The 57,671-nt window shown below is 38.2% G+C and carries 57 protein-coding genes (1 of these 57 running past the window's edge); 25 read left to right on the top strand and 32 right to left on the bottom strand.

Translation table 11 applies throughout. The features are described 5' to 3' along the window. On the bottom strand, nt 1-1,572 hold the 5' portion of the coding sequence (gene ahpF / locus B0169_RS18060; protein WP_077288308.1) for an alkyl hydroperoxide reductase subunit F. The gene continues 30 nt to the left of window position 1, outside the view; the window shows 1,572 of its 1,602 coding nt (coding positions 1-1,572); the start codon lies at nt 1,570-1,572; the stop codon falls past the left edge of the window. Nucleotides 1,573-1,671: 99 nt separating this feature from the next. Further along, nucleotides 1,672-2,241 carry an alkyl hydroperoxide reductase subunit C gene (gene ahpC, locus B0169_RS18055; protein WP_077288307.1) on the bottom strand — a complete coding sequence of 190 codons (570 nt, stop codon included), beginning with the start codon at nt 2,239-2,241 and terminating at the stop codon, nt 1,672-1,674. 258 nt (nt 2,242-2,499) lie between these two features. On the opposite strand from ahpC, the gene B0169_RS18050 reads away from it, so the two are divergent. Further along, nucleotides 2,500-2,721: a hypothetical protein gene (locus B0169_RS18050; protein WP_143323596.1), complete on the top strand. Its 222-nt coding sequence runs from the start codon at nt 2,500-2,502 to the stop codon at nt 2,719-2,721. A gap of 55 nt (nt 2,722-2,776) precedes the next feature. Here the strand turns inward: B0169_RS18050 and B0169_RS18045 are convergent, their stop codons facing one another. The 4 genes from B0169_RS18045 to B0169_RS18030 all read right to left on the bottom strand — a co-directional run bounded on the left by B0169_RS18045 (nt 2,777) and on the right by B0169_RS18030 (nt 9,460). Further along, a complete protein-coding gene (locus B0169_RS18045) occupies nt 2,777-3,529 on the bottom strand; it encodes a substrate-binding periplasmic protein (RefSeq protein ID WP_158077127.1) in 753 nt (250 codons plus the stop codon). Nucleotides 3,530-3,659: 130 nt separating this feature from the next. Further along, entirely contained in the window at nt 3,660-5,225 is a 1,566-nt protein-coding gene (locus B0169_RS18040) for an N-acyl-D-amino-acid deacylase family protein (protein WP_077288304.1), read from the bottom strand. 7 nt (nt 5,226-5,232) lie between these two features. After that, on the bottom strand, nt 5,233-6,417 hold the full coding sequence (locus B0169_RS18035) for a M14 family metallopeptidase (protein WP_077288303.1): 1,185 nt from the start codon (nt 6,415-6,417) through the stop codon (nt 5,233-5,235). Between the two features lie 91 nt (nt 6,418-6,508). After that, the gene (locus tag B0169_RS18030; RefSeq protein WP_077288302.1) at nt 6,509-9,460 is read right to left on the bottom strand and encodes a TonB-dependent receptor domain-containing protein; all 2,952 of its coding nucleotides are present in this window, start codon (nt 9,458-9,460) and stop codon (nt 6,509-6,511) included. Between the two features lie 373 nt (nt 9,461-9,833). Here B0169_RS18030 and gltS point away from each other — a divergent pair, with 373 nt between their 5' ends. From gltS to dgcA, 4 genes are all read left to right on the top strand, one after another. Continuing rightward, nucleotides 9,834-11,048: a sodium/glutamate symporter gene (gene gltS / locus B0169_RS18025; protein ID WP_077288301.1), complete on the top strand. Its 1,215-nt coding sequence runs from the start codon at nt 9,834-9,836 to the stop codon at nt 11,046-11,048. A gap of 39 nt (nt 11,049-11,087) precedes the next feature. Beyond that, complete coding sequence (locus B0169_RS18020; RefSeq protein ID WP_077288300.1) at nt 11,088-11,972, top strand: LysR family transcriptional regulator; 885 nt, start codon at nt 11,088-11,090, stop codon at nt 11,970-11,972. A 122-nt stretch (nt 11,973-12,094) separates the two neighbouring features. Then, nucleotides 12,095-13,093 (top strand): N-acetyltransferase DgcN, encoded by a 999-nt coding sequence (dgcN, locus tag B0169_RS18015; RefSeq protein ID WP_077288299.1) that lies wholly within the window; start codon nt 12,095-12,097, stop codon nt 13,091-13,093. A gap of 62 nt (nt 13,094-13,155) precedes the next feature. Beyond that, nucleotides 13,156-14,169: an N-acetyl-D-Glu racemase DgcA gene (dgcA, locus tag B0169_RS18010; protein WP_077288315.1), complete on the top strand. Its 1,014-nt coding sequence runs from the start codon at nt 13,156-13,158 to the stop codon at nt 14,167-14,169. A 177-nt stretch (nt 14,170-14,346) separates the two neighbouring features. On the opposite strand, the gene B0169_RS18005 is transcribed toward dgcA, so the two are convergent. The 4 genes from B0169_RS18005 to B0169_RS17990 all read right to left on the bottom strand — a co-directional run bounded on the left by B0169_RS18005 (nt 14,347) and on the right by B0169_RS17990 (nt 19,014). After that, entirely contained in the window at nt 14,347-14,811 is a 465-nt protein-coding gene (locus B0169_RS18005; protein WP_077288298.1) for an arginine repressor, read from the bottom strand. Between the two features lie 53 nt (nt 14,812-14,864). Then, nucleotides 14,865-16,937 (bottom strand): CapA family protein, encoded by a 2,073-nt coding sequence (locus B0169_RS18000; RefSeq protein WP_077288297.1) that lies wholly within the window; start codon nt 16,935-16,937, stop codon nt 14,865-14,867. 494 nt (nt 16,938-17,431) lie between these two features. Then, a complete protein-coding gene (locus B0169_RS17995) occupies nt 17,432-18,166 on the bottom strand; it encodes a PEP-CTERM sorting domain-containing protein (RefSeq protein ID WP_077288296.1) in 735 nt (244 codons plus the stop codon). A 425-nt stretch (nt 18,167-18,591) separates the two neighbouring features. After that, the gene (locus B0169_RS17990; protein WP_077288295.1) at nt 18,592-19,014 is read right to left on the bottom strand and encodes a hypothetical protein; all 423 of its coding nucleotides are present in this window, start codon (nt 19,012-19,014) and stop codon (nt 18,592-18,594) included. A gap of 692 nt (nt 19,015-19,706) precedes the next feature. On the opposite strand from B0169_RS17990, the gene B0169_RS17985 reads away from it, so the two are divergent. From B0169_RS17985 to B0169_RS17975, 3 genes are all read left to right on the top strand, one after another. Next, complete coding sequence (locus tag B0169_RS17985) at nt 19,707-20,528, top strand: PepSY domain-containing protein (protein WP_412842152.1); 822 nt, start codon at nt 19,707-19,709, stop codon at nt 20,526-20,528. Further along, nucleotides 20,525-21,250 (top strand): PepSY domain-containing protein, encoded by a 726-nt coding sequence (locus tag B0169_RS17980; protein WP_235838632.1) that lies wholly within the window; start codon nt 20,525-20,527, stop codon nt 21,248-21,250. Before B0169_RS17985 ends, B0169_RS17980 begins: the two co-directional genes overlap by 4 nt. A 146-nt stretch (nt 21,251-21,396) precedes the next feature. After that, nucleotides 21,397-21,822, top strand: a complete 426-nt coding sequence (locus tag B0169_RS17975; RefSeq protein ID WP_077288294.1) for a CBS domain-containing protein — start codon at nt 21,397-21,399, stop codon at nt 21,820-21,822. 82 nt (nt 21,823-21,904) lie between these two features. Here B0169_RS17975 and B0169_RS17970 read toward each other — a convergent pair whose 3' ends face one another. From B0169_RS17970 to B0169_RS17960, 3 genes are read right to left on the bottom strand one after another with little or no spacing between them, the layout of a single operon-like run. After that, a complete protein-coding gene (locus B0169_RS17970) occupies nt 21,905-22,615 on the bottom strand; it encodes an energy transducer TonB (protein WP_077288293.1) in 711 nt (236 codons plus the stop codon). Then, entirely contained in the window at nt 22,612-23,178 is a 567-nt protein-coding gene (locus B0169_RS17965; protein ID WP_143323594.1) for a sigma-70 family RNA polymerase sigma factor, read from the bottom strand. The genes B0169_RS17970 and B0169_RS17965 overlap by 4 nt, the downstream gene beginning before the upstream one ends. Before the next feature lie 9 nt (nt 23,179-23,187). Next, a complete protein-coding gene (locus B0169_RS17960) occupies nt 23,188-23,796 on the bottom strand; it encodes a TonB family protein (protein WP_235838631.1) in 609 nt (202 codons plus the stop codon). Between the two features lie 275 nt (nt 23,797-24,071). On the opposite strand from B0169_RS17960, the gene B0169_RS17955 reads away from it, so the two are divergent. Continuing rightward, nucleotides 24,072-24,971, top strand: a complete 900-nt coding sequence (locus tag B0169_RS17955; protein WP_077288290.1) for an endonuclease/exonuclease/phosphatase family protein — start codon at nt 24,072-24,074, stop codon at nt 24,969-24,971. A gap of 67 nt (nt 24,972-25,038) precedes the next feature. Here B0169_RS17955 and B0169_RS17950 read toward each other — a convergent pair whose 3' ends face one another. Together B0169_RS17950 and B0169_RS17945 are read right to left on the bottom strand one after the other, a co-directional pair. Beyond that, nucleotides 25,039-25,839: a DUF2145 domain-containing protein gene (locus B0169_RS17950; protein ID WP_077288289.1), complete on the bottom strand. Its 801-nt coding sequence runs from the start codon at nt 25,837-25,839 to the stop codon at nt 25,039-25,041. 1 nt (nt 25,840) lies between these two features. Next, nucleotides 25,841-26,173, bottom strand: coding sequence for a hypothetical protein (locus B0169_RS17945; protein WP_077288288.1), 333 nt, complete (start codon nt 26,171-26,173; stop codon nt 25,841-25,843). A 116-nt stretch (nt 26,174-26,289) separates the two neighbouring features. Here B0169_RS17945 and B0169_RS17940 point away from each other — a divergent pair, with 116 nt between their 5' ends. From B0169_RS17940 to B0169_RS17925, 4 genes are all read left to right on the top strand, one after another. Beyond that, a complete protein-coding gene (locus B0169_RS17940) occupies nt 26,290-27,024 on the top strand; it encodes a helix-turn-helix domain-containing protein (RefSeq protein WP_077288287.1) in 735 nt (244 codons plus the stop codon). Nucleotides 27,025-27,085: 61 nt separating this feature from the next. Next, on the top strand, nt 27,086-28,645 hold the full coding sequence (locus B0169_RS17935) for a phospholipase D family protein (protein ID WP_077288286.1): 1,560 nt from the start codon (nt 27,086-27,088) through the stop codon (nt 28,643-28,645). Nucleotides 28,646-28,662: 17 nt separating this feature from the next. Continuing rightward, the gene (locus tag B0169_RS17930; RefSeq protein WP_077288285.1) at nt 28,663-29,316 is read left to right on the top strand and encodes an esterase/lipase family protein; all 654 of its coding nucleotides are present in this window, start codon (nt 28,663-28,665) and stop codon (nt 29,314-29,316) included. Nucleotides 29,317-29,507: 191 nt separating this feature from the next. Next, the gene (locus B0169_RS17925; RefSeq protein WP_077288284.1) at nt 29,508-29,849 is read left to right on the top strand and encodes a hypothetical protein; all 342 of its coding nucleotides are present in this window, start codon (nt 29,508-29,510) and stop codon (nt 29,847-29,849) included. On the opposite strand, the gene B0169_RS17920 is transcribed toward B0169_RS17925, so the two are convergent. Next, entirely contained in the window at nt 29,850-30,308 is a 459-nt protein-coding gene (locus tag B0169_RS17920) for a c-type cytochrome biogenesis protein CcmI/CycH (protein WP_077288283.1), read from the bottom strand. Between the two features lie 143 nt (nt 30,309-30,451). Beyond that, the gene (locus B0169_RS17915) at nt 30,452-31,354 is read right to left on the bottom strand and encodes an AraC family transcriptional regulator (RefSeq protein ID WP_077288282.1); all 903 of its coding nucleotides are present in this window, start codon (nt 31,352-31,354) and stop codon (nt 30,452-30,454) included. A 158-nt stretch (nt 31,355-31,512) separates the two neighbouring features. Between B0169_RS17915 and B0169_RS17910 the strand changes: the two genes are divergently transcribed. Then, the gene (locus B0169_RS17910; RefSeq protein ID WP_077288281.1) at nt 31,513-32,661 is read left to right on the top strand and encodes an iron-containing alcohol dehydrogenase; all 1,149 of its coding nucleotides are present in this window, start codon (nt 31,513-31,515) and stop codon (nt 32,659-32,661) included. Nucleotides 32,662-32,742: 81 nt separating this feature from the next. On the opposite strand, the gene B0169_RS17905 is transcribed toward B0169_RS17910, so the two are convergent. Together B0169_RS17905 and B0169_RS17900 are read right to left on the bottom strand one after the other, a co-directional pair. Next, nucleotides 32,743-33,267, bottom strand: a complete 525-nt coding sequence (locus B0169_RS17905; protein WP_077288280.1) for a hypothetical protein — start codon at nt 33,265-33,267, stop codon at nt 32,743-32,745. Between the two features lie 172 nt (nt 33,268-33,439). Beyond that, nucleotides 33,440-34,495, bottom strand: a complete 1,056-nt coding sequence (locus B0169_RS17900) for a CNNM domain-containing protein (RefSeq protein ID WP_077288279.1) — start codon at nt 34,493-34,495, stop codon at nt 33,440-33,442. A gap of 205 nt (nt 34,496-34,700) precedes the next feature. Here B0169_RS17900 and B0169_RS17895 point away from each other — a divergent pair, with 205 nt between their 5' ends. The 3 genes from B0169_RS17895 to B0169_RS19315 all read left to right on the top strand — a co-directional run bounded on the left by B0169_RS17895 (nt 34,701) and on the right by B0169_RS19315 (nt 35,969). Beyond that, the gene (locus B0169_RS17895) at nt 34,701-34,949 is read left to right on the top strand and encodes a helix-turn-helix transcriptional regulator (RefSeq protein WP_077288278.1); all 249 of its coding nucleotides are present in this window, start codon (nt 34,701-34,703) and stop codon (nt 34,947-34,949) included. A gap of 3 nt (nt 34,950-34,952) precedes the next feature. Next, on the top strand, nt 34,953-35,681 hold the full coding sequence (locus B0169_RS17890; RefSeq protein WP_077288277.1) for a hypothetical protein: 729 nt from the start codon (nt 34,953-34,955) through the stop codon (nt 35,679-35,681). A gap of 144 nt (nt 35,682-35,825) precedes the next feature. Next, entirely contained in the window at nt 35,826-35,969 is a 144-nt protein-coding gene (locus tag B0169_RS19315) for a hypothetical protein (RefSeq protein WP_158077126.1), read from the top strand. Nucleotides 35,970-36,149: 180 nt separating this feature from the next. Here B0169_RS19315 and B0169_RS17885 read toward each other — a convergent pair whose 3' ends face one another. Continuing rightward, the gene (locus tag B0169_RS17885) at nt 36,150-36,440 is read right to left on the bottom strand and encodes a putative quinol monooxygenase (RefSeq protein ID WP_077288276.1); all 291 of its coding nucleotides are present in this window, start codon (nt 36,438-36,440) and stop codon (nt 36,150-36,152) included. Nucleotides 36,441-36,490: 50 nt separating this feature from the next. After that, nucleotides 36,491-37,531 carry a zinc-binding alcohol dehydrogenase family protein gene (locus B0169_RS17880; RefSeq protein WP_077288275.1) on the bottom strand — a complete coding sequence of 347 codons (1,041 nt, stop codon included), beginning with the start codon at nt 37,529-37,531 and terminating at the stop codon, nt 36,491-36,493. A gap of 119 nt (nt 37,532-37,650) precedes the next feature. On the opposite strand from B0169_RS17880, the gene B0169_RS17875 reads away from it, so the two are divergent. Next, on the top strand, nt 37,651-38,586 hold the full coding sequence (locus B0169_RS17875; RefSeq protein WP_077288274.1) for a LysR family transcriptional regulator: 936 nt from the start codon (nt 37,651-37,653) through the stop codon (nt 38,584-38,586). A 70-nt stretch (nt 38,587-38,656) separates the two neighbouring features. On the opposite strand, the gene B0169_RS17870 is transcribed toward B0169_RS17875, so the two are convergent. Next, entirely contained in the window at nt 38,657-39,028 is a 372-nt protein-coding gene (locus B0169_RS17870; protein WP_077288273.1) for a hypothetical protein, read from the bottom strand. Nucleotides 39,029-39,332: 304 nt separating this feature from the next. Between B0169_RS17870 and B0169_RS17865 the strand changes: the two genes are divergently transcribed. After that, the gene (locus B0169_RS17865) at nt 39,333-40,583 is read left to right on the top strand and encodes an alpha/beta hydrolase (RefSeq protein ID WP_077288272.1); all 1,251 of its coding nucleotides are present in this window, start codon (nt 39,333-39,335) and stop codon (nt 40,581-40,583) included. 214 nt (nt 40,584-40,797) lie between these two features. On the opposite strand, the gene B0169_RS17860 is transcribed toward B0169_RS17865, so the two are convergent. Next, nucleotides 40,798-42,012 carry a TMEM143 family protein gene (locus B0169_RS17860; protein ID WP_077288312.1) on the bottom strand — a complete coding sequence of 405 codons (1,215 nt, stop codon included), beginning with the start codon at nt 42,010-42,012 and terminating at the stop codon, nt 40,798-40,800. Between the two features lie 189 nt (nt 42,013-42,201). Here B0169_RS17860 and B0169_RS17855 point away from each other — a divergent pair, with 189 nt between their 5' ends. Then, complete coding sequence (locus tag B0169_RS17855) at nt 42,202-42,807, top strand: DUF1294 domain-containing protein (RefSeq protein WP_077288271.1); 606 nt, start codon at nt 42,202-42,204, stop codon at nt 42,805-42,807. A 91-nt stretch (nt 42,808-42,898) separates the two neighbouring features. Here B0169_RS17855 and B0169_RS19590 read toward each other — a convergent pair whose 3' ends face one another. Then, entirely contained in the window at nt 42,899-43,669 is a 771-nt protein-coding gene (locus B0169_RS19590) for a PEP-CTERM sorting domain-containing protein (protein WP_235838630.1), read from the bottom strand. A gap of 552 nt (nt 43,670-44,221) precedes the next feature. Here B0169_RS19590 and B0169_RS19585 point away from each other — a divergent pair. After that, a complete protein-coding gene (locus B0169_RS19585; protein WP_235838629.1) occupies nt 44,222-45,136 on the top strand; it encodes a hypothetical protein in 915 nt (304 codons plus the stop codon). A 54-nt stretch (nt 45,137-45,190) separates the two neighbouring features. On the opposite strand, the gene B0169_RS17840 is transcribed toward B0169_RS19585, so the two are convergent. Then, nucleotides 45,191-45,973 (bottom strand): phytanoyl-CoA dioxygenase family protein, encoded by a 783-nt coding sequence (locus B0169_RS17840; RefSeq protein WP_077288269.1) that lies wholly within the window; start codon nt 45,971-45,973, stop codon nt 45,191-45,193. Nucleotides 45,974-46,056: 83 nt separating this feature from the next. Beyond that, nucleotides 46,057-46,506: a transcriptional regulator OhrR gene (ohrR, locus tag B0169_RS17835; protein ID WP_077288268.1), complete on the bottom strand. Its 450-nt coding sequence runs from the start codon at nt 46,504-46,506 to the stop codon at nt 46,057-46,059. A gap of 152 nt (nt 46,507-46,658) precedes the next feature. Here ohrR and ohr point away from each other — a divergent pair, with 152 nt between their 5' ends. Further along, entirely contained in the window at nt 46,659-47,081 is a 423-nt protein-coding gene (gene ohr / locus B0169_RS17830; protein WP_077288267.1) for an organic hydroperoxide reductase Ohr, read from the top strand. Nucleotides 47,082-47,378: 297 nt separating this feature from the next. Here the strand turns inward: ohr and B0169_RS17825 are convergent, their stop codons facing one another. Both B0169_RS17825 and B0169_RS17820 read right to left on the bottom strand, forming a co-directional pair. Then, complete coding sequence (locus B0169_RS17825; RefSeq protein WP_158077125.1) at nt 47,379-48,506, bottom strand: PepSY-associated TM helix domain-containing protein; 1,128 nt, start codon at nt 48,504-48,506, stop codon at nt 47,379-47,381. A gap of 5 nt (nt 48,507-48,511) precedes the next feature. Continuing rightward, the gene (locus B0169_RS17820; protein WP_077288265.1) at nt 48,512-50,590 is read right to left on the bottom strand and encodes a TonB-dependent receptor; all 2,079 of its coding nucleotides are present in this window, start codon (nt 50,588-50,590) and stop codon (nt 48,512-48,514) included. Nucleotides 50,591-50,738: 148 nt separating this feature from the next. Between B0169_RS17820 and B0169_RS17815 the strand changes: the two genes are divergently transcribed. After that, nucleotides 50,739-51,617 carry a helix-turn-helix domain-containing protein gene (locus B0169_RS17815; RefSeq protein WP_077288264.1) on the top strand — a complete coding sequence of 293 codons (879 nt, stop codon included), beginning with the start codon at nt 50,739-50,741 and terminating at the stop codon, nt 51,615-51,617. A gap of 577 nt (nt 51,618-52,194) precedes the next feature. Beyond that, a complete protein-coding gene (locus B0169_RS17810; protein ID WP_077288263.1) occupies nt 52,195-53,151 on the top strand; it encodes a tetratricopeptide repeat protein in 957 nt (318 codons plus the stop codon). 17 nt (nt 53,152-53,168) lie between these two features. Here the strand turns inward: B0169_RS17810 and B0169_RS17805 are convergent, their stop codons facing one another. Continuing rightward, nucleotides 53,169-53,447 carry a hypothetical protein gene (locus tag B0169_RS17805; RefSeq protein ID WP_077288262.1) on the bottom strand — a complete coding sequence of 93 codons (279 nt, stop codon included), beginning with the start codon at nt 53,445-53,447 and terminating at the stop codon, nt 53,169-53,171. Between the two features lie 163 nt (nt 53,448-53,610). Between B0169_RS17805 and B0169_RS19310 the strand changes: the two genes are divergently transcribed. After that, complete coding sequence (locus B0169_RS19310; protein WP_077288261.1) at nt 53,611-53,928, top strand: hypothetical protein; 318 nt, start codon at nt 53,611-53,613, stop codon at nt 53,926-53,928. A gap of 27 nt (nt 53,929-53,955) precedes the next feature. Here B0169_RS19310 and B0169_RS17795 read toward each other — a convergent pair whose 3' ends face one another. The 3 genes from B0169_RS17795 to B0169_RS17785 form a co-directional block, all read right to left on the bottom strand. Continuing rightward, nucleotides 53,956-54,468: a phage regulatory CII family protein gene (locus tag B0169_RS17795; protein WP_077288260.1), complete on the bottom strand. Its 513-nt coding sequence runs from the start codon at nt 54,466-54,468 to the stop codon at nt 53,956-53,958. A gap of 254 nt (nt 54,469-54,722) precedes the next feature. Then, a complete protein-coding gene (locus tag B0169_RS17790) occupies nt 54,723-55,076 on the bottom strand; it encodes a hypothetical protein (protein WP_077288259.1) in 354 nt (117 codons plus the stop codon). Between the two features lie 170 nt (nt 55,077-55,246). Beyond that, nucleotides 55,247-57,316 carry an extracellular solute-binding protein gene (locus B0169_RS17785; protein ID WP_077288258.1) on the bottom strand — a complete coding sequence of 690 codons (2,070 nt, stop codon included), beginning with the start codon at nt 57,314-57,316 and terminating at the stop codon, nt 55,247-55,249. Between the last annotated feature and the right edge of the window lie 355 nt (nt 57,317-57,671).

Raw genomic sequence — 57,671 nt, 5'->3', positions numbered from 1 at the left:
ATTTTCTAATGGGTTTGGCGTTCTTATCAAGTAGTCAAAAGCCCCTAAAGCCGCTGTTGCCCCACTACCCATAGCGATAATAATTTGCTTATAAGGTGTATCTGTTACGTCGCCTGCAGCATAAACACCGGCCATATTAGTTTCACCTTTTTGATTAACCATAACTTCACCACGCTCGGTTAAATCAATAGTACCTTGTAAAAATTGTGAATTAGGTACTAAGCCAATCTGGACGAATATGCCGGCAAGTTCGATACTTTCTTGCTTATCTGTCGCACGATTAAGATAGTTAAGCCCTGTTACATGCTTACCATTACCTAATACTTCGGTAGTTTGTGCATTAACGATAATTTTAACATTAGATAAAGAGCGCGCTTTATTTTGCAATACTGCATCAGCACGCAATACTGAATCAAACTCCAAAACAGTTACATGTTCAACAATACCCGCTAAGTCAATAGCAGCTTCAATACCTGAGTTACCACCACCAATAACGGCGACAGACTTTCCTTTAAATAAAGGCCCGTCACAATGAGGGCAATAAGCAACACCTTTACCGCGATATTCTTGCTCACCTGTTACGTTCATTTCTCTCCATCGTGCACCGGTGGCAATAATGGTTGAACGTGTTTGTAAGGTAGCGCCATTCTCTAACTCGACAGTGATTAAGCCACCTTCAACGTCACTTTCAATGATATTTTTTACTCGTTGATTATTCATAATATCAACATCATAGTCATTAACATGGTTTTCTAAACTGGCTACCAATTTGGGGCCCTCGGTAGCGCTAACTGAAATAAAGTTTTCAATCGCCATCGTATCTTGTACTTGGCCGCCAAATCGGTCTGCAACAATACCGGTACGAATACCTTTACGTGCACTATATATAGCTGATGCTGCACCAGCTGGACCGCCACCTATCACCAATAAGTCAAAAGCTTCTTTATTGTTAATGGCTTTTGCTTGTCTTGCACCCGCATTAGTATCTACTTTATTTAAGATCTCGGTTACTGTCATGCGACCTTGACCAAAAGCTTTACCATTTAGGTAAACCGCAGGTACAGATAAAATATCACGCTGATAAACTTCTTCTTGGAATAATGCGCCATCAACCATCACGTGTTTAATTTGTGGGTTGATTGCTGCCATCATGTTAAGCGCTTGCACTACGTCAGGACAGTTTTGACAACTTAGCGAGATATAGGTTTCAAAGCTATATTCGCCCTCTAGTGCTGCTACTTGCTCAATAACGGCTTTATCAAGTTTAATTGGGTGGCCACCACTATGTAATAGCGCTAACACTAATGAGGTGAATTCATGCCCCATCGGCACACCTGCAAAGCGCATTTCGCCACCCGTTTTTACCGACTTTACTAGCATTGACGGCACACGTTCGTTGCTTGCATCTGCCGCAACTACCGTTACTAAAGGTGACATTTGAGCGATCTCTGCCACTAATGCTTCTAACTCTTTTGATTTAACGTCATCACCTAAAAATACTGACAATTCAACTGCCGAGGTTAAATTTTGTAAATAGGTCGTTAGTTGTTGCTTTAAATTCGTATCTAACATGGTTTATTCCTTGGAATTGATTGTATTGGAGAATTTCTAGTACTGCTTGGAAAATACCGCGACATTATTTATTAATATCGCGGCAAGTTAAGGCTCAGTTTAGATTTTGCCAACTAAGTCTAGTGATGGCGTTAACGTTTCTGCACCTGGCTGCCATGCAGCTGGACATACTTCACCATCGTGGTCAGCTACATATTGTGCAGCTTGGATTTTACGTACTAATTCTTTTGCTGAACGGCCAATGCCTAGGTCATGTATCTCAGCAATTTTGATTTCGCCTTCAGGATTAACAACAAATGTTCCACGAAGTGCTAGGCCGTCATCTTCAATCATGACACCAAAATTACGCGTAATTTGTCCTGTTGGGTCGCCAATCATCGGGTAGTTAATTTTACCAATCGTATCTGAGCTAGCGTGCCATGCTTTGTGAGTGAAGTGTGTATCAGTTGATACTGAGTAAACTTCAACACCCATTTCTTGTAATTGAGCGTAATGGTCAGCCATGTCACCTAATTCAGTAGGACATACAAAAGTAAAATCCGCTGGGTAGAAAAAGAATACCGCCCACTTACCAGCAATATCTGCTTCTGATACTTCGACAAATTCGCCATTACTAAATGCTGTTGCGTTAAACGGTTGAATAGTTGAGTTGATAATTGATTTGTACATGTCTATCTCCACTTGTTTGTTTAAAAATATGAGTACTTATTAAGTTGGGATAATGATACGACAAGATTTAAAATAGAAACAATCGTTTGAATTTATCATTGCAATAGGAAATAACTATCGTAAATTAATAATGGGAATAGAAACTAGCATGTTGTTTTCTGATGAACACTTGCTTGACGAGCGTTGTGCTATAACTTTGCTTTATATCTTGGCAAAGTTTTACTCCTGTTCAAGCAGCAACACGAAGTAGAAAATGTAATGAGCAATACTGTTACTATTATCACTGACTGGGCGAGCGACATGAATATTTCACAAAGACAAAAAAATCAACAAGTAAATGAAAATGAATTGGGCTATATTACAATGGAAAGTGGGAGTCATAACGACAAAAGCGACGTGGTTGCCACAGAAGTATTACTCAAAAAAGTGCTCACTTTGTTGGATGACAGCAGCCCGAACTACATCCTAGGTTATAACTAATATAACAGCTTGATTAGCTAGATTATTAACAAAGTAACCACATCAGACCTAACCGCTATTTATTTAATGATTTTTCATATACTTCAGCATAATGATTAAGCCGAATGGTAAGTAAGTCTTTATTCTTAATTGCTTTTGCAATAATTTGCTGAAGTTCATGCTGACGCTTTACCAATACAGAATGGCTTGATATAGCAAGATAATGACGTGCTTCAATATTGGGTTGGTAAGGCGTTTGCACGATATTATTGTCGATATCCGCTTTTGCTAACAAAGGTAGTGTGCTTTGCTCATAATGAATAAAGGCATCAATACGGCCACGCAATAACAATTCAATATTTTGCATCACACCGGAGGCTTTAAATTTATCGATCGTTTTATCTTCATCGAACACTTTAAAGTACTTGGCATAACGATTCACACCAATGTGCTTTCCAGATAGGTCTTGATAACTTTTAATTTTATTTTGGTCTTTCTTTAAGGTAAAAAGGCGATATGAAAGTTGCTCATAGTGCGGCATGATATAAATAAATTCATCTTGTCGTGCTTCCGTTTTTTGAATACCGACAATTAAATCTAATTCACCACTTTTAATTTGTGCAATTCGCCGCGCAAATGGCATCGTTGATAACTCAAGAGTGACATTAAGTTTATCAGCAAAATATTGTAAATATTTACTGTGTAAGCCTGTTCTAAACTCTTCTGCGACAGCAGCCCTAATAACAGGTTTTATCGCTTCATTACCATAACTGTACTGACATAAAAATAGAGTGATGAAAACAATAAAACGTTTAATTAGCTTATCCACAATAACTCATTAACTTATCCGCCCTAGCTTAATAAGTTAACGACTATAACTCATTAGCTAGAACACAACAGCTTAATAAATAAACAATCAGTTCAAAAGCGACGACTTTTTTATGTGGATAAGATATGTACTAGTGAACAAATTTACCAGCGAGCTTTTCTTGATAGCGGCTACCCTTGATAACGTGCTGGCCATTAATCCATACTTGTTCAACGCCTGACGAGTATTTATTCCAGTTAGAAAAGTCAGCGTTCGCCGAAAACTCATCCGTATCAAAGACAATAATATCTGCAATATTACCTAGTTTAAGTTCGCCACGATCTTTAAACCCCAAAATCTTTGCTGTGCTACTTGAACTTTGCTTAATAAATTCGCCCAAAGTGAGTAAAGACTTTTTTTGTACATATTGCTGATATTTCTGTGGGAAGCTAGCATATTTACGTGGATGACCATTAGTGCCATCTGAAGACGTGACCACCCAAGGTTGAACCATAAAATTTTCAACGTCAGCATCAGACATATTAAATGATGCAACGCGAACTTCGCCTTCTTGCACCAATTGTATTGCGGCAGTAACAGGATCTATTGCCCTTTTCTTGGCAACTTGCGCTAATGTTAACCCCACTAATTCAGTATCTTCAAAGGCTGTGATCAGCAATGAGGTTGGTCCGCCTCGACGACGTATGTTTTCTTTAATTTCACGGGTAAGTTTTTCGGTTAAATTGCGATCATTCAAGCGTTGGTGAAAAGCCTGTTTTGAATCAGCCATTACCCACTTAGGCATAACCGCACTGTGTAGCTTAGTGCCTGAAGCAAGCCATGGATATTGATCAGCTGAAATACTAATTCCTTTTGCTTTTGCGTGTTCAATCTTTGCAATCGCGAGGCTGCTTTGCCCCCAAACATCAACACCTAACGCTTTAATATGAGCTAGGTGTAGATGAATATTAGCCGCATCCGCAATATTAATAGCTTCTTCTAATGCGGCAATAAAGCCGATATTAAAAGTGCTTTCATCACGCAAGTGTGTGTCATAAATACCCTGGTATTTACTCGCTACTTTGGCAAGCGTAACAACTTCTTCGGTATTCGCAAAACTTCCTGGTACATAATATAGCCCGGTTGATAAGCCCAACGCGCCTGCCTCCATAGCCTGAGTAAGTAACTGTGACATTTCAGCGAGCTCCTCAGCATTAGCAAAACGCTGTGCCCGCCCCATCACTTGTTCTCGTACACTGCCATGCCCAACTAATAAAGCCACGTTAGTACCTATGCCATTGGCTTCAAGTTCAGCAGCTGTTTTTGCAATATCAACAGGGCCTTCGCCGTCATTGCCATTAACAACGGTAGTAACCCCTTGCGTTAGGTAATTTAAATTATGATTTTTATCTTGGCTATAAAGCTCTTCTAATGTGTGAGTGTGAGGATCGATAAAACCAGGGCTAACCACTTTACCACTTACATCAACAATATTTTTTGCTGTAACTTGGTGCTTTCCTGAAGAATAGAGGCCACAAATATGATTACCACAAATAGCGACATCAACTGCTTGTGGCTGAATATTATCGCCAGTATAAACTTGACCGTTAATGAGCAAAGTATCAACCTGTTGCGCTTTATCGCCAAGGCAACCTGTCATGAGAAATACACTACTCACTAATACTGCAGTATAAAAAATTTTAGCCTTATTTTTCATTAAGTTGTTACTCTTTATTATGGTCAACGTTTGCTAGCAAGGTTTGCATCAATAATATCGATGCATTAGTGGCAATAATGTCTATGTTATCACGATTGGTTTCGTCTCCCATTTCATAGGTTATCGCATGAACTTGATAGTTATCAGCAAAGTATTGCTTTGAAACTCCGTTGTTAGGGCGATTACCTGGCTTTTGTATAACATCAAAATTTGGCATTGCTTTATCTAATGCGCCAAGCCAATGTTTAACAAAATAGCGATCTTCTACACCATAATCAGTTGGCATAGTATAAAAAACATCATGCTGTGTTGAATGAAAATCAACAGCAAACTTAATTTTTGCACCGCTGGCCACTAACTGCTGTAAATACTGGTGTACTTGTTGAGTCTCGGGTTGTTTAAAGGTTATCCAATCACGGTTTAAATCAACGCCATTGGCATTATGACGCCAATTACCCATCGCCACACCATCAGGATTTAAGTTAGGAATAACTAACAAATTATAATTTTTACGAAAATATTCAGCTAATGGATTATCAGCCAATAAAGTTTCCACAAAAGGAAACAATGCTAATGCCCCTGTAATCTCCGGCGGATGTAATCGCCCTAAGATAACAAGCCATTCATTACTCTCACCACGACTTTCTATTTTATAAATCGGTCGACCTTGCTGCGAGGTACCTAATTGTTGATGTGTGATATGAGCCGTTTTTTGTAATTTTTTTGCCCAATCAACATAATATTGATTATCAATCACTTCTTGCCCAGCTATATATACCGGTTTTGTTGAAGCCTTAATGTTAAGTATTAACTGTTTATTACGATACTTATGTGGATATACCGACCAAGTTTTCATGTCTTGGCTAAATTTAGGTAAGTAGCGATTATCACGGTTACCACTAATTTTAATATTAACCGTAATATCTGTTGCGGTATCCGCTTCAATTTTAAAAGCATACCAAGGGCTTGGATTAATCGGCGTATTTTCCGGTGTAATGGTGATTAAGTAATTATTATCAGCCAATACCTGACATTCATCCATACGGCTTGCTTCAAAATCAGCTATTAAGCGCACAGCACCGGTATCACAAGTTTGTTGATTGTCATGTTGGTCAAGCACAAGTGTTTTTGTGCATGATGTTAAGAATACAATGACCAACAATCCTGTGGAAATAGTGAATAACTTTTTCATAATTACATCTTCTACGTCTGATTAACTACATTAAAAATAAGGCTCGAGCGCTGATCACGCGTCGAGCCATCATGACATTAAGAATTTACGGTTAAAACTTCTTATTGATATTCATATAAAAATAACGCCCTAAACTTGAATGAACACTACTATTATAACCAAATGATTCATCAGCAATCGGTGGCTTTTTATCGGTTAAGTTTTTAATTCCTAATGTGACTTTAGTTTTTTCCATCACACTTTTAGGTAAACGATAATTCACATAAGTGTCTACTTTTGAGAAGCTATCAACCTGATATTTAAAGTCTTGCTCACCAATAGAGTAATCTAAGCTGGTATCTTCAAAACCACTCACGTAGCGATACCTTAAACCAGCACCCCAAGCAGCTTTACGCCAATCAAGAGAAGATGTTACTCGCCATTCTGGACGACCATTTTGACCAATTAAATCACCGCTGCCCGTAATTGTAATTTCATCACCACTATATTTTAGAGCATCAACAAGCCCTTGATCACTAGAGTTTTGTGCGGCAATTATTTGGGTTGTCACATCATCAGCTAATTGAGTAAATTTCATTAATTTAGCCGCATTAGCTTTGAACTTAAACTTACCTAAGCCCGTTTCTAAGTCATAAGTAATACCGATATCTAACCCTGATGATTCTCGATCTTGTAAATTAACATAATCATTTTGTATCGCGACCACTTCGTTATCATCACCACCACGGGTGATCAGCGTATTGCCATCACCTGTTGGGTCTTGATAACGTAACATGGCATCATATAATAATTGAGTTTGAGAGTTGATTAAACCGACGGTATCGGTTTGGTCAAGCTGCCACCAATCAGCAGTAAATGTCAGGTTTTTAGTAGGTTGAATAACAAACCCCCAACTGAGGTTTTCACTTTCCTCTGGTTTTAATTTATCACTACCACTGCGAACCTCTAAAACGCCGTATCGAGAATCAGTAACAGGATCGCTACGCGTATTTAAGCGTGAAATATCGACCGCGACTACTTGCGGTAAACCTGGGGCCTTAAAACCTTCCGCGTATGAGGCTCTAAATTGTACATAATCATTTATGATCCAAGATAATGCTGCCTTAGGTTTCATGATGTCACCAACGTCAGAAAAACGTTCGTAACGTGCAGCTATCTGCATATCCAATCGCTCAATAAAAGGCAAACCTTCAAGCAGTGGCACAGCAAATTCAGTGTAGGCAGAAAAAACATTGCGGCTACCGGCAGCATCAGGCGTCGGGCTACTACCTAAAACAACACTAGCAAATTGGTCTTCATCTTTTGCGCCACCCAAAATATCTAAAAATTGTTCATTCGTATTTAACGTATCTGAACGCACATCAAAAAAACTTTCATAACGGTATTCAACGCCTGCAGCAAAGCCTACATCGCCAGCAGGTAACTCAAAAATATCAGCTTTTGATATTTTAAAATCAAAAAGTGCTAGCTCTGTTTCACTCTCACGCACCACATCAATCATAAAACTATCAATAACTGACTGACTATTGCCCGTTGGATCACCGATATTGGTATTATTAATATCAGCACCATTGAATACATCATAAGCTGTGGCTTGATTAGTACTGTTAATCGCCTCCTGAAAACGCTGAGTATGAATGCGGTTTGCTTTATCTTCAGTATTCGCTTTTGAATAAAGCACAGCGCTATCCCAGTCCCATTCATTAAAATAACCACGTAAACCCGTTAATAAACGATAACTGGTATCAGTAACTTCTATGTTACGAGGCCCGGTATCAACTGGACGGTATTTTCTTAATGAAACTTCTTCACCAAAAGGATTGTAAAAAGCATTTTCTGAAATAGTAAAACGTTGTGAAGTAAGATTTGCCGTTTGCTCACGTACCCTATCAGCTTTTGCATAGTAATAAAGAGCCTCACTATAGAGCTCAATTTCGTCATTCACTTGATGTGTTAACATGCCGTAAAAATTTGCTCGCTCAACACCTGAACTTAAAGAGCGTTCACTATTCCGGTCATAGCCATCACTTGAAGGCTGGCTACCACGATCAACACACACACCTCCTACATCTAATGCCGTGGTTGGATTGCCGCGAGAGTCTGAGTTTTCACAGCCGGATAAAGTATCGGGTTGTAAATGAAAGGTACCTAAAGTAGCGGTATTAAATTCTCCCCAAGGCGTTGAAGAATTTAAGTTGTGTAAATCGTTGTTTCCGTAAATGGGGTTACCTTCATCATCGGTTCCCGTGATAATTACTTCATCAGGAAAGCGACTATTTTCACGCAAATCCGCACTTTTTGCGTAAGACTTTTCGCTGGCCATAATCATTTCGCGTTTGTAGTAACCAGCAGACATTGAAATATGCGTTTTGTCTTCATTTAGAAAAAAACCTGTAGCGCCACTTAAATTTAAAATATCGCGCTCGGTGCCTTCTTCAGTTCCATAGTTTAAATTAAGTTCTGCACCTTCATAATTGTCTTTAAGCGCGTAATTAACCACGCCAGCAACAGCGTCTGAGCCATAAATAGCCGCAGCACCATCACGCAAAATCTCCACTCGCTTTAATCCACGAACAGGTAAAGTATTAGCATTGGCGGTGGTAACAGGCACAAAGTTTTCTGATTGTGTACCCGGATGCAGAACTAAACGGCGGCCATTAAGTAAAACCAAGGTATTACCCGTTCCTAAGCCACGTAAGTTATAAGATGAAACATCGCCACGTGCATCGTTAACACCCCCCACTGCGCGAGAACTGTTAAACGCTACATCGCCCTGCTGCGGAATATCAGCGAGTAATTCAGCACCAGAAATAGCACCACTGTTTTCAATATCTTCAGCAGAAATAGCCGTGACAGGTAAAGCGCCGGTATCATGGTTAACTTTAATATGAGAGCCTATAACACTAATACGCTCGACATCCTTTACTTTCACCGCTTCTTCAGCGTTAGCTTGTTGAATTAAAGCAGTTTGCGCTGCTAATGCCGTCATTACGCAAAAGCTTAGGTGCTTCAGTTTAGGTTTATTTCTCGCTATTTCTTTCATTACTCTCACCGCCCTATGTTGCATTTAGTCTATTGTAAATGTCGGATATATTTTTACCGATCGTTGTTATTAAGCTCACCATGCCGAATTTATAGGCGCAATACCATTGACTCTTCGTTTACAACCCATAACCTAAAGTTATAGCAAAGTTACACATTCAAGTATTTATTTAACATTTTATGCTAAGCTGCGGCGCAAAAATTAATGTCCATTATTTTTTGTAATGACTGTTCAAGTCGCAAGGTACAGCTTTTGGTTATGACACACTAAAACTTTTGAACTGCTGTTCTATTGTTTAGCTCTTTACAATCAAATTTAGGTTCATGCGCAAAAAACAACTAAAAATACCACATTAAAAAGGTAATATGCTGATATGAATATTGAAATTTCTACCACTGAAACTTTATTAGTTTCTTTGTTAATACTTTTTGCTGGTTATTACCTTAACAGTAAAATTGCTTTCCTTAAAAACAACAACATTCCTGAGCCCGTGGTCGGTGGTATCGCATTTTCTATCCTTGCTGCTATTGCACATATCTATTTTAATGTTAGCTTCCAATTCGACATGGCATTTAAAACCCCATTAATGACGGTGTTTTTTACCACGGTTGGGCTAGGTGCAAGTTTTAGCTTACTGATCAAAGGCGGTCCGAAAGTCGCACTTTTTCTTGGTGTCGCTACAGTATACCTACTCGTGCAAAATGCTGTTGGCGTTTCTATTGCTACAGCAACAGGCATGGACCCGTTAATGGGCTTGATCGGTGGTTCGGTCACACTCTCAGGCGGACACGGTAACGGCGCAACCTACGCTGACTTGTTTATTAATGACTATGGTATGCACAGTAGTGTCTTTGAACTGGCGATGGCCGCAGCTACACTCGGCCTGATACTTGGTGGTTTAGTCGGTGGCCCGGTCAGTAAACGTTTAATTAAAAAATATAATCTGAAATCTGATACCTCATATCATGAGGAGCTCGATGACACGATCACCTTTGACCCCGAAGATCACGACTTAGTTACTCCTAGAAAAATGATGGAAACTTTGTTCGTTATTTTGCTATGTATGTATTTAGGTCGTATGGGATATGACGCATTAAAAGCTATTGATGTTATTCTACCGGCCTTTTTAATTCCGTTATTGTTTGGTGTGGTGATTACTAACCTGACCGAATTTACCAAGGTTTACAAAGTAAGTCGGGCTTGTATCGATCTCTGGGGCACCATGGCGCTCTCTATATTTCTCGCCATGGCATTAATGTCATTAAAAATTTGGGAGTTAGTCAGCTTAGCTGGCCCAATGATTTTTATGATTTTAGTTCAGGCTGTCATGTTAATGTTATTTGCTTACTTCATTACCTTCAGGGTAATGGGTAAAAACTATAACGCTGCTATTATGGCTGGCGGTCATTGTGGTTTTGGCTTAGGTGCAACACCAACAGCGGTGGCAAATATGGAGTCATTAGTGTCACGTCACGGCCCTTCACCACAAGCATTTTTAGTGGTGCCTTTGGTGGGTGCCTTTTTTATTGATATTACCAATGCTTTGATTATACAGTTATATTTAAGCATGCCATTTGTAAGTGGTTAAGTAATTCACCTAAGCAAATAACTTTACCGAGGACGTTAAATGCGCTTACGACACATTGAAATTTTTCATGCCATTTACACTACCGGTTCGATTACCAATGCAGCAAAAATACTGCATGTATCGCAACCTTCTGTCAGTAAAGTTTTATCACACGCCGAGTTACAACTCGGCTTCAATCTTTTTCTACGTGTTAAGGGCCGCCTGATCCCAACGGATGAAGCAGAAATGCTATTTGATGAAGTTGATAAGATTTATCAACAAATGCGTTCGATAAAAAATACCGCACAAAACATCAAAAAATCTGAGTTTGGCAGTATTAGCTTAGGGGTTACACCCGCATTAGGCTTTGACGCTATTCCGAATGTTATTGCTCATTATCACCAAGATTACCCCAATGTAACCTTTGATATTCAAACCATTCACAATGACGCGGTTATGCAGTCATTACTTGAACATAAATGTGACTTAGCTATTTTGTTTTCGCCGCATAGCATGCCAGGCATTACCGCAATTCCTTTAGCTGAGTCAGAATTAGTGATTGTTTACCCAAAAGATAAGTTTCCTCATTGCCCAAATAAATTAACCCTTACCCAAGTGTGTGATTCTGAGTTTATCGATATTAGCGACAGTGGCCCCTTAGCCGAAATGCTATGGGCTCGCGTGATGAAAGAGGATATTGATTTTACCTCCTCAATTAAAGTTCAAACCTATTTTATTGCTGCAAGATTAGTCGCGCGAGGCTTAGGGGTTTGCGTTGTTGATCGCTATACCGCTGAAGGTAATTTATCCGACAATGTTGCTATCGCCTCCTTCGAACCCGCTTTAACTTTTAATATCAGTGCAGTGCACCTCGAAAACCGTACCAAATCTAAAGTAATTGATGAATTCATACCTTACTTAAAACAAGGAATTTCAACTAGTTAAAAATCATCATAACCCTAGGTTATGATCGGTCAAAGCCTTCTCACTTTCAATGCATAGTCACTAAGATAAGCTCGGTGTAACAAAAAACGGTTACATCAGCTTTTAATTTTAGGAACACCATTATGCACATCGTTTCTCCTTACCTGTTATTCATCGGTGATGCCACCGACCAACTTTCGATAAAAATGGCACGCGGGGCCGCAGACTGGCGCCCAGAGCTTTGCATTGGAGAATATAGCGTTGCAGGATGTACTGTCACAACAGGCATAGAAAAAATGTCAATTGAACAAGCCGCTAAAAAAGGCGCTAAGTCATTTGTGCTCGGTTTTGCTAATAGCGGTGGTGTACTTGAAAAAAAATGGCTACCTTATATCCTCTCAGCCATGGACCACGGTATGGACATTGTTTCAGGGCTACATAATAAACTTTGTGATTTTCCAGAACTGGTCAATAAAGCACAGCAAACTCAACAGCAGTTGCTTGATATCCGACACCCAAAAGCAGAGTTTTCAACCGGTACTGGCGTAAAACGTTCGGGCAAACGCTTACTGACTGTCGGTACTGACTGTTCAGTAGGAAAGATGTATACCTCATTAAGCCTTGAAAAATCCATGAAGAAGTTAAACTTTGATGTCGATTTTCGTGCCACAGGCCAGTGCGGTATTTTAATTGCCGGTCAAGGTGTCGCTATCGATTGCGTGATCGCTGATTTTATATCTGGCGCTAGCGAATCGCTTTCTCCCAACAACAAACCTGAACATTGGGATATCATTGAAGGACAGGGGTCATTATCTCATCCGGCGTTTGCGGGTGTCAGTTTGGGCTTGTTGCATGGCTCACAGCCCGATGCATTGGTTATTTGTCACGACCTCAACCGCAGTCATATGCGCGGCCTGCCGGAGAGCCAATTCCCCAGTATTGCATCAACCATCAAGCTAAACTTACAGGCAGCAAAGCTTACTAATCCAGACGTAAAAGTCGTTGGCATTACCGTTAATACCTCTAGCGTCAGTATCGAAGAAGGGCAACGTATTTGTCAGCAATTGAGCACTGAATTCTCATTGCCATGTGTCGACCCAATGCGTGATGGCACGGATAGTATAGTAAAAACCTTGGTATAAATGGTGATATCGAGATGACTATTGAAAGAAACAGCCAAAGCAACCCTCAAAAAGTAACAGCTATGCCAAGCGACTTAACCATTACAGTGGCAAAACAGCATTTTTCATTGCAACATGTTTTTCGTATTGCTCGTGGTACCAAAACTCAAGCCGATGTGGTGGTTGTTACTATCAGTGATAATAGCCATAGCGGGTGGTCAGAAGCTGTGCCTTACGCACGTTACCAAGAGTCGCTTGATAGCGTAATAGCGCAAATAAACACTTTGTCACAAGCACCACTTAACACTGAAAATATTACTGGGCTTATCGCTTCATTACCCGCTGGCGCTGCACGTAATGCATTAGATTGTGCTTGGTGGGATTTACAAGCAAAGCAAAAAAACACTTCGGTTGCGACGCTATTAGAATTATCGCCTGCATTACCTTGTACCACGGCACAAACTTTAAGCATTGATAGCCCTGAAGCTATGGCAAAAGCGGTTGTTGCGCTTAACAACCCGCCATTAGTCAAAGTAAAATTAGATAATCAAGACATTATTCTGAAAATGACGGCTATCGCCCAAGCGGCACCTAACAGTCAGTTTATTGTAGATGCCAATGAAGCATGGACTATTGAAGATTTACGTCATTGTTGTCAGCAATTAAAAGCACTTAATGTGGTATTGATTGAACAGCCGTTACCTGCAGGTCACGATCAAGAACTCATCAATTTCACCTCGCCTATTCCTCTGTGCGCCGATGAGTCTTGTCATACTCGTGCAGAGCTCGATTACTTAAAAAGTCGTTATCAAGTAGTCAATATCAAGCTTGATAAAACGGGAGGCTTAACTGAGGCGGTATTATTGGCTCAAGCAGCAAAAAACCAAGGTTTTGAACTTATGCTCGGTTGCATGGTGGGCAGCTCACTTGCTATGGCGCCCATAGCACTACTGGCTAATGAAGCAAAGTTTGTAGATTTAGATGGCCCTCTATTAATTAGTACTGATAGAGAGAACGGCTTTGAATTCAATCAAGGGGTAATGCAACCACTTTCAGCCAAGCTTTGGGGTAGCGCTAGTAATTTTGCCATTTTTTAATGGCGCTATTGAGCATGATAACCTGAACGTTCACAAAAAAGTTTAAGCTCATGATAAATAATCATATTCAACCACTATTTAAGATGACTCCCTGAACTATTGCCCTGCTTGCAGGGCTTTTTATCATCAATCTTCACAACAGCTCTGCTCCGTATGTTACTTAATGGGTAATTATCACTAACGATTCAAATTAACGTGCTCAATTATCGCCGTCATGGTTTGTTGAATACGCTCAACATCCGTTGGGATCACTAAAATAGTACTGTCACTTGCCATGCAAGCCAAGACCCCCGACTGTTCACCCATGCTCTCAATCATTTTAGCGATCAACGTTGCAGCGCCAATAACTGTCTTAATAATAATTTGCACCTGGTTATGCTTAATATCTAGCACGACTGAATCTATCGCTTGCTGGCCACAGGGAATATGCTGCTTTTCAGGTAAACGATAAACAGCATCATTATTGTGATTACGAATTTTTACAGCTCCAACCTTATGTAATAAGCGCGATACTCGAGTTTGGGTAACATTTTCAAAGCCACGCAACGATAAAGCACGCGCAAGTTGTAACTGCGACCCGAAGCGTTGGTCTTGCAATAATGCCTTAAACGTATTGATTAACTCAGGCTCTGCAACTTTCATACTACTTATTGATCCTATGTCGTTATTATTGATGTTAAGCAAACTAATTGCTGTTAATGCTGTATCATAATCGGCGCTGATACTGGTTGATCAATACCTAGATAAGCCGCTTGATAACTTAAAGTATTATAAAAATTTGGTTGAGCATTTTTGCTGAAAGCACTCTGCCACTCTACCAATGCAAAGTCATCAATATCAATCGTTGATTTACTGCCACTTTGCAATACTATTTCAGCTATTACCCGGTAACTCCGGTATCCAATGCGCGGAGAATTAAAATCTAATTCAACATTCTGCCATGCCTGCTTTGCCATTAACCCAGCGGAACCAATCAAATGTTTAGGGCTGTTATCAAAAGCATCAAACAACTTCTGACGGTTTTTTCGCCCTTGCCAATAAAAGTTAATTTTCACCGGTGCTTGCACATTAAATTTAGCTTTAACCGTCATTGCGCTGCTTGCTTTATAAACACGACGAAAGCTTTGCATGCCAAACGTACTTGGCTGCCCTGCACTTAACTTTATATTCAAGCTACGCTGACCACTAGCACCAAAGTTATTTAATGATGCAGCTTTGCGCTCAAAAAGCCAAACACGCTCAGGACTGTTAAAGGTGGTAAAACTTTCAAAGTCACTCCCATTAATTAAGTTAGTCCCCAGACGATAGCTAACATTATTATCTGGTAGTTCAACAGCACTGATGGTTTTATGCCATGGCAATTGATAGAGTGGTATAACTTTTTCATTATTCACTAAATCAACGGCCAAGGTTACTTTTCTACTTGGCGGTGTTAGTTGTTCACTTGATAAGTGATGACTTGCTTGAATAATACCGTGACCGCCTGACGGTGTGATCAACGTATTTCTTTGTCTAGAAAGTTCAGTTAAGCGTTTCATAACCGTAAAGCGATGCATGCCAGTTGCGGGTGTGGGTTTATAGCCTTTGACATACACCGGCACAATTTCAGCACGGTGAAACTTGCCATCATCAAGCCAGACATAAAGAATAAAACTATGCTGAGTCGCACTAAAGTTTTGATCGAAGATGAAATTACCCATCGAATAAGCAATCAGTTTATTGTTATATAACTCTAAACCTTGAGTCACATGTGGATGATGAGCAATAGCGAGTGCTGCGCCGGCATCTAATGAAGATTTTAAGCGTTGTTCCGTTACACCGGTTGGACTATTAGCATACTCTTGACTGCCGTGATATTGCACTATGGTGACTTTATTCTGGTCAACTTCAGCACTCACTGAGCTGAGCATATTTTTCATCGAACCATATGCGGCGCCACCGTGTTGGTCATTTGCCGTTTGTGTTGGGTTCGCACTGCCCTCCCATCCCACATAACCTAACATGGCGAAGTCAGTATTTTTAATAGTTTCAGTATGAGCTTTCAACGCTGATTTTTCATCAATACCCGCACCGGAATACCCTAATTCACTTTTTTCAAGAAAAGCTAATGTTGAATGTAGGCCTGAGTCCATATAGTCATAGGTATGGTTATTCCCTAACGAAACATAATCAATGCCCGCCCAGGTTAACGCAGAAAGTATTTCTGGTTCAGAATAAAAGGTGACTGATTTTGGCGCGCGCTCTGCTGGCTTTTCATCCGCTATTTGAGTTTCTAAATTAACCGCGGCGTAGTCAGCCAAACTCATATAAGGCTTAATGTGCTGAACTATCGCTTTGCTATTATCGAGTTTATTGTCGGGGTGAATGAGTACAGCATCGCCAAAGTAAGGTTGATAAAAGCGACGCCCCATCATCACATCACCACCAAACGCTAACATGACACGTTTAGGCGCTTTTTTGACTAAACTAATGTCGGTAATTTCTCCAGACTCTGCTAGTTCAAAATGACTAAAAGTCTGAATTGCTTGGAAGTAACCGTCTTTCGTAAATTTTAGTTGGTAAATGTCATTAGTAGCAGCGTTTAAACTAAATCGCCCTTGTTCATTGGTCACAGCATTAACACTGTTGACTGCTACCACAACTCCGGCTAAAGCATGATTATCCTCATCTACAATTCTTCCATTTAAAGAAAAGTGTGTGGTAGCAAATGCACTAACACTAAAATTGATTGTGCTCACTAGTAAAAGGCAAAAAATAATACGAGACATATTACGTCCATAGCTTAATAGTTTTTCTTAGTATATCGCTTTAATCATTTAGATTTCATTCCGAAATGGATGACAGTTATAACTTCAAGGTATGGCTTTAAGGTATGAAAGCAAAGTAACGAACTGATAAAGACGCAGCAATCACAATGCACAGATAAAAAAAACGCCCCTCATATGAGGAGCGTATAACAAAACATAAAATTATCTAAAATAAAACCGAGGGGAGAATCTCTTATTAACTCAGAGTAACTAAATCACACTTAGTTCAATTTTATTTAACATAAATTAATAAAAATCAATATTTCACTAAAACCATCTTCCCGCCATTAGAAGTATTGCGGCGTGAAAGCAGCTTTATTTTGGCTAGTTACAACCTTTAACTTGTAAAATAAGTTTGGCTTTCACTCATCACTAAAGCCACAGTATATAAAAGCCGATTATATTGCTCTCATAAAAAAAGCCTCTACAAAGGCTTTTTTTACAACATTATACCCTTACTTTTTAAAGCGACGTGCGCCAAATGTAAGTAATGCTAATGAGAATATTGCTAATGTTGATGGTTCTGGTACCTGCGCTGCAGATTGTACAGACTGAGTACCAAAAAACTCCAGTTCGCCTAATTGATGTGCGTTGGCACTTACTGTTGAGTATGCTTCATAACGAAAAATACTGTAAGCCTGTGTGCTGACAAAGTCGTTTTCAGCAACAGAAAATTCAACCACTTGAAAACGCTGATTCCAAATCGATAGACCGTTGTTATCGTAAGTATATATTGAAGTGTAATTCACGCCATCATTTGAACCTAAAATTCGCCATTGATCTGCATCTCTTCCGGCAACATCATTGGCTGATGACAACGTAAATGCATCGAGAAAGTATTGTGTAGAACCAAAGTTAGCTTCTACCCATAAGCCTGTAACGTTAGCATCGTTAAGGTTTTTCGCTGCTGTGCCAACACTCTCACAACACCATTTACCATTACCACCACTTAAAACATTATCAAAAACATTAAATGAGTATTCTCCACCACCAAATCCTGGTTCGCTATTCGCGTTAAAGGTTGCGTTATAGTTAATATCGGCATCGTGTGCGCCATCATTCTCTGGATCGGTTAGGTCATTACCACGTAAGCTTCCTGTACCCGTACCTAGTATAAGACTGGCATTTACTACTGAACTAGCAAATGTCAGTGTTGTGATGAATAGAGCTGCTATAATTTTAAACTTCATTTAATTACCTTTAAGTAGTGCTTAATTTAATTTTTCGAAGATAACTTACTATAAGTTATCATACATAAAACAACACAAGCAAAAGTCGAGCCAACAAATTAAAACAACCGTTTTAAAAGGGCTTCAATATGATATACGAAGCACTTACAATGTACTTGTAAATAAAGTTGACACTACAAACTGTTCAACCAGTTGATAAATATAGATAATATTATTCATATTTACAGATATCATTTCAGACTTATAAATATTTCAGGCAAAAAAAACGCCCCTCAAATGAGGAGCGTATAACAATAATATAAAAACACTAATAAAAACAAAACCGAGGGGAGAATCTCTTATTAAGTAAGAGTGTCTTCGTAGGTAATAGTTCAATTTTATTAAAAATTAATTTAAATAAATTTTACTACCTTGTATTTATTAACTTAAATATGTTTAAACTGGTAACGCTCTGCAATCAAGTTAAGTACTTTGGTCAGCTTTTTCCCTAAGTAACCGGAAAGCAGCTTTGGCGTCTGTAGCAGTAACCCTTGCTCTGATGCTGTTATGGCTACGTAACAATCTACGTGTTTATTTGATAAGGGCACCATCAAAACATCGTCAGCTAAGCATTCTTTTTTAACCACGTGAGATTGTGAAACTTCGCTATCTTTGAATTCTGCCATACAAAGCAAATAAAAATTTATCTCTAGAATATTTTCTTCATCGCCATACCAGTTAGCGGTCATCGTGTGAAAATTCAATTGGGCTTCAAGTTTATTACTGATCGCCACTATATTACTTATTTCAGCAATTAAATCATCGCTAACTCGAATAGAGATAGGCAGTTGTTCAGTCATAATATTCATAAATAACCTAAGCTTGGGAGCAACACTTTATCAGGTTAATACTTACTTATTAACCTGATATTTTATTAGTATGCCTTAATTTTAACGGCTTGCAAAAGCCTTATCTATTAACAAATAAGCCCAGTGCCACAATAAGCATTATTTTTAGCCAGCACTGAGCGCGATAAAAATAAACTAACAGGTTAATAAGCAAAGAGTGAATATTAAAGACTTCTACACCATATCTTTGCGCTTTATCAAACCCAAAAACATGCTCTTAAATTAACCTGAACTCTGGATAATGAGTGCTTGATATTCAAGTGAATAAGATGCTTAGGTGGCAAAGTAAATGCTATAGCAAGGTGAACATCACTAATAGATATCATCAATGCTTCATTTTATGCCATTTCCAAGGCAAAACGTTTATTAATAGCGCGCTATTTATCGACGTTTTAACGCAGATAATGGTTTAAAAGGGAGGATTGAACAAGTGCTGCTTATCCAGAGTTCAGGTTAAATTAATATATTTTGGTAGTAAGGTTATAATATTGAACATTTCTATACCGTGGCTTTATACTTATTATGACACTGTTATTATTAAATTTTTAGCGATACTATGACACAATGATATATGCTAAAAATCATCAATGAGCTAACGCGATAGAGTGACAGCGTTAAGCTCTGCTAGCCATACTGGCAATAGTTAATTTATTGTGGAGCAAAGCACAATTAACACCACACACGTTAAAAAAATCAACAGAAAGCCGATAAGGCTGCTTAGCCTCAGTCATAAAATTCATAAGTGGTTAGCATTGCTTATCGGGGCACAATTCATTATTTGGTCTATTACGGGTGCTTATATGGTCTTTTTTGATATCGACTATATACATGGTGATAGCCTAATCATTAATCATCAAAATAAAATACAGCCTGAACATTTAACCTACTCATCAAAAGCGCTATTTCGGCAGTACCCGCAAGCAGAAAACCTCAGTGTTGGGTTGTTAATCGATCGCGAAGTCTATCGGTTTAATGTTAATAGCCAAAAGTATATAGTTGATGCGACGAACGGTGATTTGCTATCACCACTAAATAAAAATAAGGCATTAGCGCTAGCAAAGCATGCTTATTCTGGCCGGGGCGAATTGATAAGTGCAGAGTTAATTACTGCAGATCCGCCTTTTGAGTTAAGTGCACGACATTTACCTGCATGGCGTATTAATTTTGATGATTTCGGCTCTCCCGCACTGTATATATCAGCCAATAGTGGAAAAATAGTGACTAAGCGTCATGAATTCTGGCGTTTATTTGATTGGATGTTTCGGTTGCATGTCATGGATTATGATGACGGAGAAAATGTCAGTAATTGGTTGTTGTTTATTTTTGCCTTATTGGCTATTTTCGCGACCTGCAGTGGCTTAGTACTAAGCTATTATAAAGCGATAAAACCAATAATAAGGCAGCGTAAAAAAGCGATAAAAAGTTCTAAATATATAGGTGAAAACAATACGTTATCAATGGATGATAAATCATGATGCAATGGGTCAAAAAAATTCATAAGTGGGTGTCATTATTGATCGGTTTACAAGTATTTATTTGGGTCTTAAGTGGTCTAATATTTAATGTGATTGATCACAATAAAGCCCGAGGAAATGCTTATCGTCAAGCCATTAGCACTAAACAAAATATAATCGCTGAAAAAGACTTACTGCCTGTTGAGTCAATATTAGCAGCTTACCCAGACACCATAGAATTATCACAAACCACCTTATTATCGAAGCCCTATTATCTACTAACAAAAGAACAAGCTCTGTATCAGCATTTTGCCAACACCTACCAACTTGTGAACGCAATATCAGGTGAACTAACCATAGTTGATAAACAACTTGCCACAGACATTGCTAAAGCAAGTTACAACGGCCCAGGCAACATCACATCAACCACCTTACTCACGGGTAATATTGCTGATTTTACCAAACAAAAAAATCCAAGTTGGCAAGTAAACTTCTCGGATAAACTCCAAACCAGCGTGTATGTTGAACAAGGCTCAGGTCGCTTAGTTGGCCATAGCAATAGCGACAAACGTTTTGCGAATTTCTTTTTTATGTTGCATTTCATGGATTACAATCACGAAGGGAGCTTTAATAATGTGCAAATTATATTTTTTGCTTTTGTTACTTTGTGGTTAACACTTTCAGGTTTAGTATGGGCAATACACCTGCTACGCCTTGGAAAATATCATAAAAAATACATTTAGCGACTCTTTTATAGATAATAATCTATGACACGATTAAGATTAGAGATAAGCATTTTTCCAAATGTACCACTTATAATTCGTCGATAACTCAGGCTAGCAAACCTTAGCGTTATTGTATCTACAGGTAAAAATCAGGAAAAAAAGACATGAAGATTGAAGACATTATGACTAACGATGTCACCTGCATTAATATGGATGAACGCCTTGCTGTGGTCAGAGAGTTATTTATCAAGCATAAATTTCATCATTTACTCGTGGTAAATAGCAGCAATGAACTTGTCGCTGTTATTTCCGAGCGAGACTACCTAAAAGCCACCAATTCTAACCAAGAGCTACCTACAGCAAGCAAAAAAGACTTGGCAATGCTCAACAAACGCGTGCATCAGATAGTCACAAGAAAGTTAGTCGCAATAGAACAATTCAGTAACTTTTCTGCCGCCATCAAGATATTTCACGATACTGGTGTCTCCTGCCTTCCCGTGATCAATAGTCAAAATAAGCCCGTAGGACTATTAACCTGGCGAGATATTGTAAAATGGCTGTATAACAAAGTTAATCCCCCTAAAACATGAAACTTATAACGCCCCTCTCGCCAACAATATCAGTATATATTGTTTTAAATAAAAGCTAGCTAAGCCAATAAATACAAATATTCTACTGAGTAAGGTTAAACTCAAATTCAATTTCCAGTTTCTTATCACTACCGCTTTTAGCCGGATAACGCCACTGCATTAAGGCTTGCTTTGCTGAACGTTCTAGTGATCGAATACCATTCTTATTTAGTCCAACAATATCAACAACTTTACCATCATTAGAAATTCGGTACTGCAATTTTACAGTGCCTGACTTACGGGCATAAAGCGCTAATTTAGGGTATTCAGGCATCACACGATAAATAGGTAAGATATCCATTGAAAGTTGCGTTATCCCTGGTGGTTTAACACTCTGATTTATCGCTTTATTTAGTAATAGAGCATCCGTGTTAACCATTAAGTTTTCTTGGCTCACTTGGCTATTTTCTGCGTGTTCGGGCACTGAACTTTCCGGCTTGGGAGGTAAAGGTGGTACCGATGGTAAAGGTAGCGCTTCAGGCTTGACGGCAACGACCTCAATGATCCGAACGGAGTGTTGCTTGTACTGCTCAAACTCACCATGAATAGGCGTTTTTCCAAGATGACTTATCAGCGCCATGATACCAAATGAAGCCACTCCTCCCGTTAATAGTAATGCTAATATATGCCATGGTGAGCGAGCTGATTTTATTGGCTTAACTTCGCTTGTTAGAGTAACTGTTGGTGCATTCGTTTGCTGCTTTCTTTGTTGATAAAGGCTAGCGAGTTCCTTATCAAATTTATCTGCACTCATGATAATGTTCCTAACAAATGATTTAAATTCTTACGAGCGTAACGTAAGCGACTTTTAGTGGTTTCAAAACTCTCATGGGTCAGTGCCGCAATTTCGACCACCGAAAAGCCTTCTTGCTGAAAGATAAACGCTTCCTTTTGCAAAAAAGGTAATTGTGCCAGTGCAGCATTAAACTGTGTCAACCGATCTGATGCTTGAATTGACTGCTCTAAGCTTTCTGTCAGCATTTTGTCTTCATCGAGTAATTGCTGTTGCCATTTATGCTGCCGACGATATTCATCAATCAAGGTGTTGCGAGCAATAGTAAACAACCAGCTTTTAACATGACTTTGCACCATCTGTTGATTTTGCGTCTTCATCACTTTTAACCACGTAGTTTGTAACACATCCTCAGCTAACTCTTTGTTAGATTGGCTCAATAAATAGTGATAAAGCGACAAGTTAAATTGCGCAACCAATAAAGACAAATATTTGTTTTTACCGGTTGCCCTATAGTTTGTCAGTAATTTTTCTGGGTTGGCTGCTGGGTTATACCAACCTTTAATCATTGACGGTAAATGCAAATTTTTATCCTAGCCTTGTTGGTCCATATTAAAGTCGAGTTGTACGGTTAATCCTTGTTGCGCAACCGTTTCTCCACCTTCTGATTTTGCACGATATTTCCATTTTTTTAACGCTTGTCTTGCCGCATGGTTAAATATGCGCTTTGGCTCAGCAGCAATAACTTCGATATTGCTCACCGCTCCAACTGCATTGATGTCAAAACGTAACTTAACCCACCCTTCAATACCATCACGAGCTGCCCCAATAGGATACTTAGGGTTAATACGTACTATTGGTCGGGCATCGCTATCGCCTTTCTTATTGCCAAAAGTTAATTGACCATTACCGCCAGCTAACTTAATAGGCGGGTTTTCATAATGATAACCGCCTTCAACAATAGTTTCTACCGGCGCTTCAAATGTCCTTGGCAAAGGTTTGGGCGCTGGCGGAGGGTTATTTCTAAACGGTGGTTTCACCTCTGGTGCTCGTTCATCCGGCAATTGCGCCACTTCAACCGTCACATTAGGTAAAGCCTGTGCTGGCAGTACTTGTTCGTTATTAACTAAATATGCCATAAAAGCAAACAAACCAAAGGTTGTTGCGCATGCAAGTATTGCTATTGTTATTGTCTTTTTCATCTTCATTCCTCAATAGTTATCGACTAAAAGTTAATTAAGTTAAAGAGGTGTGATCACACGTTAAGCCAGTGGCCAATATCTGGCTATCACCAAATAAAACTTGTTCTTCAATTGGTGTTATTAATAAAACGATGCAGAAGAATAAAAGGGGTTAAATGAAATAACATTAATTTACATATGAATGAAAATAATTATCACATCATGGAAATAGTTTACTTGAATTTGCTATACCAACAGTTACTATAGCTGCCCAATGTATAATCTAGAATTACCCAATGACAAAATTAATTAGCCTTCTCGCTATCATATCAACACTATTAAGCGCGCCAATTTTTGCTGAAACATTAAAAGTAGCTTCTTGGAACATCGCTTGGCTTGGTTCGCATGAATACAATCAACGTAAAGCTGCTGATTATCAAAAATTAGCACGTTATGCTCGAGAGCTAGACGCTGATGTTATCGCTTTACAAGAAGTTGAAAGTGAAAAATGGGCAAAAAAAGTTTTCGGTGATGAATATGACTATTTCTTCACAACTAAAGACTGGGTTCAGCGTGTTGGTGTTGCAGTCAGAAAAAGTAGTGGTTATAAAGCCAACGCTATTGAGTACCGCGAGCTTGATCAAGGTTTAGCTCGCCGAGGTATGGATGTAACCTTAACCAAAGATGGTAAGAGTGTACGCTTATTAGCTGTACATATGAAATCAGGTTGCTTTGATAAAGCGCTTGATCAAGGAAGCATTGCTAACATGCCTAATACTAATGAAAAAGAAGCTTATGCTAAAACAGCCTGTGCTGAACTTGCAAAGCAAGCAATACCACTAGAAGCTTGGGTTGATGCCCGCGCTGCCGAAGGTGTGCCTTTTCTTTTATTAGGTGACTTTAACCGCCGCTTTGTCAGGGATATTTCATTAAACCACACCGAAATACAAGGTTTATGGCAAGCAATTGACGATGAAGGCGCTGAAGCATTATGGGCACCAACCATAAAAGCTGAATCAAAATGCTGGGGTGGCTATTACAAAGATTATATTGACCATATTGTTCTTGATCCGAAAGCTAAAGCTCGGTATGTCGTCAATTCGTTCGATCAATTGGTTTTTGAACCAAAATACACTAAAGAACTCAGTCAAACACTAAGTGATCATTGCCCTATTTCAATAGAGTTAGCACTATAGCTTAGTTTATTAAGCCCAGTATTCACTAAGTAAATCTGGGCTTAAATTCTTACTATTTAGAAACTGTTCACAACGTAATAACATCACCTGAACCAGTTATCACCACTGATTTTTCCAGTAAATCATTTTTTTGCAGATACTGACTAATTGTAGTGAAAGTTGCCGTGCTAACTTTTCCACGATGATCTTTCGTTGAAACGTCATCTACAAAAAGGTTACCTAGCATTAATTTTAACGGGCTAATTTTCACTCTCTGTGATTGAAAGTGTTGCTTAGCATTACTTTTTAACACTGCAATATCTGTGGTTTGATAAATGCCGGCATTAATAATATTTAATGTGTGCTCAGTACAGTTCTGAAATTCGTTATTAAAAGGGTTCGCGATAACCGAATAATTTACATTATGAATTTTCTTATCTTTACCGCTGGCAATAATCTCAATAATACGTTGTTGTACATCAACAGTCGGAATAATAATACCCGCCTTAAGGCTACTAACGCCCCAAAAAAAATCGACTGGATAATCAACAACTAACTCACTTTTATCACGCTGCCCTGCTTCTTGATAAAGATTGTGTATAGCATAGCCTTTAACTTTTTCACCTGAAGATAAGCTGATTTCAGAATATAGCGCGATTGCAGTATGAGTGAACTTAATGCCGTCAGGCAATTCACTATCTGGCCGACCAACGCGCGCAATAATAAATGCACGAGCTCCTTGCTCTGCTGCATATTGCTCAACTTGCTTAGCAAACACTTCAACCTGTTCAACCGGTAACTGATTGTCACGCGACTGCGCACTACCGGCATACGTTAACGGTATAAAAAACAAGTTAACCACCAACATGAAGTAAATCATTTTAGTCATGTTATAACTCCTCAGTAATAACCGCTTTCATCATTTGCTTTGGCGATGGCGCGACTGTGATGGTTTTATCAGTTATTTCTAGTGGCTCAGCAACAGCGTTTGCCATTAATTTAGTGCCAAGTTTTAGTGACACTTGCCCAACTGATCCTGCTACAATAAGTGGTGTTGCTAGCACCGCGCTGCCAACTTTTACACTTGCTGCAGTACCATGAGAAGCTGCTAATACTGAGTGTTTACTTGCCGCACTGCTATTTTCTGATGCGCCACTATTAGCAAAAGATTGCATACTAGATACTGTTATTACCAAGCTTAAAACCATGTTACGTGTTTTCATCTTGCTTCCTTAATAAGTATTAAAAACAATATCGAGTATGACCGAAGGATTGTATAAATAAACCAGAATAGTTAATGTATTAGATATCGATACCATTGGTATAGGAATTTAATACTTTGAGTCAGTTAACAGACGTATGTGAGTCATTAAAAGCATTATTAAAGCAACAGCACATCACCTATAAAGCTTTAGCTGAAGAATTAAAGATGAGTGAAGCCAACATAAAGCGTATGTTTTCACTAAATCAATTTACTTTAGCGCGGTTAGAACAAATATGTACGGTACTAAATATTTCTTTATCGGACTTATTCCTTTTAGTTGAAAAACAAAAAAAGAAAATCAGCCAACTTTCGCCCGAACAAGAACTTGAATTAGTAAGTGACGTGAAGCTTATTTTAGTTGCAGCTTGTGTGCGAGATGGCTGGTCTTTTGACGAAATTATTACACATTATCAGATAGATGAATTTTCCTGCATTCAGTTACTGGCCAAATTAGATCGCTTGAAAATGATCGAGCTATTGCCTAACAATCAATATAAAGTTCTTATCGCGCAAGATTTTCAATGGATACCTCACGGACCATTAGAACAATTTATGACCAAAGATGGCATCGCAACATTTATTTCAACACCTTTTACAGAAGAGAATAGTTTTCGTTTTTATATTCGAGGCACATACAGCCAAACTTCAATCGACATTATCAAACGTAAACTAAACCAACTTAAAAAAGAAGTCGCACAATTAAACCAGGAAGATGCAACTTTACCGTTAGAAAATCGTCAGCATATCGGGTTATTATTAGCGATGCGTCCATGGGAATTGCCGCATTTTAAAAAGCTAAGGAGGGTTTAGCGATAAAAGACACGCGAACTATTCTCTCTAATCATTATAATGTTTTATAAGGAATTTATCATTGTCATATTTACCGTGGAAAGCACCATTTCCCAGTCACCTTTTACTTTCGTTAATCTTCTGCTTTGGGCTATTTTCTTGTAGTACACAAAGTGACAGACTTGTTGCCTCAACTTCCGATTACTGCGCTGCTGTCCAACAAAACGATAATAAGCTACTGTCTGAGTACCTAGCACCAGTTGAACATAAAATGCGATCGAGTACTGGCGTCTACGTACTCGAGCAAGGCATAGAAGCCATGTTATCGCGCGCTTGGTTAACTGAACATGCTGAACAAACCCTTGACGTGCAATATTTCATCTTTTCAACTGATAACATAGGCTTAATTGCCATTGATTATTTAGTTAAAGCAGCAGAACGTGGCGTAAAAGTACGCATTTTAGTCGATGATATTATGGTGGAAGCGAGTGGCAGTGAACTAATAACCTTGGCCGCGCATAAAAATATTTCAATAAAAATTTATAACCCCGTAGCAAATATCGGCAAGAATTTATTCGAAAAAGTAGTCAGCTTAACGACAAATTTTCACCAATTAAATCAACGTATGCACAACAAAACATTTACTGTCGATGGTAAAGTGGCCATTACTGGGGGCCGTAATGTTGCAGATGAATATTTTGGTTACGATCACCAGTATAATTTTCGTGATCGCGACGTTTTATTAATTGGTGGGATCACAGAAAAAGTTCAAGCCTCATTTGAACAGTTTTGGCAAAGCGAACTTAGTGTCAATGTACAAGATTTAATCGCGGAAAAAACCGCCGAAGACTACACTCCAAATTTTGAACTTTTACATCAATATGCCTGCAACCCTTCAAATTTTGTCGCCTCAGTAAGAAATAAAATTAGAGATATCCCCAAAGCTATCACCTCAATTCAACAACAGCAGCAACTTCAATGGCTAAAAAATGTTGAATATATTTCTGACACTCCAGGTAAAAACAATGCTAATAAATTCCTTGCTGGTGGTGGTTTATCAACTGACAAATTGATCGCTTTATTACAAAGTGCTGAGCATTCAGTGGTCATTCAAACACCTTATTTAATTACGACTAAAGCAACACGTAAAATCCTCAAAACGCTAGTAGACCAAGGCATAAGTATCAGCATATTAACAAACAGCCTCGCCTCTAATGACAATTTAGAAGCTTTTAGCGGTTATCAACGCGACCGTGAAGCACTGTTAAAAACAGGCGTGAAAATTTTTGAATTTAAACCTGACGCAAAAATTCGCCAGAAAATAATGTCTGAAGTCATGCAAAAGCAACTAACACAAGCGCCAATTTTCGGCTTACACGCCAAGTCTATGATAATAGATGATCATACTGCTGTCGTTGGCACCTATAACTTTGATCCACGTAGTGCTAACCTAAATACCGAGAATTTTGTGATTATTCCTTCAAAAAAAATAGCCAAAGAAATTAAACAAGGCATGCTAGAGGAAATGCAACCTGAAAATGCTTGGTCCATTAGCCTAGATTGGAACCCTGACGGTGAAGTTGATTTAATGAAAAGGCTAAAAGTTAAATTACGTCGTATTGTCCCAAAAAGCATTCTGTAAATACGCAGGAATTAACAATGACTACAAACAACACAGCAAACGAATGTGTAATTTTATTGCATGGTTTAGCACGTTCGGCACATTCAATGGATAAAATGGCTCAGCGATTAACCGAACATGGCTACAAGGTGTTAAATATCGATTACCCTTCACGTGCACTACCTATTGAGCAGTTAGCGGAACAAACTATCAGTGACGCATTAAAACAATGCCACGATATGCCGGTTAATTTTGTTACCCATTCTATGGGAGGGATATTAGTCAGGCAATTTCTCAGTAAACATAGCATCAAAAACTTAAATAAAGTCGTGATGCTTGGCCCGCCGAACAAGGGGACTGAAATAGTTGATAAACTCAGTCACTTACCTGGCTTTAGTTTCGTTAATGGCGCTGCCGGAATGCAATTAGGCACTAGCGAATTAAGTGTGCCTAACCAACTTGGCAAAGCAAATTTTGATGTCGGTATTATTGCGGGTACCCAAAGTATTAACCTACTATTGTCATCACTTATTCCTGACACTGATGATGGCAAGGTTTCGGTCGAAAGCACAAAAATAGAAGGGATGAACGATCACATTGAAATGCCAACCACGCATGTATTCATGATGCGAAATGAAGCAGTTATAGCGCAAGTTATTTGCTATTTAGAACAAGGAAAGTTTAATCATTAATGCCGGCATGATGAACTATCGAAACATCTAGTACTTAAGGCTAGAATAAAAACACGCTATTGAAAAAATAAACTGATAGCAATTATGAAGTTATTATGATGATTAGAATTAACGCTGGCATTCAGTGCTGTATTTAGTAAAGTGTTAGTGAGCTTAAGCAATATTTAATGAATCTAGATGGGAGAATCAAGATGAAATTATTTACACAATTAGCGCTATCAGCCATAGTAGTTTCTAGTGCTCTATCAGGTACTACTTCAGCAAATGAAATGGCAATCACCGCCCAATCTCAAGTAATATCACAAGACAGTAAACGCCATACTTACACTGGCGATGTCAGAATAGCTTTTAGTAACGGTAATTTATCGACAAAATCTACTCATGCCTCCTTCCAAAAAGGGAAAACTATCATGGAAGGTGACGTTGAAATTATTCTTAATAATGCTGTAGCTAAAACACAAAGAGTGACCTTTATACCTTCACAGCAAGGCTTTGTTGCCAAAATGGATCGAGTAACATTAACCTATAAGTAATTATTTTTTCACCGTTTTGTCATGCTGATCGATACTCATACTTATAAATTGATGCGGGCCGCTAGTAAAGCTTACTGGCACTGAGTAGCCGATAACATCGTCAGCACTTTTTTGATGTGGATTTTTACTCTTAGTAGCTTTTGCCACAATAACAACGTTTTCAGCTTGCTGTAGGGTTAAATGGGGTAACAAATACATACTTTGATGGAGTACGATTTCACTCGGTAATTGCGACAACTTGCCTTTAAAGTTTGCTAATGGCATGCGCTCACCGGGCTTTGACGCGTAAACATAAAGCACCCATTGCTCAGCATCATCTGGCATTAAGCTTTGCTTAATATCAACCTGAACGGTTACGCTTCTACTTGGCTTTTCAGTTATTTGCTCTTGTGCTTTTACTGGTGCTTGCAGCAATAATGTTACGAGTAAAAGACTACTTAATTTCAATAATTTTATCACTACTACCACCTTAAGCTGAGCTTGCTAACGCCACCCTATAAAATCTATGCACAGTTTTACCATTGAGTATTCAGGTCGAGCAAGTAACTAAAGTCATATTAACGATATTTCACAAATAAACCTGACCTACCTCAATAAAGTGCTTATGCATCCATATTTATTCGTTTAGGAGTAGCATTAAAATGGCGTTTAAATTCTCGGCTAAATTGCGATGGACTGGTATACCCAACTAAAGCAGCTGCTTCCGTGGCTTGCTTGCCATCGGTGACAATCAGATCTTTCGCTTTATTTAAGCGAATTTTTTTTAAATACTGTAATGGGGTTTCATTCGTAACCTGCCGAAATGCTCGGTGGAAGCCGGAAACACTCATATGGGCTTTATTTGCGAGATGCTCAACAGATATCACCTCTGCATATTCTTTGTGCAAAGTATCAAGAATACGGGCAATTCTTGCGTAATGACCATCATGACGTGCTAAATCAAACAAAATATGACCATTTTCTCCGACAAGCGTACGATAAACAATTTCTTCCACGATAGCAGGGCCTAAAATTGCCGCTTCCATATCGTTATGTAAAACCTTCAACAAACGTATCACAGTATTATTAAAGTCTTCGCAAACACTGTTTGATTTAACACCAAAGTCAAGAGCATTTTTATCATGTTGGCTAGTGCCACAAATGGTTTTCCCCTGCTCATCAATTTGACCAACAAGCTTATGCAAAGTATGAGAATCGACATCAATTGCCAAGCCCATAATAGGCAAAGATTCCTCAGCAAAAGCTTCACACTCTAGCGCCATAGGCACACCCAACACTAAATAATCACCTGAGCCATATTGCACACAACTATCTGCAATATAAATATTTTTTCTTCCCTGCCCCAAAATAATTATGCCAGACTGATAAAGTAAAGGCTCACGAGCACTACTGGTGTCAGCACGATAAAATTTTACGCCAGGAATAACCGTTTTATACATGCCATTCAAGCCTTGTAATGACTTAAATTGACTGAAGGATTGCATTAATGGTGCTAACGCTTGCATAATTTTCCTTGTGCTTGCTATTTAAAAATAACATTTTACACAAATAGGCAATGATTATCGATAAATCTGGCTATTTAAGTCATGAAAAATACATTAATATGCAACATATCAAAAGTCACTGTACTTTTTCATTAGCTAAATATTAAATAAGGTGTTCCATGGAATTTTCATACGTTAATCCAACTCAAATTCATTTTGGTCAAGGTAAAATTGCCAGTGTTAGCGACGCTATTCCGAGTGCTAGCAAAGTATTAGTTATTTATGGTGGCGGCTCTATTAAAAAAAATGGTGTTTATCAACAAGTACAAAGTGCACTCGCTAATCACACTTGGCTAGAGTTTTCAGGTGTCGAGCCAAACCCAACCATGGAAACGTTAGATAAAGCCGTGGTTATCGCTAAAGCTGAAAAAATTGATTACATACTTGCTGTTGGTGGTGGTTCAGTTATTGATGGTGCGAAGTATGTTGCCGCAGCGGCCTGCTATGATGGTGCCGGGTGGGATATTTTACTAGGTAAACACTCTGTTACTGAAGCTATCGCCATTGGTGCAGTACTGACTTTACCTGCGACAGGCTCAGAGTCAAACGCGGGTTCGGTGATCACTCGCGCAGCAACCCAAGATAAACTCCCGTTCTTTGCGCCAGCCGTACAACCGAAATTTGCGGTACTTGACGCCGACGCCATGAAAACATTGCCTGAACGCCAGTTAATCAATGGTTTAGTGGATGCTTGGGTACATATTTGTGAGCAATACTTAACATTACCCACAGGTGCAATGGTGCAAGATGGCTATGCTGAAGCACTCCTGAAAAACTTACTAGTACTTACTGAACAATACGACCAGCGCGAAACATTACATTGGCGTGAAAACTTAATGTGGACGGCAAACCAAGCTCTGAATGGTTTAATTGGTGCTGGTGTGCCGCATGACTGGGCTACACACATGATTGGTCACGAGTTAACTGCCCTTTATGGTGTTGACCATGCGCGTTCACTCGCGATTATTCAACCATCATTATTACGTAATCAACTAGCGGTTAAAAAAGATAAATTAGAACAATTAGGCAGAAATGTTTTTGCTTTAGCAGCGAGTGATGACCTAGCAGAGCGTACAATTGAAGCAATTGAAGCATTTTACCATAGCCTAAATGTTGCAACACAATTAACCGAACATGGTGATGATAAAACTGCAGCAATCGATAAAATTATTGCACAGCTTGAGGCACATAACATGTTAAAACTCGGTGAGAACCAAGCGATAACGTTAACGCAAAGTCGTGAGATTTTAGAATTAGCGGTAAAATAACGCGTTAATCATCGTCAGCACAAATAAAAAAGCGAGTATGAATGTTTCAATACTCGCTTTATTTTAAATCACTCTGCCGTACTATTGCACTGCTAGAATAGCTCTTACCTCATTTAATGCTGCAACAGCAAAACCTTGATCATAAAAATACAAAATTTTACCTTGTTCATCTAATAACACTACACGTGCATTAGAAGCATTTTCATTACCGGTAAGTGCTTGAACTTTCTCACCATCATCATAAACGGTAACGACACCTTTCCATAAGGCTTTAGGGATGCCTGCTCGCATACCATTATCAATAACGGTACTAAACATTTGTGGAAATAAGCCTTGAATAGTCGGTATTTCATAGGCATTAACTTGGGTTTCAGTCATATCTAACGCGATTAACCAACGATCAATATCAAACTGTGAATTTTGCACATATCCAATAAGCAATAAAGTAACTTCACCAGTAAAGTCATTAGGAATAGTGACAGTATTTTTTTCTAAGGACTGCCCAACCACCTGTGGAAATACCTGACCCGTGATATCTTTATTTGGATATACCGTGCTACAACCGCTAAGCAATAACAGGGCAAGCGTTAATGTGATTATTTTCATTTTAGTTTTCTTAATAAAAGATGAATGTATAACCATTACTACGTAATAGTCTTTGTTTTAGTTCACTCACTCCGCCAACACGGTTTACAGATTATTAAGTAACACACTATGAAGCTGAAATAAGAAAAAATTAAATTTTCAAGTTCAACTAGTTAACACTTACCCTTTCTGACTATTTAGCTTGCTCATCATTTGGCTGCTTAAGCCCTCTTAACCTATCACGATATTTATCACGTGCTAAAGCTTGCATATCAGTTACCGCATCACTTTCATCAACAATTTCTCGACCGAGTAAGGTTTCAATGGCATCTTCCAAAGTAACAACACCAGATGTTTGTCCATATTCATCTTCAACCGCGTATATATGCATACGATTTTTAATGAAAATATCTAATAATTGTTGAACTGGTAATTTTTCAGATACAGCCGTTAGCGGTGTAACAAAATTACTAATAGGCTTCTCTCCGTGGCCATTACGCTCGGCTTCATATAGATCACCTTTAATCACTTTGCCGGTAATGTCATCAATCGTATTACCGTAAACTGGAATACGAGTGAATTGACGAGTTTGTTCATGGTTTAAAGCCGCAGTCACCGTAAGATCTTGATGTAGCATATGAACAACGGTACGCGGAGTAAAAACATCACCGGTACGCAATTCACGTAAATTCAGCATATTAGATAAGTATTCGTTTTCTTGTGAAAACAAACTACCGTCTTTATGACCTAGCGACGCTAAGGCAATAATTTCTTCTCGGGTAATTTCACTGGTTTTATCTTTTTTAAATAAACGCGTAAGTCGAGTTGCTAACCACACTAGCGGATAAACGATACGAACTAGCCAAGCAATAACATGGGCAGAAGGTATGGCCAAACTACGCCAAAATGTTGCCCCCAAGGTTTTAGGAATAATTTCTGAAAAATACAAGATAACTAAAGTTAGTAAAATTGCAATTGCGGTTTCCCATTTTTCTCCGAATATGCCAAGTGCCTGTGCCCCAACACCTGCAGCCCCCATAGTATGAGCAAAGGTATTAAGAATTAAAATACTCGACAAAGACTCTTCTAAACGTGTTTTAACTTTCACCAAAACGGCGGCAGATTTGGGCTTATTGGTTTTCATTTGCTCAACATAACTCGGGGTTATTGACAATAAAACCGCTTCTAATACTGAACAGAGAAATGAAACACCTATAGCAATGGTTAAATAAATTAAAAGTAAGGTCACGCTGTTATTCCGTATCAACAAAACATAAATTTTCAGAAAAATAGCATACCATAATGTCAGCAATAACTTTATGTTTGGTTTCGACCTTTAGGCTGAAATTAATATAGTTTTGCTAATTAATTGTACAAAAAATACCTTAATTGATTGCCCTGTAGATAATAAGTTCTTAAAATGTAAATAATCGTAGCAATTTTGATAAATACACATGGCACATTTTTCCGGATTAGAATTAAAAAGCTTAAGAAAAGAGGCTGGTTTTACACAAAAAGTACTTGCCAGTAAAATCGGTATCAGCCGAGAAACTGTTGTTGCCATTGAGAATGAACACCCTAAAACCATTGACTCGCTGAGCCTTGAAGTGGTTAATGCTTGGTGGCTTGCGTGCCGTAAGTCAGTATCTGAATCAAGTCAGTTGTCATTTAAAGTGCAGGTAATGAAATTTTTTGGCATGTAATTCATGATATTACGCCAATATATTGGTACTGGTATTACTAGCCTTTTAGCCGTTCTATTTTTAACGATTGCATTACTTTCCTTTGGCTATGCACAATATTATGATCGCTTATTTATTATTTTTTTATTCGGTCTAATTTGCTTTAATATTCATAATGCCAATATTATCAGTATTGCTTTGATTTTTTTGTTTGAACGCTCGCTGGAAGAAATTGTTTTTTTCTCTAGTAGTTACCTCTTTATCAAACCATTAATTTATTTATTATCACTCTGGCTAATTAAGTTATTTTGGTACGATAAATTGATCAGACGGATTATTTCACCTACTGTCATCATTTGTATAATAAGCGAAATATATTGGTGCTTAACTGATTATAAAGCCCCAAGAATACACTCTTATATTGCTATGTTGATGCTAAATATGGTCACGAGACATCTCATCTTTCTTCGTATCCCGATATTTAGAAAGTTTCAGCGCTTGGCAGTTATTAAAAGCACTGTCACCCAACCTCTCAAGCACACCTCTGTAGATATGCAGTTATATACACTCGCAATGGTAAATATTGTCGTCGTTGTTATTATGATTGCAGAATATTTACTACGCCACTTAACACCATTAAAGCCTTTATTTATTTATAACTTCTATTCTGAAACTGTGCATATTTTATCTGCTGCAACATTATTTTTTATTGTCAACTTTATCATCAAATCTAATTATAAATTCTCCGCTTAAAACAAAGAGTTCAAGCAATGAACAACCAATCAATTGCTTAAAAAGCAATCAAATATAGTGTCTATGATATAACTCTAAGTGCTTTTCCTTAATAATGGGGTGTGGATTTAAATCCACCTAACTTTTTATTATTAAGGAATAACCATGAAAACATTAAAATTAGCTTTGATCATCGCCACTCTTGCCATTAGTTCATCTGCATTTGCTACTGGTGGTAAAAAAGAACCACCACAGCAGCCCACATTGATTGAAGAGATTATAAAGATCATAACTATAGTAGTGAAATGAGTTAATCTAACTGCAGTTGGCGACAAAATCTTGCGTGTAATATTATCCAAGAAAGTTGTATTAGCGAGGCAAAGTAAGTTGTTGTAGAGGTAAATATCGATGCTGCTGCAAACTAGAAACACATCTGAATAAGTGGCTTATATCGCCTAAGTTCGGTTATATAAGCCACTCTTAACAAGATTATGTAATATGATGCATTTCACTTAAGGTAAACTCTGCAACCGCTCCTTGTGTTGCATTAACGTAATCTTGTAAAGCTTGATTGGCCATATGTGCTTGCCATAATTCTCGCGTTTGCCAATTTTCATAAAGCATAAAGTGTGCTGGGTTATTAATATCCTGATGCAGGTCATAATTAATACAGCCCGCCTCTGCCCGCGTTACTTCAATCAGTTTTACTAACTCAGCCTTAACAAAATCAATTTGCTCAGGGTGTGCGGTTATCTTGGCAACGATAGTCAATTGAGTCATGATAATTTCCTTACTATTCAGTACCTTTGGTTAATTTTTACTGTCTGCTATTAAAAGCCTTGTAACACTAGCTTGCCTATCGACGTGCCTGACTCTAATTCTTGGTGCGCAGCTTTAAGATTTTCTGCATTTATTACCCCTAAGTTCTTACCAACGGTAGTTTGGATATACCCCAGATCAATAAGCTCAGCTACACGATTCAATAAGTGACTTTGCTCTTGCATATCAACAGCATTAAACATTGAACGTGCAAACATAAACTCAATATGAAATGACAAACTTTTCATTTTAAGTTTCATAATATCGAGTGGAGTTTCAGGATCATCAATCATAGCTATTTTGCCAAATGGCACTAGCAAATCTATATACGTGTCAAAGTATGACGCTGTACTGTTTAAACTTGCGACATGAGTAACTTGACCTACCCCTTCGTTGGCAATTAACGCATCAATTTGTGGCTTCAAGGCTTTACTGTGATCAACAACATAATCTGCCCCTAATTTTTTCACCCATTGTTGCGAGCTTTCACGAGAAGCCGTTGCTATGATGGTTGCACCTGTGATCGCTTTTGCTAATTGTAAGAAAATTGATCCCACACCGCCGGCAGCGCCTACCACCAAAATAACATCTGCTGATTTATCTTTGCTCGTTGGAGACTGTTGTTTAATGGCTAAGTGTTCGAATAACATTTCCCATGCCGTAATTGCTGTTAGTGGTAATGCAGCCGCTTCAGCTTGAGATAAACTTTTTGGTTTTTTGCCAACAATGCGTTCATCAACCAATTGATATTCAGCATTGCTACCTTGGCGAGTAATATCACCAGCATAATAGACGTGATCTCCTAATGAAAATTCACTAACATCTTCACCAACAGCCACTACTTCACCAACCGCATCCCAGCCTAAAACTTTAAATTCGCCTTCGCTAGGTGCGCCTTTAAGGCGTATTTTATAATCAACAGGGTTTACAGCTATCGCAGCAACTCTGACTAATAAATCACGTCCAGTAGCAACCGGTTGTGGTAATTCAATATCCATTAAAGAATCTACGTTGCTTATAGGTAACGACTGGTTATATCCAATAGCTTTCATTATATTTCTCACTTGTTTGTGTCATGGTTTACGCTTTTAACTTGGGTACATAATAGCGCTTGATTAATTAGCATTAAACAGCATAATAATTGATTCATTATCAATAATTTTTTGACAATATGCAGATAGAAGACTTACATGTCGTATTAAAAGTAGCAGAGTTTCGTAGTATAACTGCCGCTGCAGCCAGCTTAGATATGCAAATGGCTACGGCAAGTGCTGCCATTAAGCGTATCGAGCGAGCGCTGGGTGTTGAGTTATTTATTCGAACAACTCGTAGTTTACGTTTAAGTGGGCCAGGAGAGCGTTATATTCCACATTGTCAGCAAGCATTAGAGATGCTTGAGCAAGCCAAGCAAAACGTAAAAGACGATTTATCAATAGTTGATGGAGAGCTACGCATTGCTATTTCATCAGATCTTGGCCGTAATATTGTTACGCCTTGGTTAGATACATTTATGCAAACCCATAAAGCTATCACCTTAAAGGTAAGCCTAAGTGACAGTAATATCGACTTTTATCGAGATGGGGTCGATATTGCCCTGCGTTATGGCTCTCCTACCGATTCAAATATGTATGGCTTTAAGGTTTGTAATGTTCCACGCTTGCTTTGTGCAAGCCCGCACTATTTAGATCAACATGGTACACCAACGCACCCTAACGATTTAGTCACACATAACGGATTGTTCTATCAACTTAGCGACATAATTCACAATGTTTGGCTATTTTCGCATCAGGGCGAAAAATTTAAAATTAAAATGAATGGCAATCGTGCCGCTAACGATGGCGACTTGGTGAGACGTTGGTGTGTTGCTAGCAAAGGTTTAGCGACTAAATCAGCTTTAGATGTAGCCTCTGATCTACTAACGGGTAAGTTAGTGAATGTAATGCCTGAATATAAAACCACCGATACTGAGCTATGGATCATTTGCCCAAGTCGACAATCAATTACCCCAGCAGTACGGTTATTGCGGGATACTTTTCGCGAAAAATGCCAAGAAATTTTGCGACAATTGCACGATAAAGGCATCTTATCAAGCGAGGCACTTAAGTAACCTAAGGGTAGATAGGGATTATCAGCATTATCGGTTAACTGAATAAACAGTCCGCTCAACCGTCCAGAGTTTATTTAGCTAGATCTTTTAATGCTCTCAGATCACTGCGCTCAATTTCTTGCGCATAAATTGCGCTGGGATTATCGGTAATGCTTGAATACAACACAACCTTAGTATCGATCACTTGAATACCGTAACTACCTGAAGTTAAGTAAATACCGCCCGCATATCGGCCTGATGTTGGTAACCAGCCAGCATTATTTTCTCTTAACCATTCACTCAACATTTTATATGCTGCATCTTGCTTAGTTAACTGTATTGTTTTGTCACTGCCCGCACTCACAAACACTGTCAATTCTGGATCAAGTTGCACATCAATCGATTTACTGCAGCCCATGATTAGTAACAACAATGTTGATAAAACTAGCAAGTAATTTTTCATTTTTTTCCCCATTATTTACTAAAAAATATATACGACAGATTTAAACCATCAAGGCTGACATTGTATATATATCTAACCAACTTACTTTGATAAATCGCAAGGTTAGGGTTAATGGCTTCATTTTTTATAGCATAACGATATAAATATCCCTACACGAATAAAATTCAAGTGTACATTGAGTGGCTTTAGTGATTAAAGTAAAAGCTAAACCATGACAAATAACAGACAATACTTCAGCAAACTGATACTGTTTTGTTAACACTTTCGTCAGCATTAAATACAGATTAAACATACGGATATCATTATGATACTAAAAAAAATAATATGGCTACTTACCGCTGTAACCGGTTTCAATACCCTAAGCTTCGCAGCAGAAACAAATATACAGCAATCAGGTAGGCCAATTATCAGCGCTTATGAATTACAACATTCCTCAACCATATTTGCTGAAAAAAGACGTTATATGGTCTCGCTTCCCGAACGTTATTCCATGAATAAAAGATCCTACCCGAGCCTTTTTGTGATTGACGCAGACTTTCAATTTCAACATGTTTCAGCGGTCGTAAAAAACTTAGCACGAATGGGTAAAATCCCCCCTATGATAGTTGTAGGTATTGCTAATCAGGGGGGCGATGATTACCTCAAAACAACAACATGGCCAGATAATAAAGATGATGCTTTCGGCCATGCCAGCAAATTACAAGCTTACTTAAGCCAAGAGTTATTGCCCTTGATTGACCAGCAATACCGTACCAATAGCCAAAAAGCGCTTGCTGGTTATTCACTTGGCGGTTTATTTACCCTCTATAGCATGATGCAAGAAGGCACGCCATTTAATGCCTTTCTCGCCATGAGCCCTAGCGCTTGGTTTGACGAGTACAGCTTAGCCAGTAAATTAACGCCTTTACTAACAGAAAAAAAACTCACCGCTCCAGTATTTATTTCACTCGCCAACGAAGAGGGAATGGGTGTTGATAAAGTTATTCAGACTTTTGAAGCATCAGCCGCAAAATCATTAAACTGGCAATACAAACATTACCCGAATGAAAATCACTTCACGACTGCACTACCCGCTATTTATGACGGTTTACAATTTTTAGCGCCCAATTATGCAATTGACGGTACCGACATGCTTGCCTTAGGCGACTATAAACAAGTGTTTGCGCACTTTAAGGCACAGAAAAAGCAATGGGCAGGTTTTCAATTTGAATGGCTACATGGCTATCAATTTAACAAATATTTGTTTTGGTCAAAACAAATTGACCAAGTTGATGACATTCTTGTCGAGCTTGCTGCCGAGTTTCCAGAGTCTTTAACCTTAGTAACTATTCATATTGCCAACGGCTTTAACAAAAAGAAAAACTTTCCTAAAGCCTTGCAGTTGCTTCAACAAGTAAAAGATCAGGGCGAAAGCTATCCCGGTTGGCATAAGCAAATGAGTGTTTACTATGCTGGCATTAAAAAGGCTGAACTAGCAGAAAAGCACCAAGCAATCGCATTAGAGCTGGCAAGAAAATATCATTTTGAAAGCTGGGAAATATGGGAGTTAATGTAAATCATCACGAACAACTAACATGGTAATAGTGCCAATTATCATGTTAGTCGGCACTATTACCACAACAACAAAAAAACCAATAAAATATAAAAATAAACAACTTAAAATGATTTTAAGTTGTTTTAAATGATGGTGACTCGAGTATTTTTAAAGCCATTTCTAGAAGCGCCTGAAGTAGCAATTTTTCAAGTCAACAGTGCTATAAAATGAAAGTTTAACAGCCTCTAACTAACTGCTGTTTCGCTTTTTCCAATGAAACAGCATGGTAAATACCGTCTTTTACCGTAACCAACTGCATTCGCTCAAGCTTACTTAATGCGTCTGATATTTCAAAATCTAGCTGACATTGATAATGACTTTTAAACCAATGCTCTATCTGCTGATCAATCGTTGCTGAACGACAACCTTCAGGGCAATTGAGCAAAAAACTATAAGCTAATACCGCCTCTTTAAAATCTTCATCTTCTGCTGCATCAATCAGCGTGTGAAAAACCCCAGCGTTATTGTCGAGATTTTTAAAATACAGATTGTCTGATAATGCCTTCATAAATTTAATTTTTCTATTCTTAAATTTACTCCACTCTTTAAAAATAAAACCACCAAAAACGCCCAAACCTATCGCCAGAGAAATAAAATGCTGCTGTGTCATCTCAACTGACTCGGCACGCCAGCCAAACCAAAAAGCTAATAGCGTTGCTAATAATACCAATGAAGCGCCAAGCTTAGTTACTAACACTACCGCACCACCGACTACCGCAGATGCCCCAATAACCGCCTTATCGATTGGCCGCATCCGTACTTCACTATTAGGAAATAACATTTCTAGATCCGCTTTGGGTACATTTTGAAATAGTTTCACTATGGTAGAGCCTGGCTCAAAGCCTATCAGTGATTTCTTTTTACTCTCGAAATGTGCTTTATCTTTAAAAGTAATAAATACGGCAACCCGATCATAATTTGTAAAATTAATCGTTTGTTTTCGCAAACCAAATACAGAAGTAATCGTTTCAGTTAATTGCGATTCTCCTCGACGGTAAAATACCACTTGTTCAAAATCATCAAACTCTACTTCAAGCCTAACTTTAAACAATGACTCCTCCGTTAACGCATCTTGAAGATCTTGTTCGGTAATTCTTTCAAAATTAGCAGCATTTAGCACCCGAGCAAATGTATTTGCAAAACGAGCTTGGCATTGCGCTTTATGCTCAGCAGTAAAAGGCGTTAACGGTTTAGTATCAGCATTTGGATCAAACGGTGCATAATCATTTTTTAACTGCTCGACAGTTTTATGGTATTCAACATGGAGACTGTTCGATAATAAATCACAAAACTGTCGAAACAGTGACGAAGAATCATCAAAATCAAACTCTCGCAAGCACATTTCAACAATGTCTTGTTTTCGATAAGGAATAAATCGGTCAGCAGTCATAAGCATAATATCAAGTATAGTCAGATAGTTAGAGTGTAAGTCAATTATCAAGAGATGGATATATCAATATCCGCTAATCTACATGAAGCAAAACTTGATAAAAATAAATTTTAAGCTAGTTTATCACTGCAAAGTACAACGTATCAGGGTAAAGTAGCCATGATTAAAAAGCGATTACAGGATTAAGTTATGCGCTTAAAAGGAACCTTACTAAAGTGGAATAATGACAAAGCATTTGGTTTTATTACCCCTAATAGTGGTGGTGACGATGTTTTCATTCATAAAACTGCCTTCGAGAACCGTCAACGCACACCTAAAGCTAACGATGTCATTACGTTTTCAATAACAAAAGACAAACAAGGACGTTATTGTGCTGATAACGCAACTTATCTGGGTGAAAAGCTGATCAAACGACAAACGAAACGCATAAATAAATTCTCAATTTACTTATCAGTAGCCTTCCTTGGATTCTTGATGGTGGCATTGCTATTGAACTATATACCACAAGCTTTAGCACTGGCATACCTAGCTCTGAGTGTATTCACTTATTTAATATATGCGCTTGATAAATCAAAAGCTAAACGTGGTGCTTGGCGCATATCTGAAGCTAGTCTGCACTTTTTAGCACTGATTGGTGGTTGGCCTGGCGGAGCCATTGCCCAGCAACTACTTCGGCATAAATCAAAAAAACGCAGTTTTAGGATAATATTTTGGAGCACCGTCATCATCAACTGTGCCACACTAGTGTGGCTTACCTCTGAAAATGGTGAGCATTTATTACAGGTGTTGAAATAATTTAATCATAATAGTCACTTGTACTCGAACAAGCTTCAGGAATAGAAAAAAAGCACTATTTATAGTGCTTTTTTAATACAAACTAGACGACTTAGTGCTTTTTAATGCGACGGGAAGCTAAACCAACCAGAGCCAACATAAAAATGGCTAACGTTGATGGCTCTGGAACAGCAGTAGCCCCATTGCCAGCTATGATTTGGATTGTATTTCTTACTAAAAGATCGCTCGGTTGTGTACGTGACCATGCCGCAATAGATATATCATATGTGGCATCTAGCGTTGGATCAAAACCAAAAGCGCCTAAGACCCAATGCGGCTTCCATGAGTTTTGAGCGATATTATTACTGTCAATTAGGCTATCAAAGTCTGCTAAATTTGCAGCAACGCTACCATCGCCATTACCCGTGGCATTAGTGCCTATAGCGTGGTCAAAATAACCATCAAGAAGGTTAAATGTAAAAAAGTCTACGCCGGCAGTCGGGTCTTTATCTATACTTAGCTCAAAAATATAATCACTTAAGTTAGCACCTGTGCTTTCTAAATAATCTGAGTTAATAGACCATTCATAGCTCCATACCGCTGTTGGTGATGTTTGGGTTGGCGCAACACCAGCGTCAAAAGTATATGTACCATCACCATTACTGTTAAAAGTATTCTCTGGCGAGCCCGTTAAATTATGTCGCAGTTTGCCACGCAGACCAATTTCAATACCGTTATCTTGTGCAACAGTAAAAAATCCATTCGCGTTCCCGCTACCGAAAATAACGTCATTGGTAACATCCGTATCGTTAATTATTCCTGCTTTAGCAAATGAAGTTATTACTAAAGTACAACTGATTAAAGTTAATTTTAGATATTTCATAGTCATGCCTTTCTCCAACATTTTAGTTATTATTCAAACAATACAAGCAAGTAACACACCGCAGCAGTTAAATATAATACTTTCATAAACATAAAATTTTGTCTTTATCATTTGCTACCATTTTTGTAAAAAAAATTGACACCCTTCTACTACAGATATTATAAAGATACTATTGACCATAAACGTTGCTTAATAAGCGCCTGATAAAGATCATAAACCTTTGCGAGTATCAGTTAAAAAATGAGTAACTTGCATCAATCGACGTTAATGGTGTTTTAATTGGTATTTACTGCTTTCCCCATAAAAATCATATTGAATAACAGTTTGTTAAATATAAAAAAGTCTGAGTGTCCGTTAATTGGATAAATGGTGGTTAATGTTATATTAAGCACTTTAAACGCTAATTCTGCCCTTAAATTTTAGCTCTTAGCGTTAATGCCAACGAAACGGTGCTTGTGGCTATGGGAGTGCTATTTTATCAAGTGCAAAAATGGTGCTTGCAAAGTTATTAGCTATGTTATCGATAATTGCTAATGCAATAGGTGTAATCACATGCAAAATTTTTTCAAAAAAAGTATGAACATAGTACGTTCTGCAAGCGACAAAGCAACGGCAGATTTAAGCTCGAGCTATACACTAGTTAAAGAAAAATGGCATGGTTTGCCGATCTTTGTTTCAGCTGAAAAATCAGATAAATATCAAGATATTCAATATGACGAAAAACACTATTTTGTCATACCTTATGAGTTGTCAGAGTATAAATTTGCTCTACACACTATGCGTTGCTTACCCAATGCCGTACCTGAAATTAATAACCTACCCAAAAGACGCATTTTTCATTTTCCCAATGAACACTCAGAATTTATGCTTAAAGACTATATGCGCAAATCTGCAGAGGAAATGGTGAGAGATAACAACCATGGCAAACAAAATAGTCTCGAATCATTAGCAAACCAAATAGACGCGTTAGATAAAAAACTAACATACGGTATGTTGTTGGTTGGTGGCCTGGCTGCGATTGTAAACCCTTTACTAGGAGCTGGTATTGCTGCTAAAGCTTTACTGCCCAGTGTGGGTGGCTTATTAAATAAATATGGTCTAAGACCGACAGGTGAAAAGCTAAATCAATACCAACTTGATAAATCAATAAAAGCCGCTGAAGCACACATAACAAAAGAATTTGAGCAATCCAACACCCTACAAGTGATTAACCCTATTTTACAACAACTAGAACTAACACTGAGAACAACAGAGTCGCAATACGATCCTTTAACAGGCCCTGATTTTGCAGCAAGTAGTATTAATGAGTTAGCCAACGAAAGATGGCGAGAACTCACAGAAGTCGCCATCTGCCATGTTTACAAGGAAGCTTATGAAAACAAGGATCTGCACGAGCAAGCTAAGCTGGGTCCGGAGAATTTAAGATGGCTAAAAATAATGTTTGACGTAAATAATAAGCCACAATAGTTCTCGTCTAGTTTAAGGTAGATATCCTCAGACATTTTTTAACTATGCCAAGCACTAACTTTGTAATTTTAATGTCATGGTATTAAGAAACAATCTTGGGTCGATAATTTTTGCCAACATTGCCGTATCAGGTAAACAATCATCATCAACATAGTCGACATAATCTGCTGATGAATCAAAAACTAAAATATCCAAAGCTAACCTATCTAAGCCATATAAACCACGATGGATCATATCAGCTGAAAACACCAATAAATCGCCTGCCGCTAAACTAACTTTTTTACCCGTTGAGAGGTTTTCACTACTCATTCGCCCTTGCTCTTCTTGACGTACATTGTACTCTTCTTCGTTGTCCCAACGTTTATGCGTACCTGGCACTAACTCCATACCAAGCTCATCAAATAAAGGTACTCGAAGGTGTAAAACTTGCGACTCATTGATAACTTTCTTCTGCCCTTCAACGTCGTAATCATACTGACAATCGCGATGCCAGAAATCTTTTTGCTGACGATTAACAGGATTAAAAAATAATTGAGTGTTCATAAATGCAGGCTTAGTCGCAATCACCGCCTCAACAATACTCATTAATTTTTTTGAACTGATAAAGTTAAACAACTGCACCCGGTCATCAGGGGCTAAATACTGACTGCCAGTGATTAATGAAGAGTTGAAGGCCTCTTGTTGATAAAACTCACTATTATCCTGCTTCCATAATTCATGAAATTTTAATATCACTGTTCTTAATGCCGCTATTTCGTCAGCACTAAAATAGTTTCTCATAACAAAATAGCCTTGTTCATCATAATGACTACTTAGTTGTTTTAAGTTTGCTAGCATTACTACAAATTGCCTCAATTAAGATCATAAAATATTTATATAACGAGCTGAACTGCGATTGAATAAACAAGTCAAAAATGGCTTTAGTCAGCTGTCGTTAAGTTCTTCAACAACAAATCACATGCTTGCTTCAAACTACTTAACTCTTCAGAAGTCATTTTCGATTTACACATCATCATATCAGGCACTTGCTCTGCGGCTTGGCGCAATTTTTTTCCTGCATCCGATAAGCTGATAAGCCTTACCCGTTCATCACTTTGACTCCGCGAACGAATAACTAGCCCCTTAGCTTCTAAACGTTTCAATAAAGGTGTTAACGTACCTGAATCTAAATGTACTTTAGCGCCAAGTTCTTTCACATTCATTGTTGAGTCTTGCCATAGCACCATCATCACAATGTATTGTAGGTAAGTGAGATCGAGTTTTTTCAATAACGGCTGATAAGAGCGCGCCATTGCATTTGACGCACTATACAAAGAAAAACAAATTTGCTTATCCAACGTAAGGTTCGAAGATGAGTCAGGTTTTGTCATGAAATATCACACATAAAATAGATTGTGCGCAATATACTTGCTTTCACCTAAAAACTCAATTAGCATACGCACATTGATTGCGCACAATTTAAATGCACACAACTTACCCTGCTAATCTAAAGTTCATAAATCCAAGCGAAGAGGAACAAATCATGACCACGTTATACACCACATCAGCAACGGCAAAGGCCGGCCGTAATGGCCAAGTAAGTACTGACGATAATAAGTTGAATTTAGCCCTAAGCTACCCAAAAGAAATGGGAGGAACGGGTGAAGCCACTAACCCTGAGCAATTATTTGCTGCAGGCTATGCGGCTTGTTTTTCAAATGCTATTTTGCATGTTGCACGTGAGACAAAAACAGCAATTACAACAGCTCCAACGACAGCAACGGTAGGCATTGGTCCAAATGACAATAATGGCTTCGCGTTAACCGTTACTTTGTCTGTCGATATCGAATTAGCGCAAAACGAAGCCGTTACTTTGGTTAATACTGCCCATCAAGTATGCCCATACTCAAATGCAGTGCGCGGCAATATAGATGTTAAACTCATCGTAAATGGGCACGTCTTGTAGCAAGAAAAAGTATTTAAAAAACGAATAAAGGTAACGTCAAAGGTGAAGATAAAGCTCCGTTTTTATATCCTCGACGTTATCTATAACCCGGCAAGAAAAGAAATATCACCACTATGGCAATCAAAGAAGTAGATTACGCCACAATAGTTGGCGATTATTTCCTCCTCACACCCCATAACTTACTTCCCTTATCGCTTTGTATACCTAATAGTGCAATGTTCAAAAAACGTCACTAATGGCTTAATGATTTTTAAATAACCCCAATAAGCCGATACAACATTATGCTTTAAAGAGAAGTCAAGTGTTTCGCCGTCTGCTTATAGTACGAGTAAAAAATTTTACCACCCCCGTTACGACCAAAATAATAAGGCTAAGGCCGGTAAACACGACCAGAATAGGGCCAAGCGCTTTGCCAAAACTATAACCACCATGCAATGACAATAGCATGTCCGTTACTTGCACTGATGTTTTTGACAGCTCTGCTCTTTCTATATGCATCAAACCTTTACATGATGCATGAATGAAAATCCGCCCATCACCATCACGCTTGTTATTATCGTCACTCGACCTATACGTCAGCATATACGGGCCATTTTCTACATTAGGCATAAAAAAAGTTGCTAGCGTTTTACCTGGAAATTGTTTATTACCAACCGTTTCAGCATCGTCAGGAGTAATACGATCATTACATATTTTTTCAAATCCGGCGCTAATTGGAGGCGCGTAATTAGGTGGCGATAATAAAGGACTAAACCACCCAGGTTTTGCTAACGCTAGGCCTGTTAAACAGAAGTAAATGATGAATAATGCTCCCCAAACACCAAACCATGTATGCAATGAAAAGCAAGACTTTTTTATGCCCCTTCGAAAATTTAACGGGGTCGATTTACGCCAGTTTTTATTGTATTTTGGCAACCAAATATATAAACCTGTTATCACAAAAAAAATTAACAAAATGGCGAGAATACAAACAAAAATAATACCTGGATCGCCCAGTAGTAAAGAATGATGAAAATCAATTAACTCATGGGCAAATGCTCCACTTAATGGAAAGTCTCCTTTGAATTGAGCACTCCAAGGATCAATGCTTAACATACGTATGCCTTCACTAGCTTGTGAGCCCGTGGGCATAACAAACACCATCGCCGTTTCTATTCCTTCAACACGGCTATTAGGCATTAATACCCCCACCGTTTGAAAATTATCTTCGTAACCTTTTGTAGCCGATGCAATTAATGTAGTGACATTAGCCACTTGAGGATTAGCTAGCGCAGGTGTTGCTTTTAGTACATCACCGTATTGCGCAAGAAATAGCTCGCCAACAAAAGCGAGCATAACGCCTGAGCCCGCTACAAGCATGATAAAAGCAGCTGAAACCACTCCTAACCATCCATGTAGTTGAGCTAATAATTTTCGAGTTGGCACGAGCATCAGAATCTTGCTTCAAGGCCAATTAAGAAAGTTCTTGGTTGAACCAATACGGCGTTATCAAAAGCACTGTCTTGTTCTGCACTCCCTTCAGGTGCGCTGCCAGGATAGAGGGCAACGGCTTTTTCGACATCGGCAATATTTTTGATGGATCCATAAACACGTACATGCTCAAAGTCATAAGAAATTTTTGCATCTCCAATAATATAAGCATCTGTTTTACCGTTGGCTCGATTATTAACATCAGTAAAATACCCGTTGGTGTAACGAGTTACAAAACTTGTAGACCAATTGTCATGCGTCCACGACAAACCTAAACTTGACGTAACACTCGGTGCCGTTAACAAATGATTACCTTCGATGCCCGAGTTAGGATATTCGCTAATTTTAGTATTCAATAAGCCAATATTAAGAAAGGCTTCAAGGTTTGATGTTATGGATAATATAGCGCTTAACTCTATACCACTCGTATTTACACGATCAGCATTACGCACAACAAAGGCTTCATCACGTGAGTCATTTGGTGTCAGGTCAAACGGTAATTGCATATCTTTGTAATTTGAGTAAAAAATGTTTTCTGTTAGGAAAAGCTTGCCATCAAATAGCTCCTGACGCCCATATAATTCAGTTGTCCATACATATTCAGCATCGTATTCATAATTAACGATAGGAAAAGCAAAGGTAATTCCGCCACCGCCGGCATTATAGCCTCTAGATATCTGTGCTCCCCAGCTAGCTGTTTTAGTTTGTTGCCAATTAATGCCTAATTTTGGTAAAAATGCAGTATAGGTTTCGTCACTAGTGATATTAACCAGTTCACCCGTTGCATCCCCACCATTACGCTTATGATGATCTCGTTCATAACGTAGGCCAAAAAATAAATCAACATTATCATTCAGTGGCGTTAAACCTTCGGTGTATGCTGCAATAGTACTGGATTTATCTTTAAAGTTTTGACCACCAAAAAATTCAATAAATTCATCTTGATCGGCTTGATAATAATACAAACCGCTAACCATAGAAAAACCAGTATCTCCCGTATAATAAAGACGTGGTTCAACAACAACGTCATTGGTTTCAATCGTCGCATTACTTGAATTTGGCGCCGCTATTCGCTTAAATTTAAGCTTTGTCGTTGAGGTACTTAATGTAAATCGCAGGGTATCTGATAGTTCAGTTTCAAAATCAACCGCTACTGAAGTCGTTTTTGGATTATGTACTGGTTGGTTGGGAAAGTTAGATAATTTTTCATCGTATGGCTTAACAATTATTTCACTATTGGGACTGGTGTAATCTGTATGAGAAAGCGCTAACAACAATTTACTTTGTGGTGCAAAATCAGGCGTAATTAAAACCTTGCCTCGTAGCGATATAGCTTCAGTTTCTCCTGGTTTTTTTGCGCCTTCATAGCCGGTGTAATTAACGGCTGATTCCCGTTTATATAAGTCTCCAGATAAACGGAAAGCGACTTGGTCATCAAGAATAGGTGTGTTAATCATCGCTGAAGTGCGACGTTGCTGATAGTTACCGCCAGCGACTTGTACTACGGCTTCTTTATCAAAACTAGGATCATTAGTTTTTATAATAACAGTACCTGCTATGGCATTTCTCCCAACTAACGTGCTCTGTGCCCCTCTCAGTACTTCAATACGCTCGAGATCAAATATTCCTATATCACCAAAGACAACCTCATTATAACTCGCAGGACGATTATCAATTTGCCAACTTAACCGCGAGCGACTTCCAGCGAAAAATGCATTAGCATTTTCCGACGCTCCCGTACCGTCAATACCACGTATTGTAGGGGCTTTACCTGTCCCAGTGACGACAGAAATATTTGCTGATGCGTCTAGCACATTGCGCAATGTATCTAAACCAGCGCGATTCCTTAGTATCTCTGCGTCCAATATTTCTGCACTATTCGCTGTTTTATATAATGGACGTTCAATTAGCTCACCTGTAATAGTGATCCTTTCAATTTCCTCTGATTTCGCTTTATCCGTACTTTCTTGTGAATATGAAGGAGAGCAAAACATTGCCATCGATACCCCACAAACACTCAAATATACTAATGACTTCATACAACTTTTCCTGTGTACCTATTATAGGCGTGATTAAATAACTTAATTGCGAATGATTCTTATTTATTATATTCTGGCATTATCTAGGGTGCCACTCCGAATAGGGGCTTAATGCTCCATTTGCGGCATGATTTAGGAAAAATAATTGATGAGTAGTAAAACTTGGCAACAAGAACACGATGAGTTTAACCATAGACTAACAAAACTTGGTGTAAAACCGACAATATCACTGAGTGATCCAAATGGCATTTTACAACTTGCACATGCTGACTTTCATGCCTTCGAAGGAAACTTTGAATCGTCTCCGCGATTGATGCTTAATTTATGCACCGCTGGCACAGGTAAAATGAGTCGACTTTCTGAGCACGCAAATGTAGAAGGTATTATTAGGCCTGGAGATGCTTTAATCGCATTACCTGATACCAAAGCGGAGGGTTACTTTTCAAACGTATCAATGCTGGGCATTGCAATAAACTTATCTCTTTTAGAAAGCACTATTGGAGAGAAAATATCCATCGATGATTTTTTGCCTGCCGCATCAAACTTACATCATGACCCTTTAATTACGGCTGTAATGACAGCGCTATGGCGGGATGCTGAGGTTAATGGCTTAACAAGTGCCTTTTTCGAACAGGGACTGTTAGTAATATTTAATCAACTAACTCGCTCCCAAGAAAAAACATTATTACCACGTAAAACAAAGCCACTTGCTGGCAATAGTTTGCAACGCTCACTTGAGTTTATTGAAAGTAAGCTAGACTCAAATCTTCGAGTGAGCGCCATCGCACAAGAAGTTAACCTTGATATTCGTACTTTCACCCGAGCCTTTCGAGCCGCGACAAATTATGCCCCCTTTGAGTACCTGACCCTAAGAAGAATGGAAGTGGCAAAAGAACTGCTACGTAAGAATCATACCGTCACAGAAATAGCCATGTTAGTCGGTTATTCGAATCCCAGTAAATTCTCTGCTGCCTTCAAACGACTAAATGGAAAATCACCAACACAATGGAGAGCATTATTTGGATGATATAAACTATATGGTGATTAACGTAATCAACACGGAAAAACTCTAGCGGCCTCATAAAAAGCCAATAAAAGGCCAATAAAGTATTGGCCGAAGCGTTACATTTCCTGCATATAACATTGTTAACTCTTAAGTACTGATAAAACCGGCCCGCCTTTGAATACACCTTTTTTCTAGCCGTTCATCATTTTGCACAGTTTAATTTCCATTTATCCCTTTAATATTGCGCTACCTAAAAGGTTTTCAAAAGATAGGAATAGCATGAAAATTAGCTCTACCGATGTTGGTAATTACGAGTCTATCGGTTTTACTATTCAAGCAACATTTTAGCGAATGAAATTAAAAAATCGATATCACAAGCTTAGTGTCATCACAATTATCATTACGCTTGCAGTCTAGCCCCAAAAAAATAGCAATTATTCAAACTTAGCCTAAACGTCATAAACATTTGCTCAATATTGACAGTTAAGTCAAAATGCAAAAAAGACAAGCAACTCCGTGGCTGAATAACCTTGCGTATACCAAATAACTTTTTACCTGAACGGAAAGTCAATTTCATGCAAACTTGGGACAAAATGTTATGAAAAACTTATCGAACACCGGTATATTTTTATACAGCGTCTTGCTTTTATTCACAAACCAATCCAAGGCATTTGTTTATGATGGCACAAAACCTTTACTAGAAAATAAAAACTCTTGTCTTTTCTCTCCTCGCGCCTGCCTTGATCAAATAGATGAAAATATTGGAAAAACAAAAAATAATAGTCGCCAATGGTATCGCTTAATTAACCTTAAATTACTCGCTACTTGGGAAATAAGAGACATTAAGGCATTGAAAGAAGAAATTCACCAATATGTAGATTTACATCATGCCCCACCGGTTTTTCTAACAACGGTATATACCTTGTGGGCAAAGCTGCTATTGAGTGATGGCGATCTAGAACAAGGAGCTTTATACGCCAATAAATCAGTTGAACTTATCAAAGAGGTCAACGAAGTCAGTTTTGACGCTGATAGGTATGCAGAAATTATTCTTTTATATAATCGACTTAACCAATATGACAACGCTATAGAGTTCATCACTTGGATTGATCAACGAATAAGCCGAATGGGACCTACACATTACTTTCCCAAACTGCAAACAGCCATAGCTCATACTTATCTTCGTATTGCCAACTATGATGCTGCACTACAACATTATCGCGATGCCTTAACCGGCTTTATTGCAACGAAACATTTGCTAGAAACAGCAGAAACTCACCACAACATAGCAAGAGCGTTACAAAGTAAAAAACAATATAGCCAAGCGATAGCTGAATTTAAAAAAGCACTTAAATGGATGAACACAGCTGTAGAGCTTGGTAATTATACCATCGAAGCAAGAAACTATACCCAACTCCGGTTAATTGAAACACTACAAGAAAATGGTCAATATTTACAAGCAAAATTACTGTTAAAAGAAGTGAACCCAGCCAAAGTGAATCAATCAACATTAGATTTGTACCAGCAATTAAAGCGTGATGAACATAATCATTAAAATCCAGGGGGAGTAAATTAGATTAGCAATAATCCCATCACTAACGAACTCAATAACAAGCCTAACAACCAAATAACTTTTTCTTTATAACTTTGATGGATTTTTCGCCAAAAAACAAGATAGGTTTGCACAAAACTCGCTGGCACTATTAACAATAAAGCTAATATTGCCATTGGAAATAAAGCAAAAAAACCAAAGCCAAAACTATCCTGGCCAGAAAAGTAGAACATGAATACATACAGCAAGCCACTAATGCCGAGTAAACATAAACCCATTAAAATATAAAATAATGCCATCAACTTTCCTTGTATATCAAAAGCACTGAGAGGCAACGAATATCATTAGCTAAACAGACGCGTGAGCAATGAGAAAACAGCGTTGCTTTTCTCGATGATCATAAAGTTTAAGAAGCGTAACCTTAAGTGACTTCAACATCGAAGTAAACCTCAGGAGTACGTTATGTCAAACAATACATCGAATAAAGTAGCCGGTTTATCTGCAGCTGCTACAGCTGCCCAAGCTGCTACCACAGCGTCTGCAGTTAGTGGAGCCTCTGCAGCAACAATAATGTCAGCAACAGCAGGAACAACGGGAGCTGCATTAGCAAGTACTGCTGGAGCTGCTGGCACAGCTGGCGGTGCTGCAATTTCATCAGGTATGGCAGCAATCGGTGGAGCTTTGGGTGGCGGTATGGCAACAGGAGCTATAATAACCACTGCAGCACCGATAGCCTTAGTAGGGCTAGTCGGTTGGGGGATAAGCAAGTTATTTGATTAAACTAAACATCAACAAAGCAGCTAAATTTTATACTAGCTGCTTGCCACAAACATTATCTAAAGCAAACCTTAATGTTGTCATTGCTTCTATTTGCTCTGCTAGCTCTTTCTTAATACCGTTCAACTCATTCGTGGTTATTTTATAATCACTTAACGCAGCTGTTAACGCTATTTGAACGTCACCATGCTCTTTATTAAAATTCATCCAAGCTTCCATAAATGACTTATGATCAAAGTCGCAAGGCTCATTTATTTCTGAAATATACTCTAATCGAAAACCAAAAAGTGATAAAAAATCCTGTAAGACAACAGAATGGGTATTTTCTTGCTGCAAAACTAGAAGCACATAAATAAACTCTTCGATATTGAGTTTATGCTCTGCTCTATGTGCATTTATTTTATTCTGAAAGGTACTTGGTTTAATGTCTTTATTATTTTTCTCTTTGTAATACAGAGATACTTTTTGGTAAATATCTTCAATGCCAACAGACTTACAATGTGTATGTAATGCCCCGAGGAATTTATTAATTTCTTCTTTCATAAAAATGCACCAATAGATGAAAGCACAAACACCCAATTAACAGGCGAAATAACATCGATAAATGATCACTTTTGAGTACAATTAACTTTATTATCAGAAGCGAAAATCACTCAAAAACAAGTTAGTCACATAAAAATAAATCTCATGCTTTATCGAACTTGCCAAGACGTTCCAGACTTGCTTGCGCGGTTGTAAGAACTTCAGAGCCATAACTAAAAACTCGATGATAGAGTAGCAGCAAAACCGTGTATTTATTACACACTAGTTTTCTTGTAACTAGCTATACCAATAATGGCTTCAGATACAAAAATCACACCATACTGTATAACAACACCAAAGCCAATGCCGATACCTGCTTGTGGGTCTGATCCAGTTTCAAGCAGCAACCCCAAAGCCAATATTGCAATTAGAACACCGCAACTGGTACGAAGTAAAATATTAAATTTTGTTTGATATGCGCCTTGATTTGCTAATAGCAAAGTAATTATATATGGGAATAGCATAAAGGCGAAACCAATAAAACTGATACCCCAATATCGATACAGGATGGCTATAGAACAAGTCACCGATAAGGTTCGTGTAAAACGATAGGCATTTAAGTTAATCATAAACTGTCCTTAGTAAGTATTATCACCGCAGCGAGCGACAAAACAATTAGCCAACAAAATCTTTCATAAAGTAAGTCGCAAACGGCTATTTCATGTTCCTTTATTTTCTTGATACTACTTCACATTAGTATGTTAATAAAATGCTTGCATGTCATGAGTGAAGCTCTTTATTAAAATTCAGCTTTAGTTTTTTCATAATAACCGGATAATTTCATTTGTAACACGGTAAAGTTTTGTGCTTTTCTCAGGGCAGTATTCGGTGACATTTTCCCTTTATTTACCTCAGAGATTAGAGTTCCTACATAATTGGCTATTGCAGGAAACTCTGCTATTTCAACGAATTGAATACCTTTATATGGCTTATTTGGGTCTTTATTACTTGCTTTACTCGCCTCGCTCATTGCTTGCAAAATAATATCAGAATAAGGCATAACAGCTTGATATGCTTCGTTTGTGTAGGTCGAAAGCCGAGTTCCTTGTGGAATGGCTTTATAACCCTTAGCTTTTGCCACTAATTTGATATAGTCTTTCGACGTTGCCCAAGTTATAAACTTTTGTGCTGCAACTTTATTTTGCGAAGAGCTTGGTATGGCAAATGACCAGGTCCATAACCAATTCGAGCCATTCTCGGTTATCGCTATAGGTGCTTTTGTCATCGCTACTTGATTACTAACAAGCGACTGGTCAATATCAAATATTGAGCTAGAGGCAATAGTAGAATCAATCCATATGCCACACTTGCCTTTTAAGAATAACTGCAAGTTTTCGTTGTATCCATTTAACTCAGCTTTAGGCGGTGCATATTTAGTGACTAATAAAAGGTACGTGTTTAAAGCCTGCTGCCACGCTTGAGAAGTAATTTGCGGGCGCCAATCTCGATCAAACCATTTACCTCCGTACGTATTTACTATGGTGGTAAACAGCGCCATATTTTCTCCCCAGCCTGCTTTTCCCCTCAAACATAAACCAAAAATGCCTTTTTCTGGCGCATGAATGGCTTCAGCATACCTAATAATGTCTTCATAAGTAGGCTGTGCACTCATTTTTATTTTAGCATTGTGAAATAGATCTTTACGGTAATAGGTAACTGAGCTTTCAGCATAAAAAGGTAAAGCATTTAACTCACCTTTATAAGAATTTGCTGCTACAAGGCGCTCGAATATATCCGAAACATCATATGATTTTGGCAGGTTCTTTATTGGCGATAGCCAATTATTTTTTGACCATACAGGTATTTCTTGTAAGCCTATTGTTACTATATCGAATTTTCCATCTGAAATGGCTAAGTCACTCAAAGTGCGACTTCTCAAGGTATTCTCGTCGTAAATACGCCAATCTATAGATATATCGGTATGCTCTTTTTCAAAAGCTTCAGATAAATCTCTTAATTGCAGCATGTCTTTATTATTTACCGTACCTATTGTGACAACCGTTCTATTACTTTGCTTTGGTGGTGGTTCAATACCATATTTTTGGTTGATTTTCTTAAGGGTTCCATTCTGCTGTATTATCCTTAAGCCTTTATCAAAATTATCTTTAATTGTTTGGTGCTTGCGATTTTTCTTTGTAAAAGCGATATAAAAATTATTGTTAGCATCTTTAGGTTGAATAACGTCAAAACGCCCAATTAAATGCGGTCGTTTATTGGTAATAATTTCTGCTGCTGAATATTTACCAATAATAATAAAGTCAACAATGCCTCGTGATAAATTATCAATATTCTTAATATTATTAGTAGCATACTTAATGTTATTCGCCGTTAAAGATGCGTATTGTTTTGTGGTTAGGCTACCTTTTACGATGCCAAATTTATAACTTGATAACTGTGCCATATAGTCATCAATCGTAAAAGCAGAGGCGTTAGTAACAGATAAGTTTGCCGATTTAAGTTTCAATAAAACAATACTGTCTCCGTGAAAAGGCATCGACAGCATATAGTGCTTGGTTTCTTTTAAATGGCCGTACGGGGTAATATAACCATCAGTCGCACCTTTTTCTAAAAGTTTCCGCCCTCTTGCAAAAGTAACAAAGTCAAACTCAACTTCATAATTAACGCTTGCGAACGCTTCTTGTATGACTTCTGACGTATAACCATTATTTGGTAACTTGGGACTAATAAATGGTTCCCAATCTAATGTGGCAATATTAATTTTTTCATAAGAAAAAGCTGTATTGGTAAACAAAGAACAGAAAATTAAAGGTATTAATATGAATTTATCAATATGTGCAATATGAAACATTTATTTCCTAAGGTTCTTTATCTAATTATTATGATAGATACTTAAATTTATCTGATCTCATTATATATTGCCTGCAATTTAATTATAGACCTACAGCTAATTTAGCTCTGTAGTTTCAGGTTTCTATATTTTTGAAGATATATTCTATGCCGCATGAAAGCTTAGTACTGCAAGCACAAGCCCCGCAGAGTACTATGTTTTGTCATAAATTGTTGGCAGAAACATGGCACTTAAGCATACACTACTATTAAAACTAAAGTATGGACTTCCCATAGTTTGCTAGACACCTAATGAGTTACATTGTAACTTCTAAAAAGAGGTGTTTTATGAGCAAAGGCAAACGGTATACCCAAGA

This window comes from Cognaticolwellia aestuarii, from assembly GCF_002000025.1.
GTDB lineage: Bacteria > Pseudomonadota > Gammaproteobacteria > Enterobacterales > Alteromonadaceae > Cognaticolwellia > Cognaticolwellia aestuarii.
The sequence above is the reverse complement of the archived record's forward strand: the minus strand, read 5'-3'. Positions and strand labels throughout refer to the sequence as shown.

Bases quoted from the DNA above. Each gene is read 5' to 3' on its own strand.
- ahpC (WP_077288307.1), bottom strand. From the start codon at position 2,241: ATGTACAAATCAATTATCAACTCAACTATTCAACCGTTTAACGCAACA.
- B0169_RS18050 (WP_143323596.1), top strand. From the start codon at position 2,500: ATGAGCAATACTGTTACTATTATCACTGACTGGGCGAGCGACATGAAT.
- B0169_RS18040 (WP_077288304.1), bottom strand. From the start codon at position 5,225: ATGAAAAATAAGGCTAAAATTTTTTATACTGCAGTATTAGTGAGTAGT.
- B0169_RS18035 (WP_077288303.1), bottom strand. From the start codon at position 6,417: ATGAAAAAGTTATTCACTATTTCCACAGGATTGTTGGTCATTGTATTC.
- B0169_RS18030 (WP_077288302.1), bottom strand. From the start codon at position 9,460: ATGAAAGAAATAGCGAGAAATAAACCTAAACTGAAGCACCTAAGCTTT.
- gltS (WP_077288301.1), top strand. From the start codon at position 9,834: ATGAATATTGAAATTTCTACCACTGAAACTTTATTAGTTTCTTTGTTA.
- B0169_RS18020 (WP_077288300.1), top strand. From the start codon at position 11,088: ATGCGCTTACGACACATTGAAATTTTTCATGCCATTTACACTACCGGT.
- dgcN (WP_077288299.1), top strand. From the start codon at position 12,095: ATGCACATCGTTTCTCCTTACCTGTTATTCATCGGTGATGCCACCGAC.
- dgcA (WP_077288315.1), top strand. From the start codon at position 13,156: ATGCCAAGCGACTTAACCATTACAGTGGCAAAACAGCATTTTTCATTG.
- B0169_RS18005 (WP_077288298.1), bottom strand. From the start codon at position 14,811: ATGAAAGTTGCAGAGCCTGAGTTAATCAATACGTTTAAGGCATTATTG.
- B0169_RS18000 (WP_077288297.1), bottom strand. From the start codon at position 16,937: ATGTCTCGTATTATTTTTTGCCTTTTACTAGTGAGCACAATCAATTTT.
- B0169_RS17995 (WP_077288296.1), bottom strand. From the start codon at position 18,166: ATGAAGTTTAAAATTATAGCAGCTCTATTCATCACAACACTGACATTT.
- B0169_RS17990 (WP_077288295.1), bottom strand. From the start codon at position 19,014: ATGAATATTATGACTGAACAACTGCCTATCTCTATTCGAGTTAGCGAT.
- B0169_RS17980 (WP_235838632.1), top strand. From the start codon at position 20,525: ATGATGCAATGGGTCAAAAAAATTCATAAGTGGGTGTCATTATTGATC.
- B0169_RS17975 (WP_077288294.1), top strand. From the start codon at position 21,397: ATGAAGATTGAAGACATTATGACTAACGATGTCACCTGCATTAATATG.
- B0169_RS17970 (WP_077288293.1), bottom strand. From the start codon at position 22,615: ATGAGTGCAGATAAATTTGATAAGGAACTCGCTAGCCTTTATCAACAA.
- B0169_RS17960 (WP_235838631.1), bottom strand. From the start codon at position 23,796: ATGAAAAAGACAATAACAATAGCAATACTTGCATGCGCAACAACCTTT.
- B0169_RS17955 (WP_077288290.1), top strand. From the start codon at position 24,072: ATGACAAAATTAATTAGCCTTCTCGCTATCATATCAACACTATTAAGC.
- B0169_RS17950 (WP_077288289.1), bottom strand. From the start codon at position 25,839: ATGACTAAAATGATTTACTTCATGTTGGTGGTTAACTTGTTTTTTATA.
- B0169_RS17945 (WP_077288288.1), bottom strand. From the start codon at position 26,173: ATGAAAACACGTAACATGGTTTTAAGCTTGGTAATAACAGTATCTAGT.
- B0169_RS17930 (WP_077288285.1), top strand. From the start codon at position 28,663: ATGACTACAAACAACACAGCAAACGAATGTGTAATTTTATTGCATGGT.
- B0169_RS17925 (WP_077288284.1), top strand. From the start codon at position 29,508: ATGAAATTATTTACACAATTAGCGCTATCAGCCATAGTAGTTTCTAGT.
- B0169_RS17915 (WP_077288282.1), bottom strand. From the start codon at position 31,354: ATGCAAGCGTTAGCACCATTAATGCAATCCTTCAGTCAATTTAAGTCA.
- B0169_RS17910 (WP_077288281.1), top strand. From the start codon at position 31,513: ATGGAATTTTCATACGTTAATCCAACTCAAATTCATTTTGGTCAAGGT.
- B0169_RS17905 (WP_077288280.1), bottom strand. From the start codon at position 33,267: ATGAAAATAATCACATTAACGCTTGCCCTGTTATTGCTTAGCGGTTGT.
- B0169_RS17895 (WP_077288278.1), top strand. From the start codon at position 34,701: ATGGCACATTTTTCCGGATTAGAATTAAAAAGCTTAAGAAAAGAGGCT.
- B0169_RS17890 (WP_077288277.1), top strand. From the start codon at position 34,953: ATGATATTACGCCAATATATTGGTACTGGTATTACTAGCCTTTTAGCC.
- B0169_RS19315 (WP_158077126.1), top strand. From the start codon at position 35,826: ATGAAAACATTAAAATTAGCTTTGATCATCGCCACTCTTGCCATTAGT.
- B0169_RS17885 (WP_077288276.1), bottom strand. From the start codon at position 36,440: ATGACTCAATTGACTATCGTTGCCAAGATAACCGCACACCCTGAGCAA.
- B0169_RS17880 (WP_077288275.1), bottom strand. From the start codon at position 37,531: ATGAAAGCTATTGGATATAACCAGTCGTTACCTATAAGCAACGTAGAT.
- B0169_RS17875 (WP_077288274.1), top strand. From the start codon at position 37,651: ATGCAGATAGAAGACTTACATGTCGTATTAAAAGTAGCAGAGTTTCGT.
- B0169_RS17870 (WP_077288273.1), bottom strand. From the start codon at position 39,028: ATGAAAAATTACTTGCTAGTTTTATCAACATTGTTGTTACTAATCATG.
- B0169_RS17865 (WP_077288272.1), top strand. From the start codon at position 39,333: ATGATACTAAAAAAAATAATATGGCTACTTACCGCTGTAACCGGTTTC.
- B0169_RS17860 (WP_077288312.1), bottom strand. From the start codon at position 42,012: ATGACTGCTGACCGATTTATTCCTTATCGAAAACAAGACATTGTTGAA.
- B0169_RS17855 (WP_077288271.1), top strand. From the start codon at position 42,202: ATGCGCTTAAAAGGAACCTTACTAAAGTGGAATAATGACAAAGCATTT.
- B0169_RS19590 (WP_235838630.1), bottom strand. From the start codon at position 43,669: ATGAAATATCTAAAATTAACTTTAATCAGTTGTACTTTAGTAATAACT.
- B0169_RS19585 (WP_235838629.1), top strand. From the start codon at position 44,222: ATGCAAAATTTTTTCAAAAAAAGTATGAACATAGTACGTTCTGCAAGC.
- B0169_RS17840 (WP_077288269.1), bottom strand. From the start codon at position 45,973: ATGCTAGCAAACTTAAAACAACTAAGTAGTCATTATGATGAACAAGGC.
- ohrR (WP_077288268.1), bottom strand. From the start codon at position 46,506: ATGACAAAACCTGACTCATCTTCGAACCTTACGTTGGATAAGCAAATT.
- ohr (WP_077288267.1), top strand. From the start codon at position 46,659: ATGACCACGTTATACACCACATCAGCAACGGCAAAGGCCGGCCGTAAT.
- B0169_RS17820 (WP_077288265.1), bottom strand. From the start codon at position 50,590: ATGAAGTCATTAGTATATTTGAGTGTTTGTGGGGTATCGATGGCAATG.
- B0169_RS17815 (WP_077288264.1), top strand. From the start codon at position 50,739: ATGAGTAGTAAAACTTGGCAACAAGAACACGATGAGTTTAACCATAGA.
- B0169_RS17810 (WP_077288263.1), top strand. From the start codon at position 52,195: ATGAAAAACTTATCGAACACCGGTATATTTTTATACAGCGTCTTGCTT.
- B0169_RS17805 (WP_077288262.1), bottom strand. From the start codon at position 53,447: ATGGCATTATTTTATATTTTAATGGGTTTATGTTTACTCGGCATTAGT.
- B0169_RS19310 (WP_077288261.1), top strand. From the start codon at position 53,611: ATGTCAAACAATACATCGAATAAAGTAGCCGGTTTATCTGCAGCTGCT.
- B0169_RS17795 (WP_077288260.1), bottom strand. From the start codon at position 54,468: ATGAAAGAAGAAATTAATAAATTCCTCGGGGCATTACATACACATTGT.
- B0169_RS17790 (WP_077288259.1), bottom strand. From the start codon at position 55,076: ATGATTAACTTAAATGCCTATCGTTTTACACGAACCTTATCGGTGACT.
- B0169_RS17785 (WP_077288258.1), bottom strand. From the start codon at position 57,316: ATGTTTCATATTGCACATATTGATAAATTCATATTAATACCTTTAATT.